Origin of the sequence: Nocardia sp. GCM10030253 (genome assembly GCF_042675075.1) — a bacterium.
Classification (GTDB): Bacteria; Actinomycetota; Actinomycetes; order Mycobacteriales; family Mycobacteriaceae; genus Nocardia.
Window position 1 is genome coordinate 283,840 of the sequence record NZ_JBHTDL010000014.1, and the last position, 57,671, is coordinate 341,510.

At 66.3% G+C, this 57,671-nt stretch carries 49 protein-coding genes (2 of these 49 only partly in view); 20 read left to right on the forward strand and 29 right to left on the reverse strand.

Annotated features, from left to right (window positions below):
* Window positions 1–794, reverse strand: the 5' portion of a protein-coding gene (locus ACFQZZ_RS30870) for a hypothetical protein (RefSeq protein ID WP_378687699.1). Its footprint begins 70 nt before the window's first position; 794 of the gene's 864 nt are visible here — the first part of the coding sequence; it begins with the start codon at window positions 792–794; its stop codon lies off the left edge, out of view.
* Window positions 795–1,418: 624 nt separating this feature from the next.
* On the opposite strand from ACFQZZ_RS30870, the gene ACFQZZ_RS30875 reads away from it, so the two are divergent.
* The 3 genes from ACFQZZ_RS30875 (at window position 1,419) to ACFQZZ_RS30885 (ending at window position 2,945) form a co-directional block, all read left to right on the forward strand.
* Entirely contained in the window at window positions 1,419–1,712 is a 294-nt protein-coding gene (locus ACFQZZ_RS30875) for a WhiB family transcriptional regulator (RefSeq protein WP_040704593.1), read from the forward strand.
* 404 nt (window positions 1,713–2,116) lie between these two features.
* Window positions 2,117–2,692, forward strand: a complete 576-nt coding sequence (locus ACFQZZ_RS30880; RefSeq protein WP_378687701.1) for a sigma-70 family RNA polymerase sigma factor — start codon at window positions 2,117–2,119, stop codon at window positions 2,690–2,692.
* A 1-nt stretch (window position 2,693) separates the two neighbouring features.
* Window positions 2,694–2,945 (forward strand): hypothetical protein, encoded by a 252-nt coding sequence (locus ACFQZZ_RS30885; protein WP_378687703.1) that lies wholly within the window; start codon window positions 2,694–2,696, stop codon window positions 2,943–2,945.
* 101 nt (window positions 2,946–3,046) lie between these two features.
* Here the strand turns inward: ACFQZZ_RS30885 and groL are convergent, their stop codons facing one another.
* Both groL and groES read right to left on the reverse strand, forming a co-directional pair.
* Window positions 3,047–4,666, reverse strand: a complete 1,620-nt coding sequence (groL, locus tag ACFQZZ_RS30890; protein ID WP_378687704.1) for a chaperonin GroEL — start codon at window positions 4,664–4,666, stop codon at window positions 3,047–3,049.
* 134 nt (window positions 4,667–4,800) lie between these two features.
* Window positions 4,801–5,100, reverse strand: coding sequence for a co-chaperone GroES (gene groES, locus ACFQZZ_RS30895; RefSeq protein ID WP_014981824.1), 300 nt, complete (start codon window positions 5,098–5,100; stop codon window positions 4,801–4,803).
* A 638-nt stretch (window positions 5,101–5,738) separates the two neighbouring features.
* On the opposite strand from groES, the gene ACFQZZ_RS30900 reads away from it, so the two are divergent.
* Window positions 5,739–7,289 (forward strand): Hsp70 family protein, encoded by a 1,551-nt coding sequence (locus ACFQZZ_RS30900; RefSeq protein WP_378687707.1) that lies wholly within the window; start codon window positions 5,739–5,741, stop codon window positions 7,287–7,289.
* Between the two features lie 234 nt (window positions 7,290–7,523).
* Here ACFQZZ_RS30900 and tsaD read toward each other — a convergent pair whose 3' ends face one another.
* From tsaD to ACFQZZ_RS30935, 7 genes are all read right to left on the reverse strand, one after another.
* Window positions 7,524–8,567, reverse strand: a complete 1,044-nt coding sequence (gene tsaD, locus ACFQZZ_RS30905) for a tRNA (adenosine(37)-N6)-threonylcarbamoyltransferase complex transferase subunit TsaD (protein WP_378687708.1) — start codon at window positions 8,565–8,567, stop codon at window positions 7,524–7,526.
* Window positions 8,564–9,082 carry a ribosomal protein S18-alanine N-acetyltransferase gene (gene rimI / locus ACFQZZ_RS30910; protein ID WP_378687710.1) on the reverse strand — a complete coding sequence of 173 codons (519 nt, stop codon included), beginning with the start codon at window positions 9,080–9,082 and terminating at the stop codon, window positions 8,564–8,566. The genes tsaD and rimI overlap by 4 nt, the downstream gene beginning before the upstream one ends.
* A complete protein-coding gene (tsaB, locus tag ACFQZZ_RS30915; protein ID WP_378687711.1) occupies window positions 9,079–9,771 on the reverse strand; it encodes a tRNA (adenosine(37)-N6)-threonylcarbamoyltransferase complex dimerization subunit type 1 TsaB in 693 nt (230 codons plus the stop codon). The genes rimI and tsaB overlap by 4 nt, the downstream gene beginning before the upstream one ends.
* A gap of 77 nt (window positions 9,772–9,848) precedes the next feature.
* The gene (gene tsaE, locus ACFQZZ_RS30920; protein ID WP_378687713.1) at window positions 9,849–10,301 is read right to left on the reverse strand and encodes a tRNA (adenosine(37)-N6)-threonylcarbamoyltransferase complex ATPase subunit type 1 TsaE; all 453 of its coding nucleotides are present in this window, start codon (window positions 10,299–10,301) and stop codon (window positions 9,849–9,851) included.
* Window positions 10,294–11,394 carry an alpha/beta fold hydrolase gene (locus ACFQZZ_RS30925; protein ID WP_378687714.1) on the reverse strand — a complete coding sequence of 367 codons (1,101 nt, stop codon included), beginning with the start codon at window positions 11,392–11,394 and terminating at the stop codon, window positions 10,294–10,296. The genes tsaE and ACFQZZ_RS30925 overlap by 8 nt, the downstream gene beginning before the upstream one ends.
* Window positions 11,391–12,518, reverse strand: a complete 1,128-nt coding sequence (gene alr, locus ACFQZZ_RS30930; protein ID WP_378687716.1) for an alanine racemase — start codon at window positions 12,516–12,518, stop codon at window positions 11,391–11,393. The genes ACFQZZ_RS30925 and alr overlap by 4 nt, the downstream gene beginning before the upstream one ends.
* Window positions 12,519–12,668: 150 nt before the next feature.
* On the reverse strand, window positions 12,669–14,117 hold the full coding sequence (locus ACFQZZ_RS30935; protein ID WP_378687718.1) for an NAD(P)H-hydrate dehydratase: 1,449 nt from the start codon (window positions 14,115–14,117) through the stop codon (window positions 12,669–12,671).
* A gap of 119 nt (window positions 14,118–14,236) precedes the next feature.
* On the opposite strand from ACFQZZ_RS30935, the gene ACFQZZ_RS30940 reads away from it, so the two are divergent.
* Window positions 14,237–14,659 (forward strand): cupredoxin family copper-binding protein, encoded by a 423-nt coding sequence (locus tag ACFQZZ_RS30940; RefSeq protein ID WP_378687720.1) that lies wholly within the window; start codon window positions 14,237–14,239, stop codon window positions 14,657–14,659.
* A gap of 67 nt (window positions 14,660–14,726) precedes the next feature.
* On the opposite strand, the gene ACFQZZ_RS30945 is transcribed toward ACFQZZ_RS30940, so the two are convergent.
* Window positions 14,727–15,206, reverse strand: coding sequence for a MarR family winged helix-turn-helix transcriptional regulator (locus ACFQZZ_RS30945; protein ID WP_378687722.1), 480 nt, complete (start codon window positions 15,204–15,206; stop codon window positions 14,727–14,729).
* 138 nt (window positions 15,207–15,344) lie between these two features.
* Here ACFQZZ_RS30945 and ACFQZZ_RS30950 point away from each other — a divergent pair, with 138 nt between their 5' ends.
* Window positions 15,345–16,541 (forward strand): MFS transporter, encoded by a 1,197-nt coding sequence (locus ACFQZZ_RS30950; protein WP_378687723.1) that lies wholly within the window; start codon window positions 15,345–15,347, stop codon window positions 16,539–16,541.
* Window positions 16,542–16,628: 87 nt separating this feature from the next.
* On the opposite strand, the gene glmS is transcribed toward ACFQZZ_RS30950, so the two are convergent.
* Entirely contained in the window at window positions 16,629–18,512 is a 1,884-nt protein-coding gene (gene glmS / locus ACFQZZ_RS30955; RefSeq protein ID WP_378687725.1) for a glutamine--fructose-6-phosphate transaminase (isomerizing), read from the reverse strand.
* A gap of 36 nt (window positions 18,513–18,548) precedes the next feature.
* On the opposite strand from glmS, the gene ACFQZZ_RS30960 reads away from it, so the two are divergent.
* On the forward strand, window positions 18,549–19,406 hold the full coding sequence (locus ACFQZZ_RS30960; RefSeq protein ID WP_378687727.1) for a dienelactone hydrolase family protein: 858 nt from the start codon (window positions 18,549–18,551) through the stop codon (window positions 19,404–19,406).
* Here ACFQZZ_RS30960 and ACFQZZ_RS30965 read toward each other — a convergent pair.
* From ACFQZZ_RS30965 to ACFQZZ_RS30985, 5 genes are all read right to left on the reverse strand, one after another.
* Window positions 19,379–19,762 (reverse strand): hypothetical protein, encoded by a 384-nt coding sequence (locus ACFQZZ_RS30965; RefSeq protein WP_378687728.1) that lies wholly within the window; start codon window positions 19,760–19,762, stop codon window positions 19,379–19,381. The genes ACFQZZ_RS30960 and ACFQZZ_RS30965 overlap by 28 nt on opposite strands.
* A 38-nt stretch (window positions 19,763–19,800) precedes the next feature.
* Window positions 19,801–21,534 (reverse strand): hypothetical protein, encoded by a 1,734-nt coding sequence (locus ACFQZZ_RS30970; protein WP_378687729.1) that lies wholly within the window; start codon window positions 21,532–21,534, stop codon window positions 19,801–19,803.
* Window positions 21,535–21,588: 54 nt separating this feature from the next.
* Window positions 21,589–21,906 (reverse strand): hypothetical protein, encoded by a 318-nt coding sequence (locus tag ACFQZZ_RS30975; RefSeq protein WP_378687731.1) that lies wholly within the window; start codon window positions 21,904–21,906, stop codon window positions 21,589–21,591.
* A 129-nt stretch (window positions 21,907–22,035) separates the two neighbouring features.
* The gene (locus ACFQZZ_RS30980; RefSeq protein ID WP_378687733.1) at window positions 22,036–22,344 is read right to left on the reverse strand and encodes a DUF6802 family protein; all 309 of its coding nucleotides are present in this window, start codon (window positions 22,342–22,344) and stop codon (window positions 22,036–22,038) included.
* 150 nt (window positions 22,345–22,494) lie between these two features.
* Window positions 22,495–22,701 carry a PspC domain-containing protein gene (locus ACFQZZ_RS30985; RefSeq protein ID WP_378687735.1) on the reverse strand — a complete coding sequence of 69 codons (207 nt, stop codon included), beginning with the start codon at window positions 22,699–22,701 and terminating at the stop codon, window positions 22,495–22,497.
* Between the two features lie 162 nt (window positions 22,702–22,863).
* On the opposite strand from ACFQZZ_RS30985, the gene ACFQZZ_RS30990 reads away from it, so the two are divergent.
* On the forward strand, window positions 22,864–24,516 hold the full coding sequence (locus ACFQZZ_RS30990; protein ID WP_378687737.1) for an ABC-F family ATP-binding cassette domain-containing protein: 1,653 nt from the start codon (window positions 22,864–22,866) through the stop codon (window positions 24,514–24,516).
* On the opposite strand, the gene glmM is transcribed toward ACFQZZ_RS30990, so the two are convergent.
* From glmM to ACFQZZ_RS31015, 5 genes are all read right to left on the reverse strand, one after another.
* On the reverse strand, window positions 24,513–25,889 hold the full coding sequence (glmM, locus tag ACFQZZ_RS30995; protein ID WP_378687738.1) for a phosphoglucosamine mutase: 1,377 nt from the start codon (window positions 25,887–25,889) through the stop codon (window positions 24,513–24,515). The two genes, ACFQZZ_RS30990 and glmM, sit on opposite strands and share 4 nt — an antisense overlap.
* A 237-nt stretch (window positions 25,890–26,126) precedes the next feature.
* The gene (rpsI, locus tag ACFQZZ_RS31000; protein ID WP_378687740.1) at window positions 26,127–26,642 is read right to left on the reverse strand and encodes a 30S ribosomal protein S9; all 516 of its coding nucleotides are present in this window, start codon (window positions 26,640–26,642) and stop codon (window positions 26,127–26,129) included.
* Window positions 26,639–27,082: a 50S ribosomal protein L13 gene (gene rplM, locus ACFQZZ_RS31005; protein WP_328409372.1), complete on the reverse strand. Its 444-nt coding sequence runs from the start codon at window positions 27,080–27,082 to the stop codon at window positions 26,639–26,641. The genes rpsI and rplM overlap by 4 nt, the downstream gene beginning before the upstream one ends.
* Window positions 27,083–27,226: 144 nt before the next feature.
* Window positions 27,227–28,972 (reverse strand): hypothetical protein, encoded by a 1,746-nt coding sequence (locus ACFQZZ_RS31010; protein WP_378687742.1) that lies wholly within the window; start codon window positions 28,970–28,972, stop codon window positions 27,227–27,229.
* A gap of 64 nt (window positions 28,973–29,036) precedes the next feature.
* Window positions 29,037–31,487 (reverse strand): FHA domain-containing protein, encoded by a 2,451-nt coding sequence (locus ACFQZZ_RS31015; RefSeq protein ID WP_378687744.1) that lies wholly within the window; start codon window positions 31,485–31,487, stop codon window positions 29,037–29,039.
* 107 nt (window positions 31,488–31,594) lie between these two features.
* Between ACFQZZ_RS31015 and ACFQZZ_RS31020 the strand changes: the two genes are divergently transcribed.
* Window positions 31,595–33,040, forward strand: a complete 1,446-nt coding sequence (locus tag ACFQZZ_RS31020; RefSeq protein WP_378687746.1) for a metallopeptidase — start codon at window positions 31,595–31,597, stop codon at window positions 33,038–33,040.
* 78 nt (window positions 33,041–33,118) lie between these two features.
* Here the strand turns inward: ACFQZZ_RS31020 and ACFQZZ_RS31025 are convergent, their stop codons facing one another.
* Window positions 33,119–34,414, reverse strand: a complete 1,296-nt coding sequence (locus ACFQZZ_RS31025) for an FHA domain-containing protein (protein WP_378687747.1) — start codon at window positions 34,412–34,414, stop codon at window positions 33,119–33,121.
* Between the two features lie 246 nt (window positions 34,415–34,660).
* Between ACFQZZ_RS31025 and ACFQZZ_RS31030 the strand changes: the two genes are divergently transcribed.
* The 7 genes from ACFQZZ_RS31030 (at window position 34,661) to ACFQZZ_RS31060 (ending at window position 42,364) form a co-directional block, all read left to right on the forward strand.
* On the forward strand, window positions 34,661–35,866 hold the full coding sequence (locus ACFQZZ_RS31030) for a hypothetical protein (protein WP_378687749.1): 1,206 nt from the start codon (window positions 34,661–34,663) through the stop codon (window positions 35,864–35,866).
* 262 nt (window positions 35,867–36,128) lie between these two features.
* Entirely contained in the window at window positions 36,129–37,229 is a 1,101-nt protein-coding gene (locus ACFQZZ_RS31035; RefSeq protein WP_378687750.1) for a hypothetical protein, read from the forward strand.
* A gap of 4 nt (window positions 37,230–37,233) precedes the next feature.
* Window positions 37,234–38,427, forward strand: coding sequence for a hypothetical protein (locus tag ACFQZZ_RS31040; RefSeq protein WP_378687752.1), 1,194 nt, complete (start codon window positions 37,234–37,236; stop codon window positions 38,425–38,427).
* Between the two features lie 33 nt (window positions 38,428–38,460).
* Entirely contained in the window at window positions 38,461–39,687 is a 1,227-nt protein-coding gene (locus ACFQZZ_RS31045; protein ID WP_378687754.1) for a hypothetical protein, read from the forward strand.
* 105 nt (window positions 39,688–39,792) lie between these two features.
* Window positions 39,793–41,367, forward strand: a complete 1,575-nt coding sequence (locus tag ACFQZZ_RS31050) for a serine/threonine-protein kinase (protein ID WP_378687756.1) — start codon at window positions 39,793–39,795, stop codon at window positions 41,365–41,367.
* Between the two features lie 334 nt (window positions 41,368–41,701).
* On the forward strand, window positions 41,702–42,034 hold the full coding sequence (locus ACFQZZ_RS31055; protein WP_378687757.1) for a WXG100 family type VII secretion target: 333 nt from the start codon (window positions 41,702–41,704) through the stop codon (window positions 42,032–42,034).
* A 30-nt stretch (window positions 42,035–42,064) separates the two neighbouring features.
* On the forward strand, window positions 42,065–42,364 hold the full coding sequence (locus ACFQZZ_RS31060) for a WXG100 family type VII secretion target (RefSeq protein ID WP_378687758.1): 300 nt from the start codon (window positions 42,065–42,067) through the stop codon (window positions 42,362–42,364).
* A 71-nt stretch (window positions 42,365–42,435) separates the two neighbouring features.
* Here ACFQZZ_RS31060 and ACFQZZ_RS31065 read toward each other — a convergent pair whose 3' ends face one another.
* Window positions 42,436–43,893 carry a type VII secretion-associated protein gene (locus ACFQZZ_RS31065; protein ID WP_378687760.1) on the reverse strand — a complete coding sequence of 486 codons (1,458 nt, stop codon included), beginning with the start codon at window positions 43,891–43,893 and terminating at the stop codon, window positions 42,436–42,438.
* Window positions 43,893–47,933 (reverse strand): type VII secretion protein EccCa, encoded by a 4,041-nt coding sequence (gene eccCa, locus ACFQZZ_RS31070; protein WP_378687762.1) that lies wholly within the window; start codon window positions 47,931–47,933, stop codon window positions 43,893–43,895. The genes ACFQZZ_RS31065 and eccCa overlap by 1 nt, the downstream gene beginning before the upstream one ends.
* A gap of 171 nt (window positions 47,934–48,104) precedes the next feature.
* Here eccCa and eccD point away from each other — a divergent pair, with 171 nt between their 5' ends.
* Together eccD and mycP are read left to right on the forward strand one after the other, a co-directional pair.
* Window positions 48,105–49,571, forward strand: a complete 1,467-nt coding sequence (gene eccD, locus ACFQZZ_RS31075; RefSeq protein ID WP_378687764.1) for a type VII secretion integral membrane protein EccD — start codon at window positions 48,105–48,107, stop codon at window positions 49,569–49,571.
* Complete coding sequence (mycP, locus tag ACFQZZ_RS31080; RefSeq protein WP_378687766.1) at window positions 49,568–50,977, forward strand: type VII secretion-associated serine protease mycosin; 1,410 nt, start codon at window positions 49,568–49,570, stop codon at window positions 50,975–50,977. The genes eccD and mycP overlap by 4 nt, the downstream gene beginning before the upstream one ends.
* Before the next feature lie 136 nt (window positions 50,978–51,113).
* Here the strand turns inward: mycP and eccB are convergent, their stop codons facing one another.
* Complete coding sequence (gene eccB, locus ACFQZZ_RS31085) at window positions 51,114–52,598, reverse strand: type VII secretion protein EccB (protein WP_378687768.1); 1,485 nt, start codon at window positions 52,596–52,598, stop codon at window positions 51,114–51,116.
* A gap of 112 nt (window positions 52,599–52,710) precedes the next feature.
* Here eccB and eccE point away from each other — a divergent pair, with 112 nt between their 5' ends.
* Window positions 52,711–54,357: a type VII secretion protein EccE gene (gene eccE, locus ACFQZZ_RS31090; RefSeq protein WP_378687769.1), complete on the forward strand. Its 1,647-nt coding sequence runs from the start codon at window positions 52,711–52,713 to the stop codon at window positions 54,355–54,357.
* Here eccE and ACFQZZ_RS31095 read toward each other — a convergent pair.
* Together ACFQZZ_RS31095 and ACFQZZ_RS31100 are read right to left on the reverse strand one after the other, a co-directional pair.
* Entirely contained in the window at window positions 54,354–54,914 is a 561-nt protein-coding gene (locus tag ACFQZZ_RS31095) for an NADPH-dependent FMN reductase (protein WP_378687771.1), read from the reverse strand. The genes eccE and ACFQZZ_RS31095 overlap by 4 nt on opposite strands.
* 31 nt (window positions 54,915–54,945) lie before the next feature.
* Window positions 54,946–56,007 (reverse strand): alpha/beta fold hydrolase, encoded by a 1,062-nt coding sequence (locus tag ACFQZZ_RS31100; RefSeq protein WP_378687773.1) that lies wholly within the window; start codon window positions 56,005–56,007, stop codon window positions 54,946–54,948.
* Window positions 56,008–56,471: 464 nt separating this feature from the next.
* On the opposite strand from ACFQZZ_RS31100, the gene ACFQZZ_RS31105 reads away from it, so the two are divergent.
* Complete coding sequence (locus ACFQZZ_RS31105) at window positions 56,472–57,314, forward strand: NAD(P)H-binding protein (protein WP_378687775.1); 843 nt, start codon at window positions 56,472–56,474, stop codon at window positions 57,312–57,314.
* 91 nt (window positions 57,315–57,405) lie between these two features.
* Here the strand turns inward: ACFQZZ_RS31105 and ACFQZZ_RS31110 are convergent, their stop codons facing one another.
* Window positions 57,406–57,671 carry the 3' portion of an S-methyl-5'-thioadenosine phosphorylase gene (locus ACFQZZ_RS31110; protein ID WP_378687776.1) on the reverse strand. Its footprint extends 544 nt past the window's final position, so the window shows 266 of its 810 coding nt (coding positions 545–810); its start codon lies off the right edge, out of view; it ends in the stop codon at window positions 57,406–57,408.

A 57,671-nucleotide genomic window follows, 5' to 3' on the forward strand; every position in this document is an offset into this window, starting at 1 on the left:
GAGGTGGCGGCGCTCGCGACATCACCATCGGACACGCCCGCGCGCAGCATGGCGCAGGCCCAGCGAAGCGGAAGCAGCCCGTATTCGCGACATTCGGCGGCGACCGCCTCGGCGCGGATCCGCGCACCCTCGGCGTCACCGGCGGACGCGGTCGCCGCGGCGACCAACAGCCTGGACTTGACCCGGTGCCGGATCGAGGGACCACGTTCGGCCAACTCCAACGCGGCCTCGGCATGGGTGCGCGCGGGGTCGGCGCGCCCCGATGCGAGCGCGGTCTCCGCCGAAACCCAGTGCCAGCGCACCCACGGTCGCCAGCGCACCTGCTCGGCGTCGAGCGCGTCGTGACTGCGCCACAGCAGCCGGGCGGCCAGCGCGAGCCTGCCGGTGCCGAGCGCGTCGGCGGCGAGGCCGGTCAGCGCGTCACAGACGGCGTCGCCGCGGTTCGGTCCGACCCGGCCGGCATCGTCGGCGCGAGTGGGGATGATCAGCGCCGCGGCCCGCCCATCGGCGACCGCGGCGCGGGCATGCCAGCCGAGCTGGCGCAGTAGCGAGCCTTCGGTGCTCGCGGCCAGCGACAGCAGCACCGGGTCGGTGGTGCCCGCGCGCAGTAGCCGGAGTTCGGCGCGGGCCGCGGCGTAGTGGCCTCGACCGCCCAGAATCACCGCCCGATGCCACGAATCCACGGCGCTTCGAGACGCCGGCAACTCGGCAGCGCCGAGAGTGAGGCGGTCGCCGAACGCGGCGGCAGCGAGTGGTGCGGACTCGCTATATATAAGGAGAGCTGGTGCGGACACGGCCGAACTCTATCCTGCGTTCCGCGCACGCCCACGCGGCGAGAAACATCGCGACACGCTCCAGCAACCAAGCAGCATTTCGAATGCCGACATCATGTTTCCATCAGGTAAATCTCATACGGGCAATCAGCTGGCACGTACGTTAAGAATTCACATGCGTTTCGCGCAATTAACCTCAGCGCCCCGTTTCCGCCATCTGCGATCTGGTGTCATCTCGGCCTCGGCCGGCGCTGTGACCACCCCCACCCCCGGCCCGACTCCCCAGACATGGGGAGTCAGCCGCCGAAAACACGTCCACCTGCGGATACACTCGCGGATCGAGCCAGACGGTTCGACACGGATCGCCGATCAACCGACCAGTATCACCGGAAGCTATGCAAAAAGTAAACACCGTAGACGTTAAATTTCGCAGCCCAACATTTGGAAAACTGCTGCGTCGAACTATTGACGTAATTTCGCGGCTGGACCTAACGTAACTCATCGCCACGGTCGGCGCCGCGCGAAATTGCAGCGACCACGAAGGGCGAGCCAAGAGGCCCGCCGCCGACCCCAGCGCCGTGGCCACAACTGTTGCAGAACAACTGCTCGACAACGCTGACGAGCTCGCACCACGAGGAGTTCACCATGCCCATGCCGACCCACCTTCCCGGACCGAACGCCGACGTCTGGGACTGGCAGATGCGAGGATCCTGCCGCGGGCAGGATTCCGCGGTGTTCTTCCATCCCGACGGCGAACGCGGCCGTGCCCGCACCGCACGGGAAATGCGCGCCAAGGAGATCTGCCGGAGCTGCCCGGTGCTGATGCAATGCCGCAGCCATGCGCTGAAAGTCAGCGAGCCTTATGGCATCTGGGGCGGGATGTCGGAAACCGAACGCGAGATGCACGCTCGCCGCAACCGTCGCAGGATGGCCGTATAGCGACTTCGCGAACAGGGAATCCGGTCCCATCCACACAGTGTGGCGCGCCGAATCCCTAGCAAACAACCGGCCAATACAACACCTTCGGTCGCGATCGACACGCAGGACGTAGCGGTCACCACCGGTACGCTGCCGCGGTGAAGGCCAGAAGCCAAGCAGCTATTCAGTTCGGCGTTTCGCAGCAAACGTCGGCGTGTCACGGCGCGTCCTGTCCGGAAACGTCTGGCGTGTCGAAGTTCTCCGCAAAGTCGCTGGGCCACAGGCTGGTTGCTGCCACCCCACCGGAAGGGAGGTCATAGCGGCGCGCTACGGTAGTGACCGATGACACAGAATGGAGCGTTGTGACAACGCGGCCGTCGGCCGCAGAGGGCGACTCGTTCCGAAGAGAAGCCATCCCACCTCGTGTGGATTCTGCGGTGTCGGCACGCGCAGCCGAAAGTATCGAGCTCGCCGCCCTTCTCGAGCGCTGCGGCCGATCCGACCAGGAAGCTTTCGCCGAGCTCTACGACCGAACGTGTGCGCGCGTCTTCGGTCTGGTGCTCCGCGTTCTGCATGATCCCGGATACGCGGAGGAGACCACCCAGGAGGTCTTCCTACAGATCTGGCGGACTGCGGCGAGTTTCGACTCGGCGAAGGGGTCGGCGGTGACGTGGTTGATGACGCTGGCCCACCGGCGGGCGGTCGACCGGGTTCGCGCCGAACAGGCCCATACCCAGCGCGAAGTCGCATACGGGATAAGGGTTCTCGGCAACGAATTCGACGAGGTCACCGAAGAAGTCGAGCGAAGGCTCGAACAACAGGCCGTCCTCGCGGGTCTCGCCACATTGACAGAGACTCAACGAGAGGCCATCTCGCTCGCCTACTACGGCGGGCGAACCTACGCCGAGGTAGCCACCTACCTCGGCATTGGGTTACCGACCGTTAAGTCCCGTATTCGGGACGGACTCACACGACTGAAGAAAAGTTTGGGGGTGACGTGAGATGAACGAAGTCCAGATCGATCTCGCGCACGCCGTCGCGCTCGCATCGATCGACGACGAAGACCATCACGCGGTACAAGACCTGCTCGATAGCGAGGACCCCGCGCTACGCGCGGCATTCCTCGCCGAAGTGCAAGAGACGCAAGACGTCCTCGCTGCCCTCGCGGCAGTGACGGCGGTAACGCCGCCCGCCTCGTTGCGCGGGCGATTGCTCACGGCCATCGCCACCGAGCAACCGCCCGTCGCCTCCTGAGTATTTGAAATTTACGAACAAAATCTATTGTTCTGTTCATAAAGTTCAAAGACGAAGGCCCCCCGGAATGTTCCGGGGGGCCTTGTCATTTCGAGCCGAACTCAGTGGCTGTGGCCGTGTCCATGACCGTGGCCGTGGTCATGGGCCTCTTCGGCGGGCTTTTCTACAATGGCGCTCTCGGTGGTGAGGATCATCCTGGCTACCGACGCCGCGTTCACGACGGCGGAGCGGGTCACCTTCACCGGATCGACGACACCGTCGGTGAGCAGGTCACCGTAGGTGAGGGTGGCGGCGTTGAAGCCCTCCTTGCCGTCGCCGACCTTGCTGACCACCACGGAGCCGTCCACGCCCGCGTTGGTGGCGATCCAGAACAGCGGCGCCGACAGTGCGGTCCGCACCACCTCGACACCGACCGCCTCGTCGCCGGACAGCGAATCGCGCAGCTCGACGAGCTTGACGCTCGCCTGCACCAGCGCGGTGCCGCCACCCGGGACGATGCCCTCGTCGACGGCGGCCTTGGCCGCGCTGACGGCGTCCTCGACGCGGTACTTGCGCTCCTTGAGCGCGGTCTCGGTGGCCGCGCCGACCTTGATGACCGCGACCCCGCCGGACAGCTTCGCCAGCCGCTCTTCGAGCTTCTCACGGTCCCAGTCGGAGTCGGTGGCCTCGATCTCGCGACGCAGCTGCGCGCTGCGGGCCGCGATGTCCTCGGCGGTGCCCGCACCGTCGATGATCGTGGTGTCGTCCTTGGTGACGACGACGCGACGCGCCTTGCCGAGCACCTCGAGGCCGGACTCACGCAGCGTGATGCCGAGGTCCGGGTTCACGACGGTGCCCGCGGTAACGACGGCAAGGTCGTCAAGGAACGCCTTGCGGCGGTCCCCGAAGAACGGAGCCTTCACCGCGACGGCCTTGATGGTCTTGCGGATCGAGTTCACGACCAGGGTCGACAGCGCCTCGCCATCGACATCCTCGGCGATGATCAGCACCGGCTTGCCGGACTCGGCGATCTTCTCCAGCAGCGGAAGCAGATCGGGCAGCGAGCTGATCTTCTCCCGGTTCAACAGGATGAAGGCGTCCTCGAGCACGGCCTGCTGGCTGTCGGTGTCGGTGACGAAGTAGGGCGAGAGGTAGCCCTTGTCGAACTGGACGCCCTCGGTAACGACGAGTTCGGTCTGCAGCGTCGAGGACTCCTCGACGGTGACAACGCCGTCCTTGCCGACGGTGGTCAGTGCCTTGCCGACCATGGCGCCGATTTCCTCGTCGCGCGAGGACACGGTCGCGACCTGAGCGATGGCCTGCTCACCCGAGACCGGGGTGGCCAGCGCCAGCAGCGCCTCGGAGACCGCGTCGGCGGCCTTGCTGATGCCCGAACCAACCGCGATCGGGTTGGCGCCCGCGGCGATGTTCTTCAGGCCGGCCCTGACCAGCGCCTGCGCCAGCACGGTCGCGGTGGTGGTGCCGTCGCCCGCGACATCGTTGGTCTTGGTGGCGACGCTCTTGACCAGCTGCGCGCCCATGTTCTCGAAGGGGTCCTCGAGGTCGATCTCGCGCGCGATGGTGACACCGTCGTTGGTGACGGTGGGGCCACCGAAGGCCTTCGCGAGCACGACGTGGCGGCCACGCGGCCCGAGGGTGACCTTCACGGCGTCGGCGAGCTTGTCGACACCGCGCTCCAGAGCCCGGCGAGCCTTCTCGTCGAACTCGATCTGCTTTGCCATAAGTCCTATTCCTTAGGGTTCCAGTGCTGAAACGACACTGCCCCGGCCCCGCTCAGGGGAACCGGGGCAGTGTCGTGACGACTCGATCCCGGCAATGGCCGGGCAGCACGGTCAGCCGACCGTGCGGAGCTCGGTCACTTGGTGACGACGGCCAGCACGTCGCGCGCCGACAGGATGAGGTATTCCTCGCCCTGGTACTTGATCTCGGTGCCGCCGTACTTGCTGTAGATGACGGTGTCGCCCTCCTTGACATCGACCGGGATACGGTCACCCTTATCGGTGACGCGCCCCTCGCCGACGGCGATGACGGTGCCCTCCTGCGGCTTCTCCTTCGCCGTGTCGGGGATGACCAGGCCGGAGGCCGTCGTCGTCTCGGCCTCGTTGGCCTGGACGAGGATCTTGTCCTCGAGCGGCTTGATGTTCACGCTCGCCACGTTGAGCCCTCCACTTTCAGGGGATATACGGTCGTCCGGAACTGTTGTCCCGGACCATCGGTGTCTGGTTGTTGACCCCTGCGCATAGCCCCGTCGTCGCGGGTGCCGGGACACCTGCTCAGTGGTCGAAGTGGCACTAAGCACTACTCACAGTGCCGACTAGCACTCTATACATGAGAGTGCCAGCGCTCAAGGTTGGGTTGTGCCAATTCTGTCGACGCGTCGGATCGGCGATTTGTATCACGCCATGCCGAGATGTCTTAGGGCTTCCCAAGAGATCGGCAAATCTGTAACGTTCGGATAACGGATTGTGACATTATGGACGACGGTTGTTCTTCGCGCGCCGCGTTCATCACGAACCGGCGGCGTCGGGGGCACACGGAAAATTACGAAACAACCAGCGCCGCAGGACAAGCCAGGCAGTACGCGTAAGTCCCAGTCGTCACAGTACAAGCGTTTCAGAGAACTAGCTTCACCAGAGGGCAAGACCACACGTGATCCACGGCCGGTCCCCACGACCCATCCGGACAGCGGGTCGGCCGGATCCGAGTCCGAATCGCTCGCCATCCACGCGAGAAGTTCGGTAGTCCATTCGAGATGGTCGGCGACACATGACCATCCGCTCGAAGGGAGGTGACATGCGAACATCACTCGGCATCTCGGCCGGGAACGAGGTTGTCTGCTCGGCGCTGGTCGCGACCGCGTCCAATGGCGCACAGAATTTCGACTACCGCGTCGTCTCCGCCGACGCGGCCCACTCCGATCTCGGCGATCTGGTGGCGTCCTCGATCGAGCTCATGACGACCCAGCTACCGACCACGCAGCTGCCATGCGACGTTGCGCACCCCGTGGGTGCGCGGTTCGCCGGGGCGCACTCGATCGGGCTGGAATCGGCCTCCAGTCGGCCGCCGACCAGTGTCGCTGTCGCCTATCGCAGCAAAGAGCAGGCCCAGCTGATCCGCTCGGCCACCGGCAAGCAGCGCGACCTGCGGCTGATCCCGGAGGGCACCGCGGCGCTGACCTACCTGCACCACATCGGTCTGCTCGACCGTTACGACACCGTCGCGATCATCGATCTGGGCGCGTCCGGGCTCACCGTCACCGTCGCCGACCGAGTCGACGGCACCGTGCTCCGGACCGAGCGCACGACCGCGATCAGCGGCAACGCCATCGACGAACTCATCTACCACCATCTGGTCGACCTGCATTACGCCAGGCGCGGCACCCGCCCGAACCGCGGGATGCTGACCAACCGCGGCCGCGCCGCCAAGGAACACCTGTCCATCGCGCCTGCCGTCACCATCGATCATGTCGCCGGGCAGCCACTCAAACTGACGAGAGCCGACTTCGAAGAGCTGATCACCGACCTGCTGCGCGACACCGCCGTCTTCGCCGCGGCGGTCTTCGCGCGGGCGCCCCAGTTCCCACAGGCGGTGACGGTGATCGGCGGTGGGGCCAATATCCCCGCCGTGGTGTCCACGCTCACCGACGAACTGGACGTGCCGGTGCACACGGTCCCCGAGCCGGAGGCGGTGATCGCCAAGGGCGCCGCACTGGTCGCCGACGCGGCACAGCCCGCGGTGTTCCCGGTCGCCGCGCTCACCTCCGACGCGCCGGTCGGCACTTTCACCAAGGTCGTCGGCACGCTGGCCGGGGCGATCGTGGTGGTCGGGCTGATCATCGGCTATGGCGTGAAAACCTTCGCACCGACCTCCGACGGCGAGGTCTCCCCCGCGGGCACCACGAGCAGCACCCAGATGCCCTCGACGTCGCCGACTTCACCGACGCAGACCGGCCAGAATCGGGAGAGCACCAACCGGCCGAGCGTCGGCAACATCCCGCCGATCACCCAGGACCGCGGCCAGCCGACCGCCCGCACGAGCACACCGCCGACGCCGACGCCGACCACGAGCACGCAGCCCACCCTGCGCCCGGACCCGAACCTGCCGCCGATCCCGTTCCCGGAACTGCTCGTTCCGCTGTTCGGCAACCCGCTCGCCCCGCCGGCAGGCTCCTCGACGGCGCCCGATCACAGCCGTTCGGAAACGGAAACCACGGCACCGAGCACCGCGCCGACCCCCGTGGCACCGACGCAGGCGCCCGCAAAATCGCAAGTTCCGCTGCTGCCGCGGGCGAATTCCGGTTCCGCAGGCGGCAGTTCACCGCAACTGTTGGCTCCAGCGCAGTAGCGACGGGCGACAATCGAGGTTCGGCCCCTCGCTGGCTACTGCTCGCAGGTCGGTCGGAACAACACCGCTGCCGACTGCTCGCAGGTCAGTCGAAACAACGCTGCTGGCGACTGCTCGCAAGGTCGCTCGAAACAACACTGCCAGCGACTGCTCGCAGGTCGGTCGAAAGAACACCGCCAGCGATGCTCGCAAGGTCGGCCCCGAAACAACCAGCAGCCGCATTCGGCGCAGTGGTCAGCTGACCTGGCTCACCGATACCGGCAGGCCGGGATCCGTCGCTACGGTCAGCGGCGAGGGCTTCGCGCCCCCTGCGATGACATGGGCACCCAGCGCCGCGATCATCACGCCGTTGTCGGTGCACAACCGAGGTTTCGGCACGCGGAGCGTCAATCCCGCCGCCGCGCAACGCTGCTCGGCAAGCGAACGGATTCGGGAGTTGGCAGTGGCGCCGCCGCCGAGGACCAGTGTTTCGACGCCCACGTCCTGGGCCGCACGCACCGCCTTCATGGTGAGCACGTCGGCAACCGATTCCTGGAAGGACGCCGCGATATCGGGGATCGGCAGTTCCGCCGCGGTGAAGCCATTGCGTTGGGCCGCCTCCACGTAGCGAGCGACGGCCGTCTTCACACCGGAGAAGGAGAAGTCGTAGCGGGAATCGCGCGGGCCGGTCATGCCGCGCGGAAACGCGATCGCCTTCGGATCACCGTCGGCCGCCGCCGCGTCGAGCGCGGGGCCGCCGGGGAAACCGAGGCCGAGCAGCCGGGCGACCTTGTCGAACGCCTCCCCCGCCGCGTCGTCGATGGTGCTGCCCAACTCGACGATCGGCTCGGCCAGATCGGTGACGTGCAGCAGATGGGTGTGCCCACCGGACACCAGCAGCGCGACGCACGGCGGCATCGGTCCGTGTTCGAGCGTGTCGACCGCGACGTGTCCGCCGAGGTGATTCAAGGCGTAGAACGGCACATCCCACGCTGCCGCATAGGCTTTCGCGGCGGCGGCGCCGACCAACAGTGCACCGGCGAGTCCCGGTCCGATGGTCACCGCCAGCGCGTCGGGCTTCGCGATTCCTGCCGCCGCCAGCGCCCGGCGCATCGCGGGCACGATGGCCTCCAGATGCGCGCGCGAGGCGATTTCCGGGACAACGCCGCCGAACCGGGCATGCTGTTCGACGCTGGAGGCGACCTCGTCGGCGAGCAGTTCACAGGTGCCGTCGTCGTGTCTGCGCACGATGCCGACTCCGGTTTCGTCGCAGGAGCTTTCGACGCCCATGACGATCACGACAGCACCTCCCCGCCGGCCATCTCCCAGGCCGCGCCCGCACCGGCCAGCGCGGGCCTGCGCATGGTGTAAGCGTCGGCACCACTGGGGTGGTAGTAGTTCTTGCGCAGTCCGATGATGTGGAAGCCGTGCTTGGCGTACATCGCGATCGCTGGTGCGTTGTCGGTGCGCACCTCGAGAAACACCGGCCCGCCACGCTTGCCCGCTTCGGCCAGCAACGCCTCCAGCAGCAGTGTGCCGATACCCGCGCGATGGCAGTGCGGGTCGACGCCGATGGTATGCACTTCGGCCTCGGGGTGTTCCGCGTCACCGAGCAGCGCGACGCCCGCGTAGCCGACCATTCGCCCGTCGTCGTTGCGGGCGATGATGTACCGGTTGTGCGGCGCGGCCAATTCCGACCGGAACGACACCGCCTGCCACGGATCGTCTTCGGGGAACAGCAGTTGTTCGAGTTCGACACAGCGCTCGATGTCGGCGCCGTCCATCGGCTCGATTCGGATCGACACGACCGTCATGCTCCCGTCCGGTCGAGGGTGCGATAGCTGCGTTCGACCGCGTCCGGCCTGCGCAGGTACAGCGGGACCAGCGGTTCCGGTACGGCGCGCGCCAGCACCTCAGCGGCGGCGACCTGCACCAGCCCGGCCGGGGACGGGGTCTCCACCGGCAGCACGGGCAGGTCGAAGAAGTCCACGTGCGAGGCGGATCCGGCAATCACTGTGGCGTGCGCCGCATCCAGATCTCCTGGCTTGCTCACATCGGGTCCGGCGATGCGTATGCCGTCGCGATAACGGGCCCAGTACACCTCGCGTCGGCGCGCGTCGGTGACGACCAGCAGCTCGCTGCCCGGTGTGAGATCGGCCGCGGCGGCGGTGGCGATCGCGTCGAGGCTGCACACCCCGTACACGGGGAGGCCTAGCGCGTCACCGAAGGCGGCGGCGGTGGCCATTCCGACCCGTAGCCCGGTGAACGGACCAGGGCCGATGCCGACCACGACGGCGGCGATATCGGACCTGGAACGGCCTGCCTCGGTGAGACATTCGAGGATCTGCGGGGTGAGCACCTCGGCGTGTGCGCGGGGATCGACCCGCACGCGGGAGGCGAGGGTGCGCGCGCCCGGGGTGGCCACGCCGGCGGCGGCCTGCTCCAGTTCCACCAATCCCGCTGTAACGGCAGGTGTCGCGGTGTCGACGGCTAGTACAAGCATGATTGACCTAACGATACCGGTTGGTAGGTGCGGCCGGTGCGGAGCTACTCGAGGGCAACTTCGACCGCAGCCATTTATTAATGCACCCATTCCCAGATCGCCGTGCGCACCTCGGAATCCGGTTCGCGCGACAGCAGCACGTACAGATGATGCTCGGCCAAGTGTTCCACGACACCGCTGCCCCACTCCACTACGACGACGGCCTGATGCAGATCTGTGTCGAGGTCAAGGGCGTCGAGTTCGTCCAGGTCGCCGCCGAGCCGATACGCGTCCACATGCACCAGTGGCACCGGAGGAGCGCCGTCGCGCTGCCCGGCCCGATGTTGCCTGGCGATGATGAAGGTGGGTGAACTGACTCGGCCCTGCACGCCGAGTCCGGCGGCGATGCCGCGAGTCAGCGCCGTCTTGCCCGCACCGAGCGGACCGTCCAGCACCACCAGGTCGCCCGCACCGAGTTGGGCGGCGAGTTCGCGACCGAACGCCTCGGTGTCGGCGACGGTGGGCAGGATGCGCTGTTGCCGTTCAGCCACCGAGGACCTCCGATGCGGTTGCGGGTTGCTCGATAGCACCGGCGCGCACTAGCAACCGGTCGAGTGCGGCGTTGACGATATCCGGGTACTGCAGGTGCGCCATGTGTGCGGCGTCGTCCAGCCGGACGAGTTCACTGTTGGGCAGCGCGGCGGCCAAGGCACGGGAATTGCGGAACGGGATCACCAGATCGTGGGTTCCGCCGAGCACAAGCACCGGTAGCCGCGCCAGCGTGGGCAGGGCCGCCGATTCGTCGTGCAGTTCGATCGCTTTCAGGAATTTTACGATCGTCTCGACCGGAGTCCGATCGATCATCATCGTGGTGAACCGGGACAGCGTGGCGCTCACCGGACCGTGATACGAGCTCACATGCAGGATCGGGGCGATCACATGTCGTGCGGTGGCACGACCGGCCTGAATCAGCGCGGGCGCGGTGTGCACGGCCAGCCGAAATCCGTCGACGGCCGGGTTGCGCAGGAGCTGCGCGATCCCGGCGGAGGTAACCTCCGCCGCGGCGGTCGACAGCAGCCCGATGCCGATCACGCGCGCCGCGAACAGATCCGGGAACTGCGCGGCCGCGGCGAGCACCGCCATCCCGCCGAGCGAATGACCGACCAATGCCACCGGACCGGTCGGCGCGCGGGTCTCGATGACCGCGGCCAGATCACGGCCGAGCTGGGCGACAGTACAGCTCTCGGTGGTCGGGGTGCCGGAGCCGCCGTGTCCGCGAAGATCGAAGAGCACAAGGCGAACCCTTGCGCCCCAACGCTTTTCCAGATCACGACGCTGGAAGTGGAAGGACTCCATGGTGTTGCAAAAGCCGTGCACGAAGATCACGGTGACCGGCGCGTCCTCGGGACCGCATTCGCGGGTGGCCAGCCGCACGCCGTCCTCGGTGAGCACCGCACCGGAGCGATCCGCATCGAGCAGCGCGAAGTTCTCGTCACGGTACTCATCGCGGCGCGCGGGCCAGAGCACCCTGGCACCCATCCGACGCAGTGCGTGCGCACCGGCAAGGGTGCCGACGACACCCGCGGTCGCGAGCCCGCCGCGCAGCACGGTTGTGCGATAGCCCGCCGATCTCCGCTGTTTCATCTGCTGCCGCCGACGTGCCGCCGGACCACTCGCCCGCGTGGCGAACACACGATCTCGTAGTGGATGGTGCCGAGCACGTCCGCCCAGTCCTGAGCGTGCGGTTCGTCCGGCCCCGCGCCGAACAGGATCGCGGTGTCCCCCTCCGCGACAACTGCCGCGTTGTCCCCCAGGTCGACGACTATCTGGTCCATGCACACCCGCCCGACACTCGGATACCGCGCACCGCCGAGCGCGACCTCGAAACGACCGCCCAGGTTGCGGAACACACCGTCGGCGTAGCCGGCCGGGATGAGCGCGACGGTGGTGTCCGCCGGTGCGACCCACTCGTGCCCATAGGAGACACCCTCGCCCGCGGCGACCTGTTTCACCAGGGCGACCCTCGCCTGGAAGGTCATCGCCGGCCGCAATCCGAAGTCGGAGATCTCCGGCACCGGCGACAAGCCGTACACCGCGATACCCGGGCGCACCATGTCGAAGGCCAGGTCGGGGCGGGTCAGCGCGGCCGCCGAGTTCGCGATGTGCACCAGCTCGGGTTCCAGGCCGTGTTCCTTGGCGGCCGCGATCGCCTCGAGGAAGCGGTCACGCTGCACGTCGATCATCGGATGCTGCGGCTCGTCGGCGTGCGCGAGATGGGAGAAGATCGCCCGGAATCGAACGACCCGCTCATCGACCAGCGCGCGCAGCGCCGCGAGCACCCGCGGGTATTCGAGCGCCGAGACGCCGTTGCGGTTGAGGCCGGTGTCGACCTTCAAGGTGACCGTCGCGGTCCGGCCGGTGGCGCGCGCCGCCGCCTCGACCGCCCGCAGGTGTGCGAGCGAGGAGACGCCGATCTCGATATCGGCGGCGATGGCGGCGCCGAAGTCGGCGTCGGAGTTGTTGAGCCAGCACAGAATCGGCGCGGTGATGTCCGCCGCACGCAGCTGGATGGCCTCCTCGATCGTGGTGACACCCAGTTCGGCCGCTCCCGCCGCCAGCGCGGCCCGCCCGACCTCGACCGCACCATGGTTGTAGCCATCGGCCTTGACCACCACCATCACCGCGGCATCACCTGCGTGTTCGCGCAGGATCCGCACGTTGTTGGCAATGGCGCCCAGGTCGACAACCGCCTCCACTTGCGCATTCACGCTTGTCCGCCTCTCCGCGTCTTTTGCCGGTCGTGGTGTGCATAGATCGTGCCATTGCGGGCAGGCGGTCGAGCAGCTGGCCGCAGCACACGGTGTGGGTACTTCGGGCCCGGTGGCGCTGCAGGAGGGAAGCCCCCGAGACAGGCCCGGTCAGGAACCCCCGATGGCAAGGGCACGGAGGATGCGGATCGCCGGTCGGACGTGCTGCAGAAGGGGGGTTGCCGAAGTAGGCGCTCCGGCCGGGTGGTTCTCGTGGGCGGCGAGGTTGGCGGCCAAGGAGTGCGCACGTGCTGCGGCGGCGGCAGACCAGGCCGGGTCTCGGCCCGCGGCGAGTAGGGCACCGATGATGCCGGAGAGGACATCGCCCGCGCCTGCTGTCGCGGCCCATGAACCGCCCGCTTCGTTGACGAGTACCGGTCCTCCGGGGGCTGCGACGAGCGTGGCACGGCCTTTCAGCAGGACGGTGACCTGCCAGGAATCCGCGAGGTCGCGGGCTGCGGCGACTCGGTCCTGGCCCACTTCGTGTCCGGCCAGTCGCGCGAATTCGCCTGCGTGCGGGGTCAATACGGTCGGGGCGCAGCGGCCGCGAAGCAGCTCGGGGTCGGCGGCGAGCAGGGTGAGGCCGTCGGCGTCGACGACGACGGGAAGGTCGGTGGCGAGGACTTCGGCGAGTCGTTTGTGAGCGTCGGCGTCGGTGCCCGCGCCGGGCCCGAAGACCCACGACTGGACTCGGCCGGTGTCGGCGATGCTCTGGGCGGCAATCACTTCCGGGAAGTGTGCGAGCACATCGGCCGTGCCGGTTCCGGCATAGCGGACCAAGCCCGAGGTCGCCGCGATCGCAGCACCGGAGCACAGCACCGCCGCACCCGGATATGTTGCGCTACCGGCGCATACTCCCGTGACACCCTGCGTGTACTTGTCATCGAGGGGACCCGGTACCGGCCAGAGCGCACCGATCGACGCCGGATCCAGTGCCGCGAGGCTCGGCTCGGGCAGTCGTAAACCGATGGGCACCAGTTCGATTCGGCCGCAGTACGGTGCGGCAAGTACATGGACCGGCTTGTACGCGCCGAAGGCAACGGTGATATCCGCGCGGACCGCGGGGCCGGCGACGGCGCCGGTGTCCGGGTCGACGCCGCTCGGCAGATCCGCGGCGACAATCGGCACCTCGAGCGCGGCAACCAGTTCCGCTGCGTTCGGACGCAGCGGACCCCGGCCGGAGATCCCGACGATGCCATCGATCACCAGGTCCGGCCTGCCGACATCGGCACTGACCCGACCACCGGTCTTCCGCAGCGCGGCCAGGCCTTTCACATGTGCCCGTTCGGGATTCAGCAGCACGGCCGTAACAGTCACTCCGCGACGCCGCAGCATCGAGCCGGCCCACAGCGCGTCGCCGCCGTTGTCTCCGGAACCAACCAGCAGCGTCACCGACCGCCCGGCGATCCCCCCGGTCCGTGCCCGCAGCTCCGCCGCGACGACGGTCGCCAGACCGTACGCGGCCCGTTGCATCGGCACGCCGTCCGGGACCCGGGTGAACAGTTCGGCTTCGGCCGCCCGCACTTCGTCGGCGGTGAAGAATCCCCGCTCGGTGGACATGGATGCTCGCCTCCACTGCGTTGATCGGCACGAACAGACCCCGCACGGTCGAACAACACCGGTTCAATCGAACAGGCGCTGCGCAAGCCCGCACCGTCAGCAGACTACGCTTGGCCGCCATGCTCATGGTCAGCCGTGCGAGGTCCACTCAGGTCGTAACCGGGCTCGGCTTGGCCGCGATGTTGTTGCTGTCCGGCTGCGGCTCGGACAAGCCGAAACCCGCCGCCCCGACCACGACTTCCCACCCTGCGACGTCGAAAACCACCGCGCCCGGCGACAAGAAGCCCGCCGCGGTGACCGTCGATGTCGACAACATGAAGTTCGCCCCGGCCGATGCCACCGTCAAGGTCGGCGACACCGTCACCTGGAAATTCAGCGACAGCGTGCCGCACAACGTCCAGGGCATCGGAGACCGAGCGATGGGCATCAACAGCCCCATCTTCGACAAGGGCGAGTGGAGCTACACCTTCACCGCCCCTGGCAACTACCGCTATCTCTGCTCACTGCACCCACAGATGCGCGGCAGCATCACCGTCGAATAGCCGCGAAATCCCGCCGCGGTGACCAGTGGCGAGCCGGGTCCGCAGCAGGCAGTCGCGACAGCTGCCGCTACGCCCGGACGGGCCGACCCCCAGCCGACGCGGTGTTCATCGCTTCTACCGCGGCGACCAGTGGTGCGAGTTCCGGGTCCGCGGCGGCTTGGCCCAATGCGGTCGACAATGCGGCGTCATGGGTGGGGCGCGCCTGCGCGAGTAGTTCGATGCCGGGGGGTGTGACGTCGGTGTAGATGCCGCGGCGGTCGTCGGGGCATAGGTAGCGCTGGAGCAGGCCGCGGTCTTCGAGGCGGGACACCAGGCGAGTCGTCGCGCTCTGGCTGAGCACGACGGCATCGGCGACTTGGTTCATGCGCAGGTGACCGCCCGGCCCGTCGTGCTGACGGCTGAGCACGACAAGCAGCGAGTACTCACGCACGCTCAGGTCGTGGCCGGTTTGGAGGGCGCGCTCGATGTGCGCCTCGATCCGATCATGCAGCAGTGACAGTGCGTACCAACCATCTGCCAGGCCGGTCAGAGCGGCATCCGCGGTCATGGTGTTCCTCCTGCGTTGGGGTCGCGCTTCCAGAATAGACGAGATCCGCAATAGCCCGCGCTTGCAACTAACACGCGTCTGAAACTATTGTTGACGCCTGTAAAGCTCAGGCGCAACAACAAGTGGAGGCTCCACCCCATGCCACTCGCACTCCTGGCCCTGACACTCGGGGCATTCGGAATCGGCACCACCGAATTCGTCATCGTCGGGCTGCTCCCTGGCATCGCCGACACCTACGCGGTGTCGATCCCGACCGCGGGCCTGCTGGTCACCGGATACGCTCTCGGCGTCGTGGTCGGAGCGCCGCTGATGACCGGGCTCGGCACGCGCGTTTCCCGAAAGCGGATGCTGCTCACCATGTTGCTGCTGCTGGTGGCGGGCAACGTGCTATCCGCTGCCGCACCGACTTTCGGACTGATGATGACCGGGCGGATCATCGCGTCACTGGCACACGGCGCCTTCTTCGGCATCGGCGCGGTCGTCGCGGGAAATCTGGTGAAACCGGACCGCAAGGCCGGTGCGATCGCGGCCATGTTCACCGGACTCACTGTCGCCACCGTCATCGGCGTGCCGCTGGGCACTCTGCTCGGCCAGCACTTCGGTTGGCGACTCACCTTCCTGCTCGTGGCACTGATCGGCCTGCTCGGCCTGCTCGGCGTGGCCGCGCTGGTCCCCGAGCAGCCCGCGCCGCAGGATGCACGGCTGCGCACAGAGCTCGCCGTCTTCCGCAATCCGCAGGTCCTGCTCGCGATGGCGATGACAGTGCTCGGCTTCGGCGGTGTCTTCGCCGCGATCACCTACCTCGCACCGATGATGACCGAGGTCACCGGGTACGCCGAAGCCTCCGTCACCTGGCTGCTCGTGCTCTTCGGCCTCGGCATGTTCGCGGGCAACCTGATCGGCGGCCGCTACGCCGACCGCCATCTGATGCCGATGCTCTACACCGCGCTCGGCGGCCTCGCGGTGGTGCTCGCGCTCTTCGCCCTCACCGCCCACAGCAAGCCGGCCGCCGCGGTCACCGTCGTGCTGATCGGCGCGCTGGGATTCGCCACCGTCCCGCCGCTGCAGAAGCGCGTCCTCGACCAGGCCGTCGCCGCACCGACGCTGGCCTCTGCGGCCAATATCGGCGCCTTCAACCTCGGCAACGCCCTGTCGGCGTGGTTGGGCGGCATGGTGATCGCGGCGGGCTACGGCTACACCGCCCCCAACTGGGTCGGTGTGGTCCTCGCCCTGGCAGCGCTCGCGCTGGCCGTGCTATCGGGCGGGCTGGAACGCGCCGCCCAGCGAGGAACCACCGAACCGGCCAACGTACTGGCGCCCGTCGGCCACCGCTGACAATCTCCGACCGGCTCCGGCGGCGATCCTTGATCACCGCCGGATTCGTCCGTCGACACCCGAAGCCGTAGCCCCGTCGGCTGTGGCCTATTCGACGGTGACGGACTTGGCCAGGTTGCGGGGTTTGTCGACGTCGTAGCCGCGAGCCTGGGCGATCTCGGCGGCGAAGATCTGCAGCGGGACGGTCGACAGCAGCGGCTGGAACAGCGTTGGCGCCGAAGGGATCTCGATGAGGTCGTCAGCGAACGGGCGGACTGTGTCGTCGCCCTCCTCGGCGATCACGATGGTGCGCGCGCCGCGGGCCTGGATCTCACGGATATTGCTGAGCAGCTTGGAGTGCAGCACCGCGCGGCCCTTCGGCGACGGCATCACCACGATCACCGGCAGCCCGTCCTCGATCAACGCGATCGGGCCGTGCTTGAGCTCGCCCGCGGCGAAACCCTCGGCGTGCATGTACGCCAGCTCCTTGAGCTTGAGCGCCCCCTCCAGCGCCACCGGGTACCCGACGTGACGGCCGAGGAAAAGCACCGTCGGCACGTGTGCAAGCTGCCTGGCGAGCGCACGGACCTGCGGCCCTGTCTCCAGCACCCGCTCCACCAGCTTCGGCATCGCCTCGAGTTCGGCGAACTCGCGGGCCACCTCATCCGGGTACTTGGTACCGCGCGCCTGCGCCAAGGCCAGGCCGACCAGGTAGTTCGCGGCCACCTGGGCCAGGAACGCCTTCGTGGACGCGACGCCGATCTCCGGACCGGTCCTGGTGTAGAGCACCGCGTCGGACTCGCGGGGAATCTGCGCACCATTGGTGTTGCAGATCGCGAGCACCCGCGCCTTCTGCTCCTTCGCGTGCCGCACCGCTTCGAGGGTGTCGGCGGTCTCCCCCGACTGCGAGATCGCCACCACCAACGTCGAACGATCCAAAACCGGGTCGCGGTAACGGAATTCGCTGGCCAGCTCCACCTCGACAGGCAGCCGGGTCCAGTGCTCGATCGCATACTTGGCCAGCAGACCGGCGTGGTAGGAGCTGCCACAGGCGACGACGAAGACCTTGTCGAAGTCGCGCAGTTCCTGATCCGCGAGGCGCTGCTCGTCGAGCACGATCCGGCCGGAACCGGTCTCGTCGAGAGTGAAATGCCCGATCAAGGTGTCCGCGACAGCGGTGGGCTGCTCCTCGATCTCCTTGAGCATGAAGTAGTCGTGGCCACCCTTTTCCGCGGCGGCCAGATCCCAGTCGATGGTGAACGGACGGGTGCGCCCGTTCACGTCATTCCCGTCGAAATCGGTGACCTGGTAGCCGTCGGCGGTAATCACCACGGCCTGGTCCTGGCCCAGCTCGACGGCCTCGCGGGTGTGCTCGATGAACGCGGTGACATCGGAGGCGATGAACATCTCGCCCTTGCCGACACCTACCACCAGCGGCGTGGAACGGCGCGCCGCGACAATCCGGTCCGGGTAGTCGGCGTGGGTGAAGACCAGCGTGAACGCGCCCTCCAGCCGACGCAGCACCGCGAGCGCGCTCGCCACGAAATCACCGGCGGTCGGACCCGCGGCATAGGCGCGGGCCACCAGGTGCACGGCGACCTCGGTGTCGGTGTCGCTGCGCAGCTCGACGCCCGCTTCCTCCAACTCGCGGCGCAGTGGCGCGAAGTTCTCGATGATGCCGTTGTGCACCACCGCGACCTTGCCGGTGTCGTCACGGTGGGGATGCGCGTTGCGATCGGTCGGCGCGCCGTGCGTGGCCCAGCGGGTGTGACCCATTCCGGCGGTTCCAGCGAAGCGCGCCACGCCGGTCTCGGCCAGTTCCGCCTCGAGATTCGCCAGGCGACCAGCCTTGCGTTCCACCGCGATCGCGCCTGCTCCACTGAGGATCGCGACACCCGCCGAGTCGTATCCGCGATATTCCATGCGGCGCAACGCGTCAACGACAACGCCGAGGGCGTCCCGGTACCCGACGTACCCCACGATTCCGCACATGGCTCACCAGAGTACTTATCGGATAACGTTCTCGTCGTGTCGGCGTCTGTGAAATCACTTCTGAGCACCCTGACCAGCAAAGGCCCGCATCGGGTGCTGCGCGGCAATTTGGCCATCGCAGGCCAGCCCGGGGTGGTGTACACACCTGAATCGGGACGGAACCTGCCTGCTGTCGCGTTCGGCCACAGCTGGCTGACCGGCGCTTCGAACTATCGCGGACTACTCGAACACCTCGCGTCCTGGGGTTTCGTGGCGGCGGCCCCCGATACCGAGCGCGGTCCGATTCCGTCACATCTCGGCCTTGCCACCGATCTGCTCACCACCCTCGACATCTGCACCGGTGTCCGGCTCGGTGACGGCACGATCAGCGTGCACCCCGACCGCCTCGCCCTCGCCGGTCACGCCATGGGCGCGGGCGCCGCGGTCATCGCCGCCGCACAGCGTCCGGTCGCCGCGGTCGCCGCCCTCTTCCCGGCCCCGACCGCTCCCTCCGCCGAAACCCTCGCCCCCGATATCCACATCCCCGCCCTGATCCTCGCCGGCTCCGACATCGACTCCGTCAGCTCCAACGCCATCCCCGTCGCCGCCGCCTGGGCGGGCCCCACGGTCCTGCGCCAACTCGACGGCGCCTCCAACAACGGCATCATCGAAGGCCGCCGCGCTCTCGCCGCCCTCGGCGCAGGCAAGCACGAGTCCAAAACCGCCCGCACCACCCGCGCCCTACTCACCGGCTACCTGCTCAACAAACTCCTCAACGACAAGACCTACGCCCCCTTCGCCGACCCCGAGGCGGTAATCCCGCACACCACCGTTATCGACCCCGACGCTCCCCGGGACGAGGAGAAGAGGCCGAAACTCTCGGTGGGTCAGATCAGCCAGCTCTTGCGGCGGTAGTACTCGCCCTCCGGGTCGTCGTCCTCGTCCACCGGGGTGACGACATCGTTGGCTTTGCGAGCAGCGATCGAACGCGCGATCGCTTCCCGCTGCTCACGGGCCTCCGCTTCCAGGCGTTCCTCTTCCTGACGAGTCTCGGCCGCACGGCGCTCTGCTTCCTCGAACTCGGCGCGAGCCGCCTCGAGTTCTTCGGCATGTTCCTCGCGGTACCGGTGCTCCTCGACCAATGCCAGTTCGACAGCCGCTCGGTACGACGCCGCGGTTGCCTGTTTGGCTTCCTCGAGGTCTTCTAGCGCCACCGCTGATCGGCGCCGGAATTCTTCACCCGCACGTTCGATCTCGTCGGCATAGTTCATCGTCATCCTCGACCCCCGCATTCAGTATTTCTGCCGTCTCACAGCGGCCCAGCTTCCGCGAGCTCGGCACCGCTCTCGAACGGCGGTGGTTCCTGCCCATCAGGCGCGGGCATGGGAGCCGGGCGGTGTTCACCGTCTTCCTCCCGCCGCAGTGGCGGTGCACCGGTCGGAACGCCGGCCTGATTCGGATTCTCCGCCGGCGGCGAAGCGCTGCCTCCAGGGCCTGCCGGGCTGCCGGGCGTACCAGGGCTGTCCGAGTTACCAGGGTTGCCGGGAGGGCTACCGGGGTTGCCCCCTTGCGGGAACAACGGCTTCCCGTCTTCGCCCTCTGACCCCCCTGTGGAGATGACCGGGTTCCCCTTCTCGTCCAGCTTCACGCTGTACTCGTGAGCCTTCCCGTCCGCGTCGGTCACGACCGCCTTCAACTGACCGTCGAGACCCATCTCGAACTTCAGGTGCTTGCCTGCCAAGTCGAACTCGGCTGCCGGTTTGCCATCCTTTTTCTCATCGAGCTTCTGCTCATCAGGCTTCCCGTCACCGTCCTTATCTTCCGCCTGCTTCGGATCGAGGGTCTTCTCGATCTGCTGCAGCGCCTGATCGAGACCTTCCTTGATGGTGCCGCTCAACGCGGTCAGTCCTTGAGTTGCCGCGCTGGCAAGCTGTGTCGCGAGCGGCGACAGCGTACTGGCGACCTGGCTGAGGGACGCGAGGCCCTGGAGCGGGTTAATGGTAGAAGTCGGGTTGGTACTGACGGGGGTTGTCGGGTTGGTACCGGCGGGGGTTGTCGGGTTGGTACCGGCGGGAGTTGTCGGGTTGGTACCGGCGGGAGTTGTCGGGTTGGTACCGGCAGGAGTTGTCGGATTGGTACCGGCAGGAGTGCTCGGTTTATCGGGTTCCCCGGCCGGTCGCGGGTAGGAGTCTTGGTCGAGCTGCCCCAAGGAGGCTTGGAGCGTTTGGTACTGCGTCTTGACGTGCTCATCTACTGCGCGGCATTTGTCGACGAATCCAGTCAGCTTCTTCGTGAAGTCGTCTTTGAAAAGAACATCCAGCCATCGCTTGACAGCATTCTGAGCTATTTCACCATTCATCCCATATTGCACAAGATTGTTTTTTCCATCCGTGTGCGTATAACCATTGTCGAGCGCTTCACGAGTTTCCGGAAAATGATCGTAGACCCAGCATATTTGATCATAACTGATCCAGGTCTCAGCATTTTTGATATCAATCATGTACGCCACATCTTCGGGCGTTTTCCCATCAATTACTACCGGCAGGTCACTACCGATGTTCTGAGCTGTCTTTCCGTCGATCTCGACCGACGTTATCCAAATAGGCTCGAGCAGGGCCAGAGTGTACTCCGCTTTACCTTCGACAGCGGTGCGAATATCCGGAACAAACACACGGATGGCATCTATCGCGCCCTGTAGCTTCTTTCGATCCTCATCCGCATAGCGGAGTTGGTCCCCGATCATCTGCTGCGCCGCTTGGGAGGCGTTACCGCTCCACACAGCAGGCAGCCGCTGCAAAACCGCCCGCTGCCTGGCGATCTGCTCGTCGACGACCCCTACAACCTGCTTCAGCGCATCGGCAGTACCGGTCAGCTTGACCAGATTCATTCCACGCTGCTGGTCATACATAGCCTCCAGATCGGAGACCGAGTATTCGACATCATGGTCTGGAAACGCTTTCTTGAACTCCGGCATGAATCTGATCCAGTACTGCAGACCCCACGCGCCAACGTTCAGTATATCGTCGACATTTGCGTCGCTCATATCTCCCACCCAACCAAGTCATATGATTCGAATAGTTTCCCCACGCGGCCGGGTTTACGTCTGATTTGTTTCTTTTGCATTCACGTCATCGGTATATTCGTACTCGAACGCACTTTTTCCCAACGCAGCCCCCGTTGCCTTTGTCGCCGCACTCCAGTGCTGGAGCCAGATGCCCACTTTCTCCAAAGCATCGTGAGCGCCCTTTCCCTGCTGCTGATAAGCCCGCCCCGACTCTCGCTCACCGTTATGAGTTCCGAGCCCGAACAGGTTGTCGGTCACCGACTTGATGACGCCCTCGACGTCACGCGCGGAGCTCTGCATCTCGTTACCGAGTTGCGTCAGATCAGCTGTATTGACATTCAGCCCAGCCATCGGTCATCCCTCCACCCTGTCTCGCATCCTGCATGATGACGAGTCACACGCCGAACTTCGTCGTACTTGGTTGGACGCACGAGAGCAATGTTCGGTTCCATGGATCCACCTGCACGGCCTCGCAGCCGGTTACTGGCCGATTTTGCCGTGATCGGTGCGGACCCAACCCGAGGTGCCGTCGGGGTTGTGGTGGAACTCCCACGCCGCGTAATCGCCGTCCTTCTCCACGACAGTGACCTGATCGGCGATGCCGTCGTGGTCGTAGTCGGTCCAGACTTGCATGGCTTCGGGGCCGGAGGTGGTGATGGTGTCGAGGGTGCCGTCGCCGTCGATGTCCTGGGTCGGGTGGTGGAGGTCCACCGGGCCCAAGCCCTCCAGCGATGAGGATGCGTCGACGCCCGGTAGATCCAGGCCCGGGAATTCGCCCGAGGTGACCATGACTCCTCCTCATCGAGACTCGCGTGATGGTGCGGCATTTCACCCGAGAACGGGCATCGCTCCATCCTGTCATCCGCGAGTCCCGGACGCAGCCCCCTGGCCTTACTTGTTGAGGATTCTCACCGGATCAGTCAGCGGAAGCCTGGCCCGTCAGGACCAGGTAGTCGATTTCTTGGGGATGATCAGCCACAGCACCAGGTAGACGATGAACTGGGGGCCGGGGAGCAGGCAGGACAATACGAAAAGGAGTCGGACGACATTGGCGTTCCATCCGAAGTAGTCGGCGAGGCCACCGCAGACGCCGGCGATCCAGCTGTCGGTGGTGGAACGGGTAAGGCGACGGGCGGGTGCGGTCATTGTCTTCTCTTTCCTGTGTTGATCTCGGTAATCTCCACTCTCCGCAGAAACGCCCGTCGGCACATCGGTCCCATGACCTATCCCGACCCTGATTTCTCCCCGACCCGCCCTCAGGGTCAAGCCCCTATCCGCCCGGAAAAGCGAGCACGGCAGACTGTGCAGGTGAGCACCACTCTTCATGCGCGCGGACTGTCCGCAGGCCACGGCGAACGCACCCTGTTCGAGGACCTGGATCTCACGCTGGCACCCGGCGACGTGATCGGTTTGGTAGGCGTGAACGGCGCAGGTAAGTCGACGTTGCTGCGCATGCTCGCCGACCGCAGCAGCGCCAGCGGCAGCATCACTCTGAGCCCGCCCGACGCCACCATCGGTTACCTCGCGCAGGAACCGGAGCGCGTCGCAGGGGAGACCGTGCTCGAATTCCTCGGCCGCCGTACCGGTGTCACCGCGGCGCAGCAGGCGATGGATTCCGCCGCGGAACGGCTTACCGACGGCGGCGAGGACGACTACACGCCCGCTTTGGAGCGGTGGCTGGCTCTAGGTGGCGCGGACCTGGAGCAGCGCGCCGAGGAAGTCGCCGCCGACCTCGGTCTGGCCGACAGCCTCGCGAGCGGTCTCGACACCCCCATGACCGGACTCTCCGGCGGCCAGGCGGCGCGCGCCGGGCTGGCCTCGGTGTTGTTGTCCCGCTTCGACATTCTGCTGCTCGACGAACCGACCAACGACCTGGACCTGGACGGCCTCGCGCGACTCGAGCAGTTCGTGACCGGGGTCCGGGAACCATTGATGGTGATCAGCCACGACCGGGAGTTCTTGGCGCGCACGGTGAATCGGATTGTCGAGCTCGATCTCGCGCAGCAGCAGGTCGGTGTCTTCGACGGCAGCTACGACTCGTATCTGATGGAGCGCGAGATCGCCCGCCAGCACGCCCGCGAAGCTTACGACGATTACGCGGACACCAAGTCCGGTCTCGAAGCGCGAGCGCAGATGCAACGCAACTGGCTCGAGCACGGCGTGCGCAACGCCCGCCGCAAAACGCGCGACCCGAAAAAGGTCGACTCCGACAAAGCAGGCCGCAAGATGCGCGCCGAATCCACGGAGAAACAGGCCGCCAAGGCCCGCCAAACCCAGCGGCGCATCGAGCGGCTGGACGTGGTGGAAGAGCCGCGCAAAGAATGGGAACTGCGGATGGAGATCGCCGCCGCACCCCGCAGCGGCTCGGTGGTCGCCACCCTGGCGAACGCGACCGTCACCCGTGGCGATTTCACACTTGGTCCGATTACCACGCAGGTGGATTGGGCCGACCGCATCGTATTGACCGGCGCGAACGGATCCGGCAAATCGACGCTGCTCGCGCTGCTCTTGGGAAAGATCCAGCCGGACAACGGAACTGCCGCACTCGGGTCCGGCGTCCAGATCGGCGAGGTCGATCAGGCCCGCGGCCTGTTCCGCGGAAACACTCCACTGGCGGCAACTTTCGGCGCCGAAATGCCTGACTGGCCGGACGCGGAAGTCCGCACCCTGCTCGCCAAGTTCGGTCTGCGCGGCGCCCACGTGACGCGCGCCTGCGAAACCCTCTCCCCCGGCGAGCGCACCCGCGCCGCACTGGCGCTACTGCAAGCCCGCGGCGTCAACCTGCTGGTCCTCGACGAACCGACCAACCATCTCGACCTGCCCGCCATCGAACAACTGGAGCAGGCCGTCGAATCCTTCACCGGCACCATGCTGCTCGTCACCCACGACCGCCGCATGCTGGATTCCGTCCACTCCACCCGCCGCTGGCGCATGGACAACGGTCACCTCACCGAGGACTAGACCGAAGCCACTCGCTTCGCGAGATCGTCGGCCAGCTGTTGGGCCTGGACCGGATCGGTGGCCTCGACCATTACCCGAACGAGTTCTTCGGTTCCGCTGGGTCGCAACAGGATTCGCCCGGAGTCGCCGAGTACTCGTTCGGCCTCCGACACCGCTTCCTTGACCTCGGGGGCGTCGGCGACCAGGGTCTTGTCGGAGACCGGGACGTTGATCAGGACCTGGGGGACCGTCTGAATCACCGCGGCCAGGTCGGCAAGGGTGCGACGGGTCCGCGCCATCCTTGCCATCAGTTTCAGGCCGGTGAGGATTCCGTCGCCGGTGGTGCCGAAGTCCGGGAAGACCACGTGGCCGGACTGTTCGCCACCCAGGTTGAACCCACCGCGGCGCAGTTCCTCCAGGACGTAGCGGTCCCCGACCGCGGTGGTGCGCAAGGTGATTCCGGCCTCGCGCATAGCGATGTGCAGGCCGAGGTTACTCATGACGGTGGCGACCAGGGTGTTCTCGGTCAGCTCACCCGCCTCGTACATGGCAAGTGCCAGGATCGCCAGAATGGCGTCGCCGTCCACGATCGCGCCGTCGGCATCGACGGCGAGGGTGCGGTCCGCGTCGCCGTCGTGCGCGATGCCGAGATCGGCGCCGTGTTCGCGCACCGCGCGGCTGACCTGATCGAGGTGCGTCGATCCACAACCGTCATTGATGTTCAGGCCGTCGGGTTCGGCGTTGATGGCGATCACCGTCGCCCCCGCCTCACGGTAGGCGGCGGGACCCACTTCGGAGGCCGCACCGTGGGCGCAGTCGACGACGACGGTCAGCCCGGACAGATCCTGCCCGGTCGCCTCGACCAGATGCTCGACATAGCGCTCATGTGTGCCCGCCAGGCTGTACTGATCCGGAATGACCAGCCCGTGATCGCGCGCGCCGGAGGCATTGAGCACCCGTCCGATAGCGGCGCCGGTGGGGCGCAGCGGCGTGCCCTCGGCGATCAGCGCTTCGATCCGGTCCTCGATCGCGTCGTCGAGCTTGTGCCCGCCCGCGGCGAAAATCTTGATTCCGTTGTCCGGCATGGGGTTGTGCGAGGCGGAGATCATCACGCCGAGGCACGCGTCGTACAAACCGGTGAGGTAGGCGACGGCGGGCGTCGGGAGCACTCCTACCGCAAGCACATTCACGCCTGCGGCGGTCAGGCCCGCGGTCACCGCAGCCTCCAGCATCTCCCCGCTGGCTCGTGGATCGCGGCCGACCACCGCGAGCGCACGCTTCTTGCCGCGACTCAGGATCTGTGCGGCCGCACCGGAAATCTGCAGCGCCAGCTCCGGGCTCAACGAATCATTGGCAAGCCCGCGGACTCCATCGGTGCCGAACAAACGTCCCATACCTCGCCCCTCATCGGTGGATCCGCGGCGTGCGCCCCGGAGGCCCCTGGTGGGCCGTCGACGCGATACTCCGCAAGGAATACGCGTGCACGAAGCCCCGCAAGCGCCGCACGTTGATACAGCACGAGAGCAGGCGCCCAGCCGTGCTGGAAGCCTGCTCTCGCACAGGTGCCGCGTCGACCGTACCGTCTCCGACATAACCAGGATGGCGGAAGACGGCGGCCGACGTAGCCAAAATCAGCGCTTCGAGTACTGAGGCGCCTTACGGGCCTTCTTCAGACCGTACTTCTTGCGCTCGACGGCACGCGGGTCACGCGTGAGGAAGCCGGCCCGCTTGAGGGCGGGACGATCATCCGGGGTGACCTCGATCAGCGCGCGGGCGATCGCCAGGCGCAGTGCACCGGCCTGGCCCGAGGGGCCACCGCCGACGAGGCGAGCGTAGATGTCGAAGGACTCGGACCGCTCGACGGTCACCAGCGGCGACTTGACCAGCTGCTGGTGCACCTTGTTCGGGAAGTAATCCTCGATGGTGCGGCCGTTGAGCACGAAGTTGCCGGAGCCGGGCACCAGACGCACGCGAACCACGGCCTCCTTGCGGCGGCCGACGGTCTGCACCGGGCGGTCGATCACGATCGGGGCGAAAGTGGCGGGCTCGGCGTCGTAGCCGTATTCCTCTTCCACGACCTCGACGTTGCCGTCTTCGGTTGCGGCTTCCTCGGCGAACTCTTCGGTGTATTCCTCGGGCGCGGTCACTGGGCCACCTGCTTGATCTCGAACGGAATGGGCTGCTGAGCGGCATGCGGATGCGTCGGGCCCGCGTAGACCTTCAGCTTGCTCGCGATGGCGTCACCGAGCTTGTTCTTCGGGATCATGCCCTTGATGGCCTTCTCCACGAGACGGTCGGGGCGGGTGTCCAACACCTGACCGACAGTGCGCGACTTGAGGCCGCCCGGGTGCCCGGAGTGGTGGTGGATGAGCTTGTCCGCCTTCTTGTTGCCGCTGATGGCAACCTTCTCGGCGTTGATGATGATGACGAAGTCGCCACCGTCGAAGTTCGGTGCGTAGGTCGGCTTGGTCTTGCCACGCAGCAGATTCGCTGCCTGGACCGAAAGACGGCCGAGCACTACGTCAGTGGCATCGATGACGTACCACTTGCGGGTCACGTCACCAGCCTTGGGGCTGTACGTAGGCACAGTGCTTCCCTGTCTGTAGTCGGTGTTGCCGGCCAAGCGTGCGGTCGAGGCGATTCCGGCGGCCGGTGGAGACCCGGACCTCGACGAACGTTCCACACGCCAACGGGCCACAATACCAGCCGGGGTACAGCGAACCGAAACCGGTCAGATCAGGACAGGCGGACCTGGGTCGATGGCCCCTGGCGGGCCCGGCACCACGTAACGCAGGGTGTCGATGCTCGGCTGCGCGCAGTCCGACTCGTCGGCTTTGGTCGCCGAGCCGCTTCGCTCCGGCCCACCGGCCTGGTATCCGCGCACCGAGGCAATGCCCTGCCGGTGCTCGTCGATGACCTGCGGCGTGAGCATGCACGACGCCGACGCGAGCGCTACCGGACCGGCCTGCTCACCGTCGGACGGCATGGCCGCGACGGCCAACGCCACCGCACCGATCACCACGTTCGCGCCGAACAGGTTGTCCTTGAGCTTGTTCCACCGCTTACCCTTGCGCGGCTTGTCGTCGTCCGCGGGCGGCGGTTCCTGCCACTGTCCGTGCTGTGCCTGCTCCGGACCGGCTTGCGGTGGCCCATACGGGTTTCGCGGACCCAGCGGCGGCACCGGGCCGCCGGGGGCGGGACCTTGCGGCGGTGCGGGCGGGTGTGCCGCGGCCGGGGGTCGTTGTTCGTCGGGCTGCTGGCTCGGCGGCCTGGTGAACCGGCTGCCGAGCTCGGCCAATCCTGGCGGCAGGCCCCGGGGAACCTCGTCGCGCGGGACCCGAGTGGTCGCGTCTTCGCTCGGATCCGGCGGCCCGGCGGTCGGGTACCCGGCGCCGTACTGCACGACCGCGTCCCTTCTGGGCTGCGACAGATCGGGACGGCCCTGCGCCGCCTCGGCCTGACGCTGCACGGACTCGGCCTGACGCTGCGCCGACATGGCTTGCTGCTGCGCGGCTTCGGCCTGCTGCTGCGCGGATTCCACAGGATGCGACCCGGATACGTGCGGCGGCGCGGCGGCCGGTCGTTGCGGCGCCGGTTCCGCGTGCCTGCCCGCCGATTCCGGTTCCCCGTTTTCGTTGTCGGTGGCCAGCAGATGCGCGGCGCCGAGCACCAGCGCGTGCATCGGATGATCGGCCACCTGCAGCCGGTGCCCGAGATGATTCTGGAAGGCGAGCCGCAGCGCGTCGTTGAAGCACACATTGCCCGACAGCAGCACCGTCGAGGTATCCGCGCCGATGGAGCGGGCCGCGGCCATGACCTCGATCACCACGTTGTCGGCGGATCGGGCATCGCGCATCGATTCGGCGTTGACCATGACGTCGACCGATTCGGTCGGCTGCTCGTCGTCGCCGTGCACCGCGACAACCAGCATGGTCCTGCCGTCGGAGTACACGCCGGTGGCGCCGATACCCCGCGGGTTGCGCTCGTCCGGCGCGCGGACCAGCCCGAGCGCACGCACGTATCCCGACAGCGCGACGCTCTCCGGCAGCGGCTCGACGGTGACGTCGAGCTGTTCGACCAACTCGGCGAACACCTCGACCTTCTCGTCCGGCCAGCCGTCCGGGAAGGGCAGCGCCACCACGTCGGGCTTACCGCGCAGATACTTGCCGACGGCCGCGAGCGGGTTGTACATGCGCGCCCGCATCACCAGTTCCGCGGGCCAGGTCGCACCCGCGATCACGATCTGCGGATGCCCGAGGATGTCGCGCACATCGGCGATGGCCATCCCCAGGTCCGGTCGCTGCCGCTCCACCCCCGCGGTATGCAACCGCCCCGACGCATCCGCGAGCAGATACGCCGGCGGCGTATACGTACCTTCCACCTGCACCGGGCGGATCGGCGTCCCGCCGCCACCCGCAGCCACGGACACCACATCCCAACCGAGATGTACTGCCCCTACTCGCACCGTCACAGGCATAAGTGTGCCTGGTGCGCGTCCGACACGCGCGGCGCGTCGGGTTGATCACGGGACCGGCAGGGATTCACGCCGCCGACTTCTTCAGCCGCAACCGGCGCCAGGTGAAGATCGCCAGGATCAGCGTGATCGCCACGAGCATCCCGATGTTCAGGGCCCAGATGTCCGGCTTGTGCTGCCAGAGTGTGTCCTGTTGCGCGTTGATGAAGACCTCACGAATATTCACCGTCGACGCCCCCGAGGCGTACCCCCAGCGGGCCGGGAAAAGCCACGACAGCTGCTCGAGCACGACGCGACCGGTGACCGGGATCAGGCCGCCCGCCATCACCAGCTGGGCCATGATCATCACCACGAGCATCGGCATCACCTGCTCGTTCGATCTCGCCAGGCTGGAAAGCAGCAGGCCGAAGACCACACAGCAGACCGCGGTCAACGAGATATCGATGTACAGCTCGACACTGCCGTTGGCGATCACCGACCCGTCGGCGGGCGCTTTCTTGCCCGCAAGCGTGATTCCGACGAGCACCGCCGACTGCAGGAACGCGGTGACGCTGAAAACGGCGATCTTCGCGATGAGATAGGCCGATGGCTTCAGCCCGACCGCACGCTCGCGGAAGAAGATGGTGCGCTCGCCGACAAGGTCGCGCACAGTCAGCGTGGAACCCATGAAGCAGGCGCCGAGGATGAGCACCACCAGCAGCTGCTGAGTCTCGCTGCCGCCGGTCGGGGCGAAGGTGCCGTCCGGCAGGGCCGCGAGCGCACCGCGCTGGAAGCCGTTCTTGCCGGGCACCACCAGCGATAGCACGCCGAGTATGAAGGGCAGGATCACCAGGAACGCCAGATACCCGCGGTCGGCGAAGATCAGCCGCACCTGCCGGCGCGCCAAGGTGGAGAACTGCTTGCCACCGCCGGATTGAGGTGGACTGCCCACCGATCCGTTCTGCGTGGGCGGCGGTGGCGGCGGGACGGCGGCCTGTCTGGATCGGTAGGCGGCGAACGCCTGGTCCGGACTCGCGGCGACCTTGGCGAAGATCTCCGCCCAGTCGCTGGTACCGAGCGCGCCGCCGACCCCGGCCGGGTGGCCGCAGAACGCTGTCTTGCCGCCGGGTGCGAGCAGCAGCACCTGATCGCACATGTCGAGGCAGGCCACCGAGTGGGTGACCACGATGACCACGCGACCCGCGTCGGCCAACTCGCGCAGCATCACCATCACCTGGCGATCCAGTGCGGGGTCCAGACCCGAGGTCGGCTCGTCCAGGATCAGCAGCGACGGACCGGTCAGCAGTTCCAGCGCCACCGAGGCGCGCTTGCGCTGACCGCCGGAGAGCCGGTCGACCCGGGTGTCGGCGTGCTCGGTGAGTGAAAGTTCTTTCAGCACACCGTCGATCACCTGCTGGCGATCGGCCTTGCTGTTGTCCGGCGGCAGGCGCAGTTCCGCGGCGTAGCCGAGCGCCTGGCGCACGGTCAACTGCCGATGCAGCACATCGTCCTGTGGCACCATGCCGATACGGGAACGCAGCGCCTCGTATTCGGCGTGCAAGTTGCGTCCCTCGAAGGTGACCACACCGCCGGAGGGCTGGGTAGTACCCGCGATCAGTTTGGACAGCGTCGACTTACCAGCGCCGGAGGGTCCGATCAGCGCGGTCAGCGTGCCGCGGCCCGCCTGCATATTGACATCGACGAGCAGCTGCTTGTTGCCCTCGACGGTGAACCCGACACCATGCACGTGCAGGCCCTGCTCGGCGACCGGCTTCTGCCGATGCACCAAAGTGCCTTGCTGGACGACGAAGTCGATATTGCCGATGGTGATGATGTCGCGCTCGCGCAGCACCGTCCGCTGCTCGCGGCGGCCGTTGACGAAGGTGCCGTTCGCCGAACCGAGGTCCTCGATCGTCAGCCCCTCGTTGGCGGCGACGAGGCGGGCATGCTTGCGCGAGGCCAGCGGATCGTTGACGACGATCTGGTTGTCGGTGGTACGGCCGATGTCGAGCCCGCCGGGTGGCAGGCGGTCGCCGCGGGCGATCGGCGCGGTGGACGGACGGGCCCGCAGCGGCGGCAGTGACGAGGTGTCGGCCCTGGTCGTCATATTGATGTTGAGCTGCTGCGGCGGAACGTGCTGCGGCAGCGGCGCCGACGGCGGCGGCTGCCGACGCTGCTGCTGGGTAGGCGGCGGCGCCGAATGAGTGCGTGCCGGCCGAGGCGACGGGACAGCGGGAAGCAGGTGCAGCAGTGGCCCACTGATCGCATCGCCGAGCCGAACCTGTGTCGGCCGATCGATCGAAACGGGCTGGCTGAGCCTGCGCGCATCCACGAAAACACCGTTCGTGCTGCCGTTGTCGGTCAGTACCCAGGCACTCCCCTGCCAGGTCAACGTCGCGTGCACTCGTGAGACGAGCGGGCTGTCGACGAACAGCGTCACTTCCGGCGCGCGGCCCATCGTGATCGGCTTACTCGAATCGAAAACCCGTTCGGTTCCATCATGGCGCACGGTGATGGTCTGCGCCCCCGGTGAAGACATGCAGCGGATACTATTCCATCACCCGGACATCGGCGGTGCCCCCGATGCGCCATCTACCCCGATCCGGCGACCGATGTGAACGTCTTTCCGGCCGACCAGGGGGAGCCTTGCCGAAACTCACAGCGACCGCGCTCATTACGGCCGTACTGTGCGCGGTAACCCTGTTGGCGGGCTGCACCCGCTCAGTGGACGGCAGAGCGGTCTCGGTCTACGACGATCCATTCAAAGTGGCGGGGCTGCCGACCACCAGCGGACCGAGCGGGCCGCGGTCCGGCGTCCCGGACACCGAGCTCACTGCGACCAACGGCGACGGCAGCGCGACAGACACCCTGGCGCTCAACGCTGTCGACGATATCCAGACCTATTGGCGCGGCGAGTTCGGCAAGGAATTCCAGGGTGAGTTCAAGCCGGTCGACAAACTCATCTCCTGGAGCGCGAAGGCGCCGAAGGGTCAGGCGCCCGATTTCTGCAAGGAAACCACCTATCGACTGGTGAACGCCGCGTACTGCAGGCTGGACAACTCCATCGGCTGGGACCGTTCGGTGCTGCTGCCGACGATGGAGGAAACCTTCGGCAAGATGTCGGTGGTAATGGTGCTCGCCCATGAATACGGGCACGCTATCCAGAGCATGGCGAAGATCGTCGCCCCCAAGGACCCGGTGATCGTCAAGGAGCAGCAGGCCGACTGCTTCGCTGGCGCGTTCATGCGTCATGTTGCCGAGGGCGGCGCCGCGCATTTCACCATCAACACTTCCGACGGTCTCAACTCGGTGCTCGCCGCGACGGTCGCGATCCGCGATGCCAACCCTGACGACCCGGAGAGCGTGCACGGCTCGGCCTTCGAACGGGTCACCGCCGTGCAGATCGGCTTCACCGACGGACCCAAGGCTTGCAAGGCTATTGATATCAACGAGATCGCGGGGCGGCGCGGCAATCTGCCGCAGAGCTTCACCGGCGACGAGGGCCACGGCGAATACGCCATTACCAAGGAAAACCTGATCGAGCTGAGCAAGGCGCTCGCCGCCATACTGCCGATCGAGGAAACACCGACCTACGACTACTCCGGTGCGAAGATCGACTGCCGCAACGGCGTAACCACCGAACCCGTTTCCTACTGTCCCGCCGAGAACACCATCGCGACAGACATCCCCGAACTCGCGCAGCGCGGCACCTCCAACTCCGATGTAGACAATCCGCTGCCGTTGAAGGTGACCGGCGACTACAACGGCTACGTCGTCTTCATTTCCCGATACACCCTCGCGGTGCAGCAGAGCAACGGCCAGCAGCTCGTCGGCGCCAAGACCGGACTGCGCGCCGCGTGCCTGTCCGGGGTGGTCACCGGCAAGCTCGCCGAGGCCGGTCGCCCGCTCTCCCAGGGCGACATCACCCTCGCCGCAGGCGATCTCGACGAGGCGGTGTCCGGTCTGCTCACCGATGGGCTCGCGGCAAGCGACGCCCAGGGCAGGACGGTGCCGAGCGGATTCTCCCGAGTGGACGCGTTCCGCGCCGGAGTTCTCAACGGCGAGACGACCTGCACATCGCGGTATTCGTAACAGCGACGCTGAGCCCAACTGCGGCGGACCGCTCAGCCCAACCGCGGCGGACCGCTCAGCCCAACCGCGGCGGACCGCTCAGCCGAACGGCGGCGGCGCCGCGGGCTCGAACCGCAGCACTCGATTGCCGATCATCACTTCGACGCCCGGCACCAGCAGCATCGGCTGGTCGGTGGCCAGCCGGACCCAGTCACGGTAACCGGGCATCCGGGTGCGTGTTCCGTTGGTCGAGCCCCGATCCACCACGGACACATCCCAATTCACCAGCATGATCTCGGCGTGCGCTCGGGACATACCGCCGGAGGAATCGTCGACCTTGAGCGGAACCAGGCCGCGCTGCGCTTGCTCGGAATGCTCTGGGTCACGCCCGATCACCGCGTCCGCGGCCAGCATGTAGGTCATGCCGTCATCGAGGATCAGCATGCCGAGCGGCGGGCGGACCACCTCGATCAACTGCTGGGTCTGGTCCACCGGCATCCCGCACACGGTGCAGAACGCCGAGCGCGGATCGCTGGGATGCGCACGCGCACACTTGAAGCCGAGCACCTTCACGGTGAGGGCGGTGGCCTTGGCGGTCGCCTCCAGCCTGCGCTGTAGGTCTGGATCCGGTCGCGGCGCCGGGTTGGTGCCGCCGAGCTGAGTCGGCGCGAAGTGCGGGTCGATGGCTTGCTGATCCTCGCTGGAATCGAGCATCGCGGTCGACGCCTGCGTCCCGGTCGGGTACGGGTCCGGAGCCGGTTCGGCCGTCGGCGCCTGCTCCGAGTCGATGCGCGCGGTCGGCGGCGGAATGCGCCGATGTGGGTCTGCCTGCCCGACCACACCGGACCGGCCGCGCACCGGATCGGACCAGACGATCGCCCCGCCCGCCTGCGCGATGCCCTCCACCAGCCAGCCGATCCCACGCTCGGCGGGCAACTCGGGTATGCGCCCCTTGGCATCGTCGACGAACAGCGCGATCGCGCGGGCGGGGACGGTCGCGACGCGATCGACGGTGAAGGCCGAATCACTGCCTCGGTACTGCTCGAACGTGCTGTCCCCGGCCAGTACCGCGGTGACCGAACCGTGCAGGAAAATCGCCACGCCACCGGTATCGGCCGCGGACAGCACACCGAAGTCGATCGGCTCCCCGGGGCTGATCTGTTCCGCGTGCTTCATCAACCAGCGGGTGGCCTGCCGCGCCACCAGCGCACCCGGCCCGGCGGGCTGCTGCTCGGATGCCTCACGGATCAGCTCGGCAAGCGATTCCAAGGCGAGAACGGCGGGTGATTGCGGAGTCAGCCTGCCGCGCCCGCGATGGGCGACGACCACAACCGCGCCCTCGACCCTGGCGACGGCGTGACCTCCAGCGACAACCTCGACCTGCCGATCCTTCACCGGTATCGGCCCCCAGCGGGTGTGGAGTACGGGTTCGGCGTCACGACACCAGAGTATGGCAATACGAGCAACAGAAACCACCGCTGGCGACTGCTCGCAGGTCGCTCGACAACACCGCGGCGACTGCTCGCAGGTCGCTCGACAACACCGCGGTGACTGCTCGCAGGTCGCTCGAACAACACTGAACCTTCTCCGCGCCATTCCGGTAACTTCACATATACAAACGGGAGGAATGAGGGGCCTGACATGGTTCGGATTTCGCGCATCGCGCTTGCCGCGGCCGCTATCGGGCTGGCGGGTGTTTTGACCGGATGCAGCGGCATACCGGGGACGCCGGCCGCCGGGGAGCTGGACGTCCGCAAGTTGGAGGTCGGCACGTATCAGGTGGACCGTCACAAGTATCCCCAGGACGCGGGCAACAACGGGGCGCTGCTCGAAGGCATGCGGATGTCCGAAGTCGTGGTCCCGACCGTTCGGGTCGACCCGGCGCTGAACTACGGGCGCGGCAGTACCTTGATCGCCAACCCCGAGGATGCCATCGACTTCCTGGCCAACGTGTCCAAGCCGATCCTGGAGAACCGCAAGATGATCGTCGGCTACGCCGCCATCGGTGCGGACCGGCCGGATCCGCCCGGCGACACCAGGCCGTCGCCGGAGGCAACCTCCCTCACCAACGTCCTGCTCCGCTTCCCCGACGAAGCCGCCGCGAAGCTCGCAGCGAGGGAGCTCGAGGACACCGATCTCGCCGTCTCCCCCGATAACCGCAAGCTCCAGTCGACGAAGTTCCCCGACTCCTATAACCATTGGCGCCCAGGCGTTCCCACCATCGGCACCTTCATGGCCTACAAGGAATTCGTCATCTCGTTGTTCGTCCAGCGTCCGAAGGCCGACGGCCCAGATCTGTTGAGCTGGGTCGAGAAGACCCTCGCCGCTCAGGTCCCCGTACTGGACAAATTCCAGGCCACCCCGCAGAACAAGCTCGACACCCTGAAGGTCGACCCGGACGGACTGCTGGCCAGGGTCGCGGTCGCCGACCGCAAAGGCCACACTCCCGACGGCACCAGCTTCGCCATCTACGGCCCGAATTTCCTGATCAGCGGCACCGATGACGAAGGCGTCCGCAAACGCCTGGTGGAGGAGACCGGCGTCGACCGCGTCGCGATCGTCGACGCCAGCACCGTTACCCGCGTCCGCGATTTCGCCGCCGCCGAGAAACTCATCACCGGACTCATCGGCAGCGTGGGCAACCAGTTCGACCCGATCGGCGCACCCAACGACATCCCCGGCGCAAAGTGCATGGAGCTCAACAGCACCGGCGATCCCGACCGCGACTACAAGTATCGGTGTTATGTGCCGTACAAGCAGTACGTGGCCGTGGTGACCAGCGACAAAGAGCCCGATGTCCGGCAGAAGGTCGCCGCGCAGTACGCGCTGCTCGCGAACAGTCTCTGACACCGCCGACTAGCTCCGGCACCGAGAAACTGATCCCGGTGCGGCACGCGCGAGTGAAGTAGTATCCCGCGAGAACTACGGGAACGAGGGGTGGGTGTGACGCTGGCCGTCGTCCCGTACGGACGGACGATGGCGAGAATCCGCCGGGACGGGGGAAATAATGAGGTTCAGAGGCGGGCTGGCCGCAGTGGTCACCGCGGCAGCCGTGGCAAGCGTGAGTTGTTCGAGCATTTCGGGGAACCCACAGCCAGGTTTGACGCCGGTGGATGTGGCGTCATTGAAAGTGGGGGCCTACACACCGGAGCCGACGGCCTACGAGCCGGACATCACCAGTTTTCCGGATATCCGGCTGATCGAGGCGCGCCGGATGCTCAATTACCTGGCGCATCCGTTCGAGATCGATAGCGACATCACCGACGTCGGCAACCTGAAGTTCATGTACGACGCCGATTCGATGATCGGCCCCAACTACATTCCCGAGAAGTTTCGACCGGCAGCCGCGGACAACAACCTGCTCGCAGGCGTGTACATGTCGGCGATCAACCCCGATCTGCGCAGTCGGAAAAAGCTGATCATCTCGATCATGCGATTCCCGACCGACGCCGCAGCCAGACAGGCGGCCGATCAGTTCGATCAGCTCGCCAACAGCGACCCGGGACGCTATCGCATTCCGATCGCGGGCCACCCGGACGCGAGGGCGTCCTCCGGCAATGACATTGTGGCCTTCTCGTTCATCTCGCACGGGCCGTATCTCATTCTGACGAATGCCGGTGTCCCGCAACCGAATCAAGGTGCGCTCGCCGAAGTCATCGGAAAGACCATCAACAGGCAGATCGAGCTGTTGGACAAGCAGCAGCCGACTCCGCTGGACGACATCCTCGACCTGCCGCTCGATCCGGACGGCATCATGCGATTGGCGTTACCCAAGGCGCCGGACTACACCGACCCGTTCTTCACCGACGACGACTTCGCCGCCTACCAACCCTCCGGTGAGCTGCATTTCGAGCGAAACCCGAGCGAACTCAAGAAGGCATTCGAAGAGAGCGGGGTCGACCTGGTCGGCCGTCGCGGCGGGATCGTTTATCGCACACGCGATCTCACCGCCGCATTCCACCTGCAATCGGTCCTGGTCAAGGCAGGAAAGAACGATGAGGTGCTGGATCCACCGCCCGGGCTGCCCGACGCCAGGTGCGTAAAACTCGATAGCACCGACGAGATGAGGAATTTCGACCAGCTCTGCGCCGTCGTCTACGGACGGTATGTCGGCGTCGTTGTCACGAAGGCGCCGCTGGCCTCGCGGGTCGACACGGCGCTGTATCAGCGCGCCGCCGCACAGTACGCGGTACTGGCGAAGGGGGCCTGAATCCATGACGCGAACACGAATCCTGTGCCTGACCGTCGCCGCGACGCTCGGCGCTCTGACCGGTTGCGGCCAATCCGGCGGCAGCGCCGACTCCCCCACCTACGATGTGGCCGCGCTCGATGTGGGCAACTATTCGACGGTGCCACGCGATAGCGAAGCCTCCCGAACAGCGTTGTCGGGTCCACGCCTGGAGGCGGCCAGGATCGGTGACGCGACACCGCTCCCGATGGAAATCGACGGAAAGCTGGTCTTCAAGCCGACGATCTATTGGGAGCGCCGCATCACGCCCGCGGATCCGCGGGAGTTGCCCTCCATCGACAAGAAGGAGTTCAACGACCTGACGCAGGGTCTGGTAGCGGGTTGGTACACCCGCGGGCAACGTCGCGAATATAGCCCCGGTTCGGCATTGCAAATGTTTACACTGCGCTTCACCGACGCCACCCAGGCCGAGACAGCCGCCACCCGCATTGCCGACCGGCAGCGGGAGACACTGCCCGGTGAGCCCGTGACGATTCCCGGAATTCCAGCGGCCAAGGCGAAATGGTCGGTGAGCAAGCGCTATCTCGACGCCCAGCTGACCAAGGACGCGATGCTGCTTCTGGTCCGCGTCGAGGACCCGATCACCGAACCCGTGAACACCGCACCGTTGGCCGAGCTGGCGCAGCGCGCCTTCGACAAGCAGCTCGAAGGACTGAAAAGCTATACCCCGACACCGGTTGACCAGCTCACCTCGCTGCCCATCGACGTCGACGGCCTGCTGAGCCGCACCTTGCAGATGGAACGCTCGCCGTCGGAGAAAGACGGCGGAGATCTGTCCATGGTCCTTGCCAAGCACGCGGCGCTGCACACCGAGTTCTATCCCGGTCTGGCCAAAGCCGCCTTCGAGGACGCGGGCGTCGATCTGGTCGCCTTCTCCGATGACCGGGTGTATCGCACCAAGGATAAAGATGCCGCGGAGCGCTTGATCGCCGCATTCATCGATCAGGAAGCCAAGGGCTACAAGACGATCGACAGCCCACCCCATATGCCCGGGGTCAAATGCTTCGATCTCCGAGATCCGAAAGGCAACACCTACCGTTATCCGCCGGTGTGCTACGTGGCATATGACCGCTACGTCGCGCGCGTCGAAAACAAGAATGTGCAGCAGCTCTATCAGCAGGCCGCCGCGCAATACAAGCTGCTGACACAGGGGCGATAGGTCGTGCGGACTACGCGAAGGAAAGGGGCGGGTGTGCGGCTCGCCGGGAAATCGACGCCGGTTCGAGCCGCGTCGGCGCTGCTCATTGCCGGGGCGCTGGTGTTCGGGACCAGCGCATGCGGCTCAGAGGTATCCGGGACCCCCACGCGGATCCAGTCCGACGTGTCCACGTTGGATGTCGGGAACTATCAGACCAAGCCGCGCGTGATCGGTAATGCCAAGAGCGAGCGGCAAGCTCGCGCGCGTGAGGCTCAGCGACTTGCCGACTTCGTGGCACTGCCGTTCGAAGCCGATCCGTCTTACGTCGAGGACGCGTGGCAGATCCGTCCGCATATCGTGCTCAATCGAAAAACCATCGACAACATCGTCATCAACGACACCTTCGACGACGTCGCGAAGGATCTGGTGGCAGGCTGGGTCAACGCCTGGCAGACCGGCGGCAACCCCGAGGACAAACGACGCACCCTGAACCTCGCGGTGCTGATGTTCCCCGACGCGAAGACCGCATCGGCGGTCGGCCCTGCGCTCGAACACGACGATTTCACCTACAACCGCGACAACCAGCCGGTCCCGATCACCAAGCACCCGAACACGACTGCCCATTGGCGGCCCGATATCTCCTCGATCGGTTCGTGGACGGTGCACGATCGATATGTCATTTTCATCAAGGTCGTCGACGACACCTCCGCACCCGACCTACCCGCCCTGACGAATCAGGTCGAGCGGATGCTCGACGTGCAACTCCCGCTCATCGACAAGTTCCAGCCGACACCCGGCGCCGAACTGCAGCGCATCCCCCTCGATCCACCGGGGCTGCTCGGACGCACCCTGCCGAGCAATCCGGAAAGACCGCTGCGCGCCGAACCGGACGGCCTCTACACCGGCCGAGGCGCCCTGTCCCTGTTGCAGGCCAGTCCGACGTCACTGACCAGACTGGAAGAAGGCGAAGTCGATCTGGTCTCGTTCGGCGACGCAGTCGTGTTCCGGAGCAGATCCGACAAAGGCGCACGCGCCCTGTGGAAACAGTGGCAGCCGTCCACCACCTTGGAGCCGAATCAAAAGATGATCGACTCACCGGCCGGGCTCGCACAGCAGATCGAATGCTATGCGGATCTGGTCGGATCCGGTGACAACCAGACCGTGGCCATGAACATCTGTAGCTTTCAGGTCGACCGCTACACCGTGCAAGCCGTCGCCAAGCAATTGCAGGATCTTCATCAGAAGATCTCCGCGCAGTACGCCCTGATCACCAGTAACTGACCGTCGGCTCGTAGCGGCCGCGAGCTCCATACTTTGCGGTGACTTGCTAGATTTCTCCGGAAGGCTCGCATGGCCGGGCGTTCGACATCGTTGAGGGAGGACCGAATGGCGTTGCGGCCCGGCGCAATCGTTGGCGGCTACCGGGTACTTCAGGTCCTCGGCGCGGGCGGAATGGGCACCGTGTATTTGGCGCAGAACCCGATCCTGCCCCGCCGCGACGCTTTGAAGGTGCTCAGCGCCGATCTGTCCACCGACGACGAGTTCCGGGCCAGGTTCGAGCGTGAGGCGAATCTGGCTGCCGGGCTCGACCATCCGAACATCGTCGCGGTGTACAACCGCGGCGAAGAGGCCGGTCAACTGTGGATCGCCATGCAGTATGTCGAGGGCACCGACGCCTCGGAGGAGGCCAAGAAGGGGCCGTCGATCATGACTCCGCAGCGGGCCCTGCGGATCGTGTCCGAGGTGGGCAAGGGGCTCGACTACGCTCATCGGCGCGGGCTGCTGCATCGCGATGTGAAGCCTGCCAATTTCTTGCTCTCCGCCGCGGAGGAAGGCGACGAGGAGCGGATCCTGTTGACCGACTTCGGCGTCGCGAAGTCCGCGGACGACGGCCAAGACCTCACGGCGACAGGTAATTTCATGGCCACCGTCGCCTACGCGCCACCCGAGCAACTGGTGGGCACCAGCCTGAACCACCGCGCCGACATCTACAGCCTCGGCTGCTCCTTCTTCAAGCTATTGACCGGGCAGAACCCCTACCCGTCGACCATGCCCGCCGTGGTCATGATGGGCCACCTGCACGAGCCGCCGCCGAAGTTGAGCGCGATCCGCCCCGGCCTGCCCGCCGCACTCGACGGCGTGATCGAAAAGGTGATGGCCAAGGACCCGGCGCATCGCTACGCCACCTGCCGCGAATTCGTCCAGGCGGCCGAAGCGGCGTTGTACGGCAATCAGTTCCGTGCTCCGGAGGCCGGTTACGCGACCGGCCCTCGGACACCGCTCGCCGGATCCGTCACCGGTCCCCACATCCCCATCACCGGACCGATCACCGATCCCCGCGCGCCCATCGCCGGATACGCGCCGCAGCAGCGCGAGGACACCGACCAACGCATCGTCGCTACCATGCGAAACGGCAACGGGCGCTCCCGCTCCCGTCGATTCATGGTGCCCGCGATCCTGGCCGTCGTGGTCGCCGCCGTTGCGGCGGGCACCTTCTTCTTCACCAGCCGCGGGTCGGATTCCGGCAGCGGCGACCAGTTGGCTCGAGCACGCAGCGACAATCCGCAATTCGAGGGAAAGTCGGTCACCGCCTTCAATTTCGGCAACTCCACGCTGTCAGCCGTGCTCAACCCGAGCGAACAAGCCAAATTTCTGCAGAGCATCGGCTTCCTATACAACCCGAAGTACAAAGCGGTCGGCGATGAAAAATCACCACGTGCGTTGTCGGTCAACAGCTATTCGTCGGACATCAATACCGACGTCGTCATCGTGCTGAGGTCCGACAGCGACGCAATGAACAGTGGCCTGCGCGGTCTGCCGAGTTCCATCATGCCGACCGGGGCCAAGATCGTCGTGGTGGACGATCCATCGACGGTGCAGGCATTTCAAGTCTGGACCGCGCAATCCCAGGGCGTTCTCGTCGACAAGATGGTCCCCACCATCGCGAAGGTCGTTAAGTAGCAGACTGCTAGCGCCACAGCACGCCATTGGGTAGGGTGATGCGCAGCCAGCCCACTCGCCAGTTCAGGTGGTAGCGAGCACAGGGGGAAGGAGGGGAGCGGAGCGCTGGCGGCGACCGACGCGGCGGCACCGCGGTACGAGACGTCCGGGGGGATCTCATCCAGGCCTTCCGTCCACGATGCAGCCGGTCGACAACGCGCACGCGACGAGACGCAATCCACCAGATTTCTTCGAAACTGGATGGAACCGATCAGGCCTAGGACGCGTCCAAACATATGAACAGGTCAGCTGGCACCTGCAACGTTGATCATCAGTAGAAAGAGGAGGAGCCACAATGGCAGCAGGGCATCTTGAAGCTAGTCCCGAATTGATCGCTCAGAAGGCGAAGGAGTTCCAGGAGCAGCACAACAGCCTGATGATCGCCATCCGGACGCTGAAGGCTGACGAAGACGCCGTCACCAACGGCGCCAACTGGCAGGGCCAGGCGCGTGATGCGTTCAACGCCTTTATGGAGCGCTACTACTTTCAGGCCGACAAGCTGAACGACAAGCTGATGGAGACCTCCGAGAAGCTCATCAAGGCCGGATCGTCGTTCGAGTCCCAGGACACCGACTTCGCCCAGCAGGTGCAGGCCCAGGTTTCCAGCCTCGACCTCCCGCCGGTCTAATCAACGAACTCGCACGAAAGGAACCTGAAAATGGCCGGTGCATCGCAGAATATCTCCGCTAATTTCGAGGGTGTCGCCGACGGCGCGCGCCAGATCATCAAGCGTGCCGAAGGTATTCGGGACGAGCTGGAGTCCTTCCACAAGAAGGTCGAAGAATTCGTCGCCCAGAACTGGAAGGGTGCGACCAACGATGCCTTCGCCGAATTCCAGCGCAGCTGGCAGCAGCACGTCGTTCAGCTGAACACGACGCTGTCCGGCGCCGGTACGCTGATCGACAAGGGCAACTCCGAGCTCCAGGGCACGGACTCCGCCCTCGCGGGACTCTTCTGAGATCACGACTCGGACCATTCGTGCCCCCGGCAGACTTGCCGGGGGCACGAATTTTTGTCTGACACAACGTTTTACGGAATCACCTGTTCCGAAGCCGCGAACTGTTCGCAGGTGGGCGCGATCGGCTCCCATTCGCCGAGGTACTGGCATCCGGTACTGACCTGGAGCCCGTGTTCCACCAGCACATGCCAGCGCACGGTGGAGCCGTCACCTGGCCGTTCGGTATAAGCCAGGCCAGACTTTCCGCCGAACACCTGGTCGTGCTTCAAATCGCTCAGCGCACCATTCGGCTTCTGCCGCATCTGTGCCTCGAGATTCCTGGCGACCTGCTCATATCCGACGCCGACGGCGACCGGCGTCTGGGTCACGGTGATGCGCATGCGGCTACCGTCCTCCGGGACCAGGTCGAAACGCGGCTTGCTCGGATCCGGCGCCTGCGCGAACCGCCAGCCCACCGGCATCTGAAAACCCACGCGCCCAACGGGTTCCGGCGGCGACTTGGTTCCAGGAGGCGGCGAAGGCCTGGCATCGCTCGTCGATCGCACCGTGGTTGTGACCGGCGCCGAGGGACCCGCCGACACCGCGGGAGTGTCCTGCGAGCCGCCGAGGACGACCACCGCGCCCACCGCGGCCGCGGCAACAACCACAACGGCGGCGACCGCGGCAACGATGTATCCGGCGCGGCGACGATCGGGGGCCTGGACCGCGGCCGCGCGCTGCCGAAGCGGCTGCATCCATTCCGCGGTCGGCAGCGCAGAGGCGACCTCGGTCCGATGGTCGGAGCCCGGCTGCGGTCCATGCACCAGCGCGGCGCCGGCGATCGACCGAAGCTCGACGGCGGGTCCTCCGATCTGCTGAACCGCCGAGCGGATCGGGTCGAGTTTCGCCGGGTCCGAAACACCCACGACCTGAACGACATCGACGGGACGGCCCGCGAGCAGCCTGCCGACGAGCGCGGCCAGATCGTCGCCCCCCTGCGGGTCGGTGCCGATGCCGGCAAGCGCGAGATTCGGTTCGTACTCACATGATTCGACCTGGATGCCCTGATGGCTGCGGACCACGGCGGTCGCGGTGGTCGAGAGCGGCCCGAATTCCAACACGACCGTGCGTCTGCTGCGGGCGGTGCCTTCGTCGGCGGTCACCGCGCGAACGGCCATGTCCTCGAACACGACATCGGCGGCGAAGCGGCGAACCGCGGTGTCGAGAACGCCACGCCGACGCGAACCCCACTCCGTCGGACACACGACGGTGACCTGGTCGCACGGGGTGGCCACACCGAGGTTCCGCAGCACAGTGCCGACGATCGCCGTCATCGCCTCGGAGACGGCGGGAACGCGCGGCAGCAGTGCGATCCGCTCCGCCGCGACGAACTGAACAGCGGAGCTGACCTGGGTCGGTGGCGTCAACGGCTCACCGATCACCAAATCCCCGGTGCTGCCGAGCACGACCGACGGCGGCACATCCCAATGCGTGGCAGGCCCACGCGCCCAGACGCGCGTGTCGGTGACGACCAGGTCGACGACCGACATCACTCCGCCGCCGGCATCCACGCCAGCTGAATCAGATCCTCACTGTTTCGCGTGACATAGGTGCCACGGCCCGGCGGCTTGAGGCTGGGGCGCGTGGTCCCCATCAGCACGCCTTCGTCCTTGTTGCAGCTCATGACCAGACCAGCGGAGCCGAGGTCCTTCATTCTGGCCAGCGTCGCCTCGTACATCGCGCGGCTCGCGCCGCCGGAGCGGCGGGCGATGATCAGGTGGAAGCCGAGGTCGCGGGCGTGCGGCAGATGCTCGACCAGCACCGACACCGGATTGCCCATGGAGGTGGCGACCAGGTCGTAGTCGTCGATGATGACGAACAATTCCGGTCCGCTCCACCAGGATCGATCGCGCAGCTGCTGCGGCGTGACGTCCTGACCAGGCGTCCGCTGACTGACGTAGGCGGCGAGATCGGACATGTTCTGGGTGAATTGCGGTGCGGTCGATCCGTAGCCGGCGAGGTAGCCGTCGGGCACCAGGCCGAGCATCGTGCGCCGGTAGTCACCCAGGATGAAGCGCGCCTGATTCGGGGTGTTCGACGCGGCGATGCCCTCGATGATCGAGCGCAACAGCGTTGTCTTACCGGATTCGGTATCACCGATGACGATGAAGTGCGGACTCTCGTTGAAGTCGATGTAGACCGGCGCGAGCTCGGATTCGTTGATACCGAGGGGAATCCGCATGTTCTTGAGGTCCGCGTCGACCTGCGAGGGCCAATTGCCGGCCAGCTGCAGCAGCTGTTCGCGCGGCAGCATCTCCGGCAGCATGCGGGCCGCGGGGGCGTGCCTGCCCGGCGTGAGGCGGGCGATCGTCGCCACCGCTTCGCCAACCGCCGCACCGAGATTGGTGGAGTCGGAGCTGCCGTCGATGCGTGGCAGGCCGGTCAGCATGTGCAGGCATTCCGGTGTCATACCGCGTCCGGGCCGGCCCTGCGGGACCAAGGCGGCGAACTTGCGGCCGAGATCGGAGTCCATCGGGTCACCGAGGCGCAGCTCGATCCTGGTGCCGATCTGGTCCTTGAGCGCTGGGCGTGCCTCGGCCCACCGCGCCAGCGCGATGACGACGTGCACGCCGTACGAAAGGCCCTGCACCGCAAGGTTCATGATCGGCTGCTCGAGCGGATCGAAGTCCTGGCGGATGGAGCCGAAACCGTCGATCACCAGGAACACATCGCCGAACGGGTCCTCGTGCGCGCCTGCCGCGGCCGGGCTGCTGGCGGGGTCCATGGCCCGCAGGCGCCGGAACTCGGTCATGGATTCGATGCCGAGCTGGCGGAATCGCGCCTCACGGGACCGGACGATGGTGTTCATCTCAGCAACGGTGCGCCGGACCTTGTCGTCGTCCAATCGGCTTGCCACCGAACCGACATGCGGCAGTCCCTGCAGGCTGGCCAGCGTGCCACCACCGAAATCGAGGCAGTAGAACTGCACCTGCTCGGCGGTGTGGGTGAGCGAAAGCGCCATGATCATGGTGCGCAGCGCAGTCGACTTGCCCGACTGTGGACCACCGACGACCGCGACGTTTCCCCGGGAACCCGACAGGTCGACGACCAGTGGGTCACGGCGCTGATCGTAGGGCCGGTCGACAATGCCCATCGGGGCGCGCAGCGTCGCGACGGCCGAGTACTCGCCGGTGAGGATAGAGCGCGGGATGAGCTGATCGAGAGTGGGCGCCTCGTCCAGCGGCGGCAGCCAGATCTCGTGCGCGGGACGGCCGTGGCCGCGAATCCGCGAGACCAGCATGTTCACGTTGGAGATCTGTTCGCCGTCATCGGACTGCTGTTCGGGCTCGTTGGAGGGCGCGGACGGCAACGGGATCCGGTCGGCGGGCCGGAAATCGACGTGGGTCGCGGCGAACGGGCGTGCCTTCACGTCGATTTCGCCGCCCGCGATCCCCGCGCTGGTGACCTCGCGCTGCGAACCGCCACCGACGTAGGGGCCGGATACGTACGAGGCCTGGAACCGCTGGATCTCGCCGGAATCCGATTTCAGGTATCCACCACCGGGGATGCCTGGCAAGTTGTAGGCATCCGGAACGCCGAGCACCTGGCGAGATTCGTTGGCGGAGAAGGTCTTCAGGCCGATCCGGTAAGACAGGTGGCTTTCCAGGCCCTTCAGCTTGCCTTCTTCGAGTCGTTGCGAGGCGAGCAGCAGGTGGACATGCAGCGAGCGGCCGAGGCGGCCGATCATCACGAACAACTCGGCGAAATCCGGGTGCTGGGTGAGCAATTCGGAGAACTCGTCGAGCACAACGAACAGCGCGGGCAGCGGATCCAGGTCGGCGCCCGCAGCACGGGCCTTCTCGTATTCGGAGACGTTGGCGAAGTTGCCCGCCTGCCGCAGCACTTCCTGGCGGCGGTTCATCTCGCCCGCCAACGCGTCCTTCATACGGTCGACGAGGTCGGCCTCGTCTTCGAGGTTGGTGATGACCGCCGCGACGTGCGGGACGCCGTCGAGGCCGAGAAAGGTTGCGCCACCCTTGAAGTCGACGAGCACCAGGTTCAGCTGGTCCGGCGAATGGGTGGCGAGCAGGCTCAGCACCAGGGTGCGCAGGAATTCGGACTTACCGGAACCGGTCGCACCGATGCACAGGCCGTGCGGGCCCATGCCGCTCTCGGCGGCTTCTTTGATGTCGAGTTCGACCGGCAGGCCGTCCGCGCCCACACCGAATGCGACGCGCAACCGCTCGCGGCCGTAACGGGGCCGCCAGGCATGCTCGGGATTGAATGTGCCGATATCGCCGAGGCTCATCAGCTGCGACCACGACGAGATCACGTCGGAGTCGTCGACCTCGACATCGCTGCTGCGCTGGGTCGCCGCGCGATACGGCGCGAGCCTGCGTGCGACCTGCTGGGCCTGCTGCGGGGAGATCCGGTCGATCAGCGCGAAACGTTCCTGGTTACCGGTGGCGCCACGGCCGACGCACTCGCCGTTCTCCACCACCATCTTGATGCCGCGGGAAACCGCCAAACGTGGTGCGTACCCGCACAAGTCGATGAGGGTGACGCCTTCGTAGCCGGATTCACGCAGCTGGTCGTCCTCGGCCTCCAGCAGACCGCCGTCGACGACGATGACGATGTGCACCAGGTTGACGTTGGCAGGCTGGTTGCGGGAGTAGCGAACGCGGTTGGCCAGCAAGGGATGCAGGCCCGCCATCGCTTCGCGGATCGAGCCGTAGAACATGCGCTGGGTGCCGATGCCGTCCTGCGCGTCCGGGTGCTGGGTGTGCGGTAGCCACTTGGTCCACTCCCACTCCCGTGCGGTATCCGGGCCGCAGACCACCGCGACCAGCACCTGGTCGGGCGCTTGGAACATGCACAGCTGCAACAACATTGCGCGGGTCATTTCCCTGGCCTCGACGCGGTCGCCGTCCAGGGCGATGGTCGCGAAGCCCTTCACCGCGATCGCGGTCGGCAGGTCGGGAACCGTCGAGTGGGCACGCACGAAACGGCGCAGCGACACCGCGGCGATCGGTTCCAATTCCTCGACCGGACCGGTCTCCGGCGCGACCAGACGAGTGGCAAGGCGCTGGCCCCCGATACCGATGCGGGCGTGGCAGAAGTCCTTGTCTCCCGCGCGCCGCTCCCACATGCGGCTGGTGCCCGCCAGCATCCAGATCAGGCCCGGCTCCGGGTGGCTCCATTCGACGGAAGCGCGCTGCTGCTGGGCGGTATCGTCGACGTCCTTGCGAACCTGGTCGAGATAGCGCAGATAGTCCTTCCGATCCTCGTTCGCCTCAGCGGCTTTGGCCCCCTTGCCGCCGCCCTGACCGGCAAACATGCCGACCATGGAGAAGACCATCATCATCGGGAACATCATGGTCATCGGGTTCGATGCGATGCCACCGCCCTGCGTGAACATCAGGGCCATCATCCCGACCATGCCGACGACCATCACGACCGGCATCAGCTTGCTGATCAGACTGCCCGGCGTTACCCGGGGGATTTCGGGCGGCGGTTGCAGAGTGACTTCGCCGCCGGGAGAACGCGGCATCTCTCGTCGCGCACGGCGCTGGAACCGGACAGTGCTCATCGGACGAGAAATCCCCCTTCTCACAGCTGCACTTCGGGCTCAGTGTAGAGGCGGCAGCTGACATGTCGTACAGTTCGACCAGCATTCTGCTGCCCGAACCGTGGGTTCGCAAGCTCGGCCCTGGGTATGCCGATTGCCGAAACACGAGGTAGAAGACGAGTTGGGGGAAGCTTGACGCACGCGCGCCTTGACCACATCGATGAAGAGTCCTCGCGCGGGATCGTCCGTGCACCGGACCTGGCCCGGGTGACGATTCTGGCCAAACACACTCAGGTGGATATGGCGATCCCGGTCGATGTGCCGGTCGCCCTGGTGATCCCGAGCGTCGTCGACATGGTCGCCCAGCACAGCCGCACCAACGATTTCGACAACGAGGGCGAGCGCTTCGAGCCCGCCGAGTGGGTGCTCGCCCGCATCGGCCATCCCCCGTTCTCCAATTCGCTGAGCCTCGGCGAGCATGGTGTCCGCGATGGCGAGCTGCTGATGCTGGAGAGCGCCTCGCACACCGCGCCGACCCCGCTGTTCGACGACATCATGTACAACGTCGCGATCGCGGACACCGACCACTACCGCAGCTGGACCCCGAAGGTCGCGCGGATCACCGGCTCCATCCTCGCCGCAATCACCATGATCGTCGGCTGCCTCGGTCTGCTGCTGGCCAAGGACGCGCTGCCCGGCTACGTGAGCGGGTCGATCGCACTGACCGTCGCGATCCTGCTCGTGGTCGCGGGCATGGTGCTCAGCCGCATGTACGGCGACACCGGCACCGCGCTGGTGCTCGGTGGCTGCGCACTGCCCCCCGCGTTCACCGCGGGCATGCTCCTGGTGCCCGACGACTACGACTGGGCGCACATCCTGCTCGGCTCGGTCCTGGTCGGCGCCACCGCGATCCTCGCGTGGCGCGTGACCGGTGTCGGGCTCGCACTGTTCATCGGCGCGAGCACCCTTGCGGTGTACGCGGTTCCGGCCGCGATGGTCGGTCTGCTCACCGAGCAGCCGGTACGCGCCATCGGCGCGGTCGCCGCCGCGCTCGGACTCGGCGGACTCTCGCTGGCGCCACGGGTTTCGATGCTGCTCGCCAAGCTGCCACTGCCGCCGGTGCCTTCGCCGGGCACCCCGATCGACCCGACCGAGGACGATCCGGACGACCACCGCGCGCTGCCGACCATGGACGCGCTGCGGGTCAAGTCGGAGCGGGCCAGGATGTACCTCGGCGGACTCGTCGCGGCGACCACGCTGGTGTCCGTCGCTGGTGCGCTGGCAGCCACCGACCCCGACGCCGAGAGCCCCTACTGGCAGGGCATCGCGCTCGCGCTGGTCTGCGCGGTGGTGCTGATGTTCCGCAGCCGCACCTACGCGGGCGCCGAACAGGCCGTGGTGCTGATCGCGGGCGGCGCGGGCATCGTGCTGATCATGCTGGTCGGCGCCGGCATCGGCATGGAGCAGCCACTGATGGTCTTCGGTGCCGCGATGGTAATCCTGGTCGCCGCCCTCATTCTCGGCATCATCATCCCGAACCAGTCGGCGACACCGCCTATGCGTCGCGGCGTCGAACTGCTCGAGTACGCCTTCGTCGCCGCCGTACTGCCGCTGGTGTTCTGGGTGGCCTCGCTCTACTCGCTCGTTCGCGGGCTGTGAAGGCGACCCTGCGCGTCGCGGCCGTGGCCGTAACGCTCGGTCTGAGCGCGTCATTCGGGCTCGGCGCCGGGCAGGGGGTCGCGCACGCCGACCGGCCACCACCGGTGAACCCGAGCCTGCTGCCCGCAGGCGACCCTGCGGCGCCACCCGAAAAGACCGAGCGGCCACCGAATTCCGATTGCTCGAACACCGTGTCCGGCGGCGACGGCCCCAGCATCCCCGCCGCCCAGCGCTCGCTCGACCTGGACAGCGCGTGGCGGTTCTCCCGCGGCGAAGGTCAACTGATCGCGGTCATCGACACCGGCGTCGTCCGCCATCCCCGGCTGCCCGGGCTGGAGGCCGAAGGCGACTTCGTGGCCAATGTCGGCGACGGCACCGAGGACTGCGACGCCCACGGCACCTTCGTCGCCGGCCTCATCGCCGCGACAAAGGTTGACGGCCAAGGCTTTTCCGGGGTGGCTCCTGAAGCGCGCATCATGACAATCCGGCAGACCAGCAAGATGTACCAGAAGGAAGGCCGGGCAAGGGAGCGTAACCCCGACGACCTGCCCGAGGGTTACGGAAACCTGCCGACCATGGCATCGGCCATCCGGCGGGCGGCGGACAAGGGCGCGACCGTGATCAATATTTCCGAGGTCTGGTGCGGCCCGGAGAAGGACCGCGACGGATCTATCGGCGCCGCACTGCAATACGCCACCCTCGTGAAGAATGTGGTCGTCGTTGTCGCCGCGGGAAACAAGGATGGCGCGTGCAAGACGGACCAGGCGGTGATCGATCCCTTCGATCCCACCGCCGACCCGTGGAGCAAGGTACAGGTCAATGTCGTCCCGGCCCGCTGGGACGACTATGTGCTCGCGGTCGGCTCGATCGATGCCAACGGCGCACCGTCGAAGTTCACCGTGCCCGGTCCATGGTTGAGCGTGGCCGCACCAGGCGAGAACATGATCTCGCTCGATCCGCGCAGCTCGGGGACCGCTAATGGAACCGTCGATGCGCGCGGCGATCAAAAGACGATCAACGGCACCAGCTTTGCCACACCGTTGGTGTCCGGCGTCGTCGCGCTGGTACGCGCCCGCTTCCCAGAGCTCAGCGCGCAGGAAGTGATCAAACGCATCCAGGCCACCGCTCACGCGCCCGCCGAGGGCTGGAATCCCTACGTCGGGTACGGCGCGGTCGACCCGATCGCCGCGCTGACCAACGAGGTGACCGGCGGCCTGCCGCCCAAACGCCCGAGCCCGGCCATGAGCACTCAGCTCGCGGTGCCCGCACCGGCCCCCGCGCCCGATCACCGGGCGCGCAATGTCGCGCTGATCGGCACCGGAATCATCGCGGGCGCACTGATTCTCGGGTACCTCGCCTCATTCCCGATCCGCCGCAGGTTCGGAGTCACCTCCGACGACATGTGATGTCGAACGCGGCATCGGCTCATACGTGAATCCGCCCCTGCCGTCCCGGTATTCGCCGGGACCACAGGGGCGGACCTATTGGGTACGAATCTCACTGTGCGGCAGGCTGATCCCTGCCGCTCAGCTGTTCATGATGCTATTTCACCGACGCGACAGGCTGTTTCGCAGGAGACGGGTCCGCAGCGACACCGTCGTGCGCGACCATCGCCTCTTCCCTGCCGAGGCTGGGGCCGGAGGCGAGCAGGCCGACGATCGGCCATGGTGCGGGTTCCGGGCGCACGTTGTCGTCCGGATCCATCCCGAGTGCCTTTGCCGCTTCGGCGTTCTTGATGCCGTACCGGACTCCCGTGTCGGCGATGTAGAACATGCTGTCCTTGCGGCGGCTGTCCGGTTCGATGCCGGTGCTCTGGATGAACGCGCCGGTGCCCGGCTTGATGTACACCGAGTCGGCGTTGGCTCCGGAACCGTCCGCCTGTGCCAGCGGTACCAGCTTGGCCTTGTCCGGAATCGGCAGTGCCACACCGGTGATCACCGACAGTTCGGCACGATTGCCGTCCTTGTTCTCGGCAGCCGCGGCGATCGGCTTCCACGAGAGGCAGCCGACCGGCTGATCCTTGGCTTGGATGATCGTCGGCGCGGTCTGCGGATAGAGCTCTACACGCAGTGTGTGCGACACGTCGGCATTGGTCTTGTCGGTCTGATCAATGGTGGTGTTCGACGCCGTGGACCGGTAGCGGTTGCGAATGATGTTGGCGGTCAACGGGGAAACCTGCTGCAGTCCATCCTTCAGGACCACGTAGTGGGTACCGGGCGCGGTAAGCACCTCCACCACATCGCCGATCCGGTGGCTGCTGACCGAGTACGTCACCGCACCACCCGGGTCGTCGATCTTGGGCGGAATGATCGGCAGCACTTCGGGAATCGTGTTGAGCAGACCCTCACCGATCGGCCGCGGAGTGGCGCCGGTGATATTCAACGCATCGGTGACGGCGCGATCGGTCATGTCGACACGCGCCCGCCGGTTCTCGTACACCAGATACGCCGAGTCCTTGCCCTGCACCAGCAGGGCTTTGTCCTTGCCCATGACCGAGGCCTTCTCACCGAGCTCGGGGTCACCGGAAAGGACCGTGGTGGTGAGATCCTTGCTGCCGTCGTTCTTCAGCTGATCACAGACGGTCCAGACGCGGCCCTTACCGTCCTTCTCGAAACGCAGCGAGGCGGGCGCACCGGGAATCCCGATCAGCTGGCCGCGCGGCTTCTTACCGAGCTCGGAGTCCTTGACGATCGCGGGCTTGGCGGGCTCTCCCGCGGCCAGCCGGGCCGAAGCGAGGTTCAGCGCGGGGTGTACGACGTCATCGATGACCACGTAGACGCCACCGGATTCCTTGCCGATCAGGATCTTGTTGCTGCCGATCTTGTCCTGCGGGCGCAGCAGCGCGAGCACACCACAGCCTGCCAGCACGATCACGGCCAACACCAGCCCGGCCGCGTACGCGCGCGACTGTGAGCGCATCGGGTCGTGCAGCATTCGCACGTCCCTGCGGACCAGTGCGTGCTCCATCCGGCGGACCAGGAAGCGATAGCCACTGACCTGCCAGCGAGTAGTGGGTTTTGAAGGCATGTTTCCTCCCCCGAACAGTGCTCACGTTCGCGGAACACAGTACAGTTCCCGAGGACTCTTGTTCAGCTCGGCCGGTAGGAAACGGTCGATATCGGGTACTTGGGGGACGACGATGGCCGAATCCGGCGGCGCGGGACCACGCCCGCTTCTTGGGCGCATCTCGCTGCAGAATCTACTGGTGGCGCAGGTAATCGGGCTCGTAGCCGGACTGGTCGCGCTGTTCATCGGGCTCGGAGCCTTGCCCGCTCTCGGCGTGGCCGTTTTCGCCGCGCTGCTGCCGCTCATCCCCATTGCCAAACGGACGCTGCTGGACTGGATCGGCACCTGGTGGCGCTACGTCACGCGCGGTGACTACGAGATCGGCGACACCGTGGATTTCCGTGGCGCGGACGGTCGTTCGCTCGGGTTGTACTGGGACGGGACCCGGGTCGTCACGGTCGTCGAGATACTCGCGCCCAAGGGCGGGCTGACTCGCATCGCCCGCACCACCGTGCACGCCTCGCACCTGCTGCCGCTGCCGGAGCTGGCCAAATGCCTCAACCAGCACGACATCCTGCTCAGCGGCATCGACATCATCAGCCACGGACACCGCAGCCGCTCCGGCACGCCCGCGGGCAAAATCTACGAGTCGCTGCTCGGGCCACTGCCTGCCACCGCGCATCGCACGGTGTGGCTCGCCATCAGCTTCGACGCGATCGCCTGCCCGGAGGCCGCGGCCCGCCGCGGCGGCGGCAGCGAGGGCGCTTCGCGCACGGTAACCATTGCGACACAACGCATTATGCGAGCACTCGAAGACGCCGATTGCAATGCCCGCATCCTCACCGCGCCGGAAATCCGCAAGGCGGTCCTACAGATCACCGCCGGTTTCGATCCGCGCACGCTGACCCACCGCTGGCGCTACGCGGAGATCGGCAACAGCGTCAACATCGGCAGCGCGGTCGACCCGAAACGGCTCGGCTCCGATTTGCTCGCCCAATTGTGGGTGGCGCCCTCGCGCGGCACCACGGTCGCGGTGCGGCTGCGTCCCGGCAACTCGGCGGAGTCGGTGAGCATCGGCGCGGCCTGGCGGCTGACCGCACGCGAACTGCCGGAGCGGACCAAGCTCAGCGGCCTGATCTCGATGAACGGACGCCACCGCGACGGGCTGCTCGCCCACCTCCCGCTGGCCATCCCGGCCCTGGACGACACCGTCCCGGTGGCCGAATACCCGATCGACGTGATCGGCGCGCTGCACCTGCCGTCGTCGGGCTGCGGCCAACTGATCGGCTCCGACGACGAAGGCCAGGGTGTCGCGGTACGAATCGTCGGCACCGGCATCTCGACGGTCTACGTCGCGGGCGAGCTATATCTGGCGCAGCAGTTGGTATTCCGTGCGCTGGCGGTCGGCGAGCGGGTGCTGGTCCGCACCGATCGGGCGCATGCGTGGGAGAACCTGGTGAACACCATCGCGAACCCGGAGCGGCTCACCCTCGCGGTCGAAACACACCAGTCCGACGCGGGTTTCACGGCCACCGTGGTCGACGGTGTACTCGCACCGGCGCCGCACGCCGGTGTCACGACGATCTATGTGACCGGCGATCCGATGGGCTGGCCCGCCACCCGCCCCGACCTGTCGATCCACCAGCCCGGCGCCATCGGCAACCACGTCATCCTGCGCACCGGCACCGCCCAGGTCGACCTCACCCTGGTCTCCATCCCCCGTGAGGCCACCTATATCGGCCACCCGCGTGGCCGCCGGGCGATGGCTGGTAGTAGCTAATCCGGATAAGGATCCGTGGTACGGGCAGTTCGCAATGTTCGGGCCCACCAGGCTAGTTGGCGAATCTGGCGTTCGGCGGCGTCGATGGCGGCGCCGTCGTGGGTCTGTCCGGCCGCGTCGAACTGCTTCTTCGCCTGGTGGAAGCTGACCGTCTCACGGATGGAGACCATGTGGATTTCGGCGACCACCTGACGCAGCTGTTCGACGGCGCGTAGACCGCCGGAGAGGCCGCCGTAGGAGACGAAGCCGATCGGTTTGGCCCGCCATTCACGTTTTGCCGTGTCGAAGGCGGTTTTCAGGGATGCCGGGTAGCCGTGGTTGTACTCGGAGGTGATCGCCACGAAGGCGTCGGCGGCGGCCAGCCTGGCGCGGTACGCCTCGACCGCCGGGGTCTCGGTGAGGTCGACCGGCAGTGGGGTTTCGTTGAGATCGATGACGCCCGTATCGAATTCGGGACTCGCTCGGACCGTGCGCAGGAACCAGTCGGCGACGACCGGGGCGAAACGCTCCGGACGCACACTGGCCACGATGACTTCGAGCCGCAACGGGTTGTCCACTGCGCGAGCCTATCGCCGACTGCTGATGGACTTATACCTCCGTCGCCAGGAGTTCGCCGAGGTGCCGGTCGATCTGTGGCATGAAGGTCGGTGTGATCGCGAACAGGCCGAGGTGTCCCATGATTTCATCGATCATGCGCAGTTCGCTGCCGGGCACCATTTCCTGTTCGGCTATGCAGTCCCGGACCGGGAAGACCATATCCTCGCTGATCGGCATCACGAACATCTTGGCCGTGATCCGTCCCAATGCAGCACGCAAATCCCCGTTGGTGTTGCGCGCGACATCGCCGCGCTGCCACTTCCAGGCCATGCACAGCAGGTCATTGGGATCCATCGCTGTGAAGTATGGCTCCAAAAACTCGGATTGGAAGGTTTCCTTCGAGTCGAAATCCAGCGCCCGCCACTTTTCCTGCTTCCAGAATTCGGTGGAAAACCCCATCACTGCCCAGATGCGGGCGTGGCGTGTGAGGCCGGCGACCACGTCGGTGTGCGACTTGTACTCGCCGTTCGACCAGCCAGGATCAGACCGGATGGCCTCGTTCAGTATCTCAGCGACGAGATAGTCATGGGGCGTGTTCTTGGCGGTGCCGGCGATCGGTGCCGCGCGCAGCACCTTGTCCGGGAACCGCACCGCCCACTCGTAGGTCTGCTGCGCGCCCATCGACCCACCGACGACCAGTGCGAGCTTGTCGATACCGAAGTGCTCGCGCAACAGCCGCTCTTGGGCCACGACGTCGTCACCGATGCGCACATTCGGGAACTTCGACATAGCTATGTCAGCGCTGGGTCCGTCGGCGTTGTGCGGCGAGGTCGACAGGCCGTTGCCGATCTGGTTCACACAGACGATGAAGTACTTGGCCGGGTCCAGCGCATGATCCACGCCGATATAGGCATCACGAAAGATCTGATGCGTGCCCGAGTACCAGGTCGTCACCAGGATCGCGTTGTCCTTGGCCGCATTCAGCTCACCGAAGGTCGCCACCGCCAGGTGACAGTCCGGGATCGAGCCGCCCTCCTCGAGATCGAGCCGTCCGATGTCGATCAGCTCGTAGTCGCCGTGGAATTCGTGTGAGTAGAACGGGTTGTCGATCATGAACGGGCTCCTTACCAAATTGTCAGCGGCCACATTCCGAACCCAAACAAACGCAACTCTCCGGTACGCACCAGCCGCAGTCAACCGGCTCGTTCGAACATCCGTGCCCATTCTTTATCGGTGCACCGGCAGATCGCTCCATTCGACATAGGGCTTATTTATAGACGTAGAGCTTATTTGTAACCGGTCCGAACCTGCCGCAGCTCTGCTTGCGTGTACGGAACTTCGCCGCCCATGACGCGCCCCTCCCCGTTTCGGCGGCATCCACCATGGACGCCGAGGTGCGGAGCTTCTTGCTACCGCAGCACCGCCGGGCCCCGATCTACCTCCCACGCTTGGCAGGCGAAACTCACGAAATCGCTGGCCCCGCAGGTGTTGCCGTCAGCAGGGATCCGATTCCCGGTGTCGCGGGCGGAACGTGGCCTATGTTCGTGGGGACCCATCCCGAGCCCGCAGGAGGCAAAATGATTCTGGTAACCGGCGCCACCGGGAACATCGGCAGCGAATTGGTTACCCAGCTGAATGATTCCGGGGTGCGGGTGCGTGCGCTGGTGCGCGATCCGCACAGCGCCGCGCTGCCTGCCGGTGTCGAAGCTGCCACGGGAGATCTGGATCGGCCGGAGACCATGACCGAGGCGCTCGAGGGCGTCGACGGGGTGTTTCTGATGCCCGGCTACGCGGGCATGCCCGATCTGCTCGCGCGCGCGAAAAAGGCTGGGGTGCAACGGGTTGCTTTGTTGTCGGGCGCTTCGGCGGCGCTGGAGGATATGAGCAATGCGGTCTCCAAGTACATGACGCAGTCCGAGCGGGATGTGCGGGAATCCGGTCTCGCGTGGTCATTTCTGCGGCCGCGCTCGTTCATGTCGAACGCAATGCGATGGCTGCCGCAGTTGGCGGTCGGTGAGGTGGTGCGAGCGCAGTTCTCCGGGGTTCGAGTCGCCGCGATTGATCCAGCCGATATCGCGGCCGTCGCCGCGGCGGCGCTCACCGGAGGTGGCCTCGAGGGCCGAATTCTGGAACTGACCGGGCCGCAGGCGTTGCTGCCCGCCGATCAGGTCGCGGTGCTCGCCGCGGTGCTCGGCCGCCCGCTGGTCTGTCAGAACCTGACGAACGAGGAGACAAGGGCGGAACTGGAGACGAGCCTGCCGCGCGAATACGTCGAGGCATTCGTCAGCTTCTTCATCGACGGGACGCTCGACGAATCCCGGATCCACCCCACCGTGCGGGAAGTGACCGGCCGGGACCCGCGCACCTTCGAGCAGTGGGCACGCGCCCACGCGGCCGCCTTCGCGGACGCGACACTCTGAGCGGAGCGGGCCGAAACTCGGCCCGCTCCACTGTCGTTAGGTCAGGAACAGATACCCAGCGCAGTTCCGGAACCCGGTGCAGGGTCGAAACTCAGGGCAGTTCGAAGGGCAGCGACACCCCTGCGTGCACACCGCACTTCCCGCAGGTGTCGGTCTTGGCGACGGCCGATACCGAGCGGCGGATCAGCTCCTTGAATGGACCGAGGTTCTTCTTGAATTCGGTGAAGACGTCGGTGGCGTGCACGCCGCCACCCTCTTCCAGACCCGCGTCCAGGTCGGTCACCAAAGCGACTGCGGCGTAGCACATTTCCAGCTCACGGGCGAGAACCGCCTCGGGATGGCCGGTCATATTCACCA

Excerpts from the sequence above, each read along its gene's own strand:
- ACFQZZ_RS30875 (WP_040704593.1), top strand. The coding sequence starts at position 1,419 with ATGCCCATGCCGACCCACCTTCCCGGACCGAACGCCGACGTCTGGGAC.
- ACFQZZ_RS30885 (WP_378687703.1), top strand. The coding sequence starts at position 2,694 with ATGAACGAAGTCCAGATCGATCTCGCGCACGCCGTCGCGCTCGCATCG.
- groL (WP_378687704.1), bottom strand. The coding sequence starts at position 4,666 with ATGGCAAAGCAGATCGAGTTCGACGAGAAGGCTCGCCGGGCTCTGGAG.
- ACFQZZ_RS30900 (WP_378687707.1), top strand. The coding sequence starts at position 5,739 with ATGCGAACATCACTCGGCATCTCGGCCGGGAACGAGGTTGTCTGCTCG.
- rimI (WP_378687710.1), bottom strand. The coding sequence starts at position 9,082 with ATGACGGTCGTGTCGATCCGAATCGAGCCGATGGACGGCGCCGACATC.
- tsaB (WP_378687711.1), bottom strand. The coding sequence starts at position 9,771 with ATGCTTGTACTAGCCGTCGACACCGCGACACCTGCCGTTACAGCGGGA.
- ACFQZZ_RS30925 (WP_378687714.1), bottom strand. The coding sequence starts at position 11,394 with ATGAAACAGCGGAGATCGGCGGGCTATCGCACAACCGTGCTGCGCGGC.
- ACFQZZ_RS30935 (WP_378687718.1), bottom strand. The coding sequence starts at position 14,117 with ATGTCCACCGAGCGGGGATTCTTCACCGCCGACGAAGTGCGGGCGGCC.
- ACFQZZ_RS30940 (WP_378687720.1), top strand. The coding sequence starts at position 14,237 with ATGCTCATGGTCAGCCGTGCGAGGTCCACTCAGGTCGTAACCGGGCTC.
- ACFQZZ_RS30945 (WP_378687722.1), bottom strand. The coding sequence starts at position 15,206 with ATGACCGCGGATGCCGCTCTGACCGGCCTGGCAGATGGTTGGTACGCA.
- ACFQZZ_RS30950 (WP_378687723.1), top strand. The coding sequence starts at position 15,345 with ATGCCACTCGCACTCCTGGCCCTGACACTCGGGGCATTCGGAATCGGC.
- glmS (WP_378687725.1), bottom strand. The coding sequence starts at position 18,512 with ATGTGCGGAATCGTGGGGTACGTCGGGTACCGGGACGCCCTCGGCGTT.
- ACFQZZ_RS30965 (WP_378687728.1), bottom strand. The coding sequence starts at position 19,762 with ATGAACTATGCCGACGAGATCGAACGTGCGGGTGAAGAATTCCGGCGC.
- ACFQZZ_RS30970 (WP_378687729.1), bottom strand. The coding sequence starts at position 21,534 with ATGAGCGACGCAAATGTCGACGATATACTGAACGTTGGCGCGTGGGGT.
- ACFQZZ_RS30975 (WP_378687731.1), bottom strand. The coding sequence starts at position 21,906 with ATGGCTGGGCTGAATGTCAATACAGCTGATCTGACGCAACTCGGTAAC.
- ACFQZZ_RS30980 (WP_378687733.1), bottom strand. The coding sequence starts at position 22,344 with ATGGTCACCTCGGGCGAATTCCCGGGCCTGGATCTACCGGGCGTCGAC.
- ACFQZZ_RS30985 (WP_378687735.1), bottom strand. The coding sequence starts at position 22,701 with ATGACCGCACCCGCCCGTCGCCTTACCCGTTCCACCACCGACAGCTGG.
- glmM (WP_378687738.1), bottom strand. The coding sequence starts at position 25,889 with ATGGGACGTTTGTTCGGCACCGATGGAGTCCGCGGGCTTGCCAATGAT.
- ACFQZZ_RS31010 (WP_378687742.1), bottom strand. The coding sequence starts at position 28,972 with ATGCCTGTGACGGTGCGAGTAGGGGCAGTACATCTCGGTTGGGATGTG.
- ACFQZZ_RS31015 (WP_378687744.1), bottom strand. The coding sequence starts at position 31,487 with ATGTCTTCACCGGGGGCGCAGACCATCACCGTGCGCCATGATGGAACC.
- ACFQZZ_RS31030 (WP_378687749.1), top strand. The coding sequence starts at position 34,661 with ATGGTTCGGATTTCGCGCATCGCGCTTGCCGCGGCCGCTATCGGGCTG.
- ACFQZZ_RS31040 (WP_378687752.1), top strand. The coding sequence starts at position 37,234 with ATGACGCGAACACGAATCCTGTGCCTGACCGTCGCCGCGACGCTCGGC.
- ACFQZZ_RS31050 (WP_378687756.1), top strand. The coding sequence starts at position 39,793 with ATGGCGTTGCGGCCCGGCGCAATCGTTGGCGGCTACCGGGTACTTCAG.
- ACFQZZ_RS31055 (WP_378687757.1), top strand. The coding sequence starts at position 41,702 with ATGGCAGCAGGGCATCTTGAAGCTAGTCCCGAATTGATCGCTCAGAAG.
- ACFQZZ_RS31060 (WP_378687758.1), top strand. The coding sequence starts at position 42,065 with ATGGCCGGTGCATCGCAGAATATCTCCGCTAATTTCGAGGGTGTCGCC.
- ACFQZZ_RS31065 (WP_378687760.1), bottom strand. The coding sequence starts at position 43,893 with ATGTCGGTCGTCGACCTGGTCGTCACCGACACGCGCGTCTGGGCGCGT.
- eccCa (WP_378687762.1), bottom strand. The coding sequence starts at position 47,933 with ATGAGCACTGTCCGGTTCCAGCGCCGTGCGCGACGAGAGATGCCGCGT.
- eccB (WP_378687768.1), bottom strand. The coding sequence starts at position 52,598 with ATGCCTTCAAAACCCACTACTCGCTGGCAGGTCAGTGGCTATCGCTTC.
- eccE (WP_378687769.1), top strand. The coding sequence starts at position 52,711 with ATGGCCGAATCCGGCGGCGCGGGACCACGCCCGCTTCTTGGGCGCATC.
- ACFQZZ_RS31100 (WP_378687773.1), bottom strand. The coding sequence starts at position 56,007 with ATGATCGACAACCCGTTCTACTCACACGAATTCCACGGCGACTACGAG.
- ACFQZZ_RS31105 (WP_378687775.1), top strand. The coding sequence starts at position 56,472 with ATGATTCTGGTAACCGGCGCCACCGGGAACATCGGCAGCGAATTGGTT.